This window comes from Halomonas sp. BN3-1 (assembly GCF_003056325.1).
GTDB lineage: Bacteria > Pseudomonadota > Gammaproteobacteria > Pseudomonadales > Halomonadaceae > Halomonas > Halomonas litopenaei.
Genome location: NZ_PYVV01000007.1, coordinates 1 through 56783, shown reverse-complemented (window position 1 = coordinate 56783; position 56783 = coordinate 1). Strand labels below are relative to the sequence as shown.

Annotated in this window: 52 protein-coding genes, 5 tRNA genes and 1 riboswitch; of the genes, 22 read left to right on the top strand and 35 right to left on the bottom strand. The window is 64.9% G+C overall.

Translation table 11 applies throughout. The annotated features are described in order from the left end of the window. Positions 1-90 precede the first annotated feature (90 nt). From C9F12_RS11150 to C9F12_RS11140, 3 genes are all read left to right on the top strand, one after another. Positions 91-672: a tripartite tricarboxylate transporter TctB family protein gene (locus tag C9F12_RS11150; RefSeq protein ID WP_108448909.1), complete on the top strand. Its 582-nt coding sequence runs from the start codon at positions 91-93 to the stop codon at positions 670-672. 46 nt (positions 673-718) lie between these two features. Beyond that, positions 719-2212 (top strand): tripartite tricarboxylate transporter permease, encoded by a 1494-nt coding sequence (locus C9F12_RS11145; protein ID WP_108448908.1) that lies wholly within the window; start codon positions 719-721, stop codon positions 2210-2212. Between the two features lie 195 nt (positions 2213-2407). Continuing rightward, the gene (locus tag C9F12_RS11140; RefSeq protein ID WP_108448907.1) at positions 2408-2650 is read left to right on the top strand and encodes a type II toxin-antitoxin system Phd/YefM family antitoxin; all 243 of its coding nucleotides are present in this window, start codon (positions 2408-2410) and stop codon (positions 2648-2650) included. Positions 2651-2860: 210 nt separating this feature from the next. Here C9F12_RS11140 and C9F12_RS11135 read toward each other — a convergent pair. The 5 genes from C9F12_RS11135 to C9F12_RS11115 form a co-directional block, all read right to left on the bottom strand. Next, a tRNA-Asn gene (locus C9F12_RS11135) sits at positions 2861-2936 on the bottom strand. Positions 2937-2994: 58 nt separating this feature from the next. After that, positions 2995-3070: transfer RNA gene (locus C9F12_RS11130), tRNA-Asn, on the bottom strand. A gap of 46 nt (positions 3071-3116) precedes the next feature. Then, positions 3117-3192: transfer RNA gene (locus tag C9F12_RS11125), tRNA-Asn, on the bottom strand. 352 nt (positions 3193-3544) lie between these two features. Beyond that, positions 3545-3621, bottom strand: a tRNA-Met gene (locus C9F12_RS11120). A gap of 159 nt (positions 3622-3780) precedes the next feature. Further along, on the bottom strand, positions 3781-4662 hold the full coding sequence (locus C9F12_RS11115) for a choline ABC transporter substrate-binding protein (RefSeq protein ID WP_240184242.1): 882 nt from the start codon (positions 4660-4662) through the stop codon (positions 3781-3783). Between the two features lie 322 nt (positions 4663-4984). Between C9F12_RS11115 and betI the strand changes: the two genes are divergently transcribed. The 4 genes from betI (at position 4985) to C9F12_RS11095 (ending at position 11788) form a co-directional block, all read left to right on the top strand. Next, positions 4985-5605, top strand: coding sequence for a transcriptional regulator BetI (gene betI / locus C9F12_RS11110; protein ID WP_204248998.1), 621 nt, complete (start codon positions 4985-4987; stop codon positions 5603-5605). A 161-nt stretch (positions 5606-5766) separates the two neighbouring features. Beyond that, positions 5767-7236 (top strand): betaine-aldehyde dehydrogenase, encoded by a 1470-nt coding sequence (gene betB, locus C9F12_RS11105; RefSeq protein ID WP_108448905.1) that lies wholly within the window; start codon positions 5767-5769, stop codon positions 7234-7236. 78 nt (positions 7237-7314) lie between these two features. Further along, positions 7315-9108, top strand: coding sequence for a choline dehydrogenase (betA, locus tag C9F12_RS11100; RefSeq protein WP_108448904.1), 1794 nt, complete (start codon positions 7315-7317; stop codon positions 9106-9108). Between the two features lie 229 nt (positions 9109-9337). Further along, on the top strand, positions 9338-11788 hold the full coding sequence (locus C9F12_RS11095) for an acyl-CoA dehydrogenase (RefSeq protein ID WP_108448903.1): 2451 nt from the start codon (positions 9338-9340) through the stop codon (positions 11786-11788). 60 nt (positions 11789-11848) lie between these two features. On the opposite strand, the gene C9F12_RS11090 is transcribed toward C9F12_RS11095, so the two are convergent. The 3 genes from C9F12_RS11090 to C9F12_RS11080 form a co-directional block, all read right to left on the bottom strand. Next, positions 11849-13933, bottom strand: coding sequence for an SLC13 family permease (locus C9F12_RS11090; protein WP_108448902.1), 2085 nt, complete (start codon positions 13931-13933; stop codon positions 11849-11851). Between the two features lie 181 nt (positions 13934-14114). Further along, the gene (locus C9F12_RS11085; RefSeq protein WP_045994599.1) at positions 14115-14675 is read right to left on the bottom strand and encodes a carboxymuconolactone decarboxylase family protein; all 561 of its coding nucleotides are present in this window, start codon (positions 14673-14675) and stop codon (positions 14115-14117) included. Between the two features lie 98 nt (positions 14676-14773). Next, on the bottom strand, positions 14774-16108 hold the full coding sequence (locus tag C9F12_RS11080; protein WP_108448901.1) for an aspartate aminotransferase family protein: 1335 nt from the start codon (positions 16106-16108) through the stop codon (positions 14774-14776). Positions 16109-16263: 155 nt separating this feature from the next. On the opposite strand from C9F12_RS11080, the gene C9F12_RS11075 reads away from it, so the two are divergent. After that, on the top strand, positions 16264-17229 hold the full coding sequence (locus C9F12_RS11075; protein ID WP_108448900.1) for a MurR/RpiR family transcriptional regulator: 966 nt from the start codon (positions 16264-16266) through the stop codon (positions 17227-17229). A 160-nt stretch (positions 17230-17389) separates the two neighbouring features. Here C9F12_RS11075 and C9F12_RS11070 read toward each other — a convergent pair whose 3' ends face one another. After that, the gene (locus tag C9F12_RS11070) at positions 17390-18367 is read right to left on the bottom strand and encodes an NADPH:quinone reductase (RefSeq protein ID WP_108448899.1); all 978 of its coding nucleotides are present in this window, start codon (positions 18365-18367) and stop codon (positions 17390-17392) included. 285 nt (positions 18368-18652) lie between these two features. Between C9F12_RS11070 and azu the strand changes: the two genes are divergently transcribed. Beyond that, positions 18653-19147, top strand: a complete 495-nt coding sequence (gene azu / locus C9F12_RS11060; protein ID WP_108448897.1) for an azurin — start codon at positions 18653-18655, stop codon at positions 19145-19147. Between the two features lie 241 nt (positions 19148-19388). Here azu and C9F12_RS11055 read toward each other — a convergent pair whose 3' ends face one another. Next, positions 19389-20042: a hypothetical protein gene (locus tag C9F12_RS11055; protein ID WP_108448896.1), complete on the bottom strand. Its 654-nt coding sequence runs from the start codon at positions 20040-20042 to the stop codon at positions 19389-19391. Positions 20043-20288: 246 nt separating this feature from the next. Between C9F12_RS11055 and C9F12_RS11050 the strand changes: the two genes are divergently transcribed. Continuing rightward, on the top strand, positions 20289-21044 hold the full coding sequence (locus tag C9F12_RS11050; RefSeq protein WP_108132973.1) for a glycerophosphodiester phosphodiesterase family protein: 756 nt from the start codon (positions 20289-20291) through the stop codon (positions 21042-21044). 160 nt (positions 21045-21204) lie between these two features. Then, positions 21205-22029 (top strand): alpha/beta hydrolase, encoded by an 825-nt coding sequence (locus tag C9F12_RS11045; RefSeq protein ID WP_108448895.1) that lies wholly within the window; start codon positions 21205-21207, stop codon positions 22027-22029. Positions 22030-22095: 66 nt separating this feature from the next. Here the strand turns inward: C9F12_RS11045 and C9F12_RS11040 are convergent, their stop codons facing one another. The 15 genes from C9F12_RS11040 to gltS form a co-directional block, all read right to left on the bottom strand. Further along, a complete protein-coding gene (locus C9F12_RS11040) occupies positions 22096-22335 on the bottom strand; it encodes a DUF2188 domain-containing protein (protein WP_108448894.1) in 240 nt (79 codons plus the stop codon). Between the two features lie 97 nt (positions 22336-22432). Next, entirely contained in the window at positions 22433-23896 is a 1464-nt protein-coding gene (locus C9F12_RS11035) for a cobyric acid synthase (RefSeq protein ID WP_108448893.1), read from the bottom strand. 42 nt (positions 23897-23938) lie between these two features. Beyond that, positions 23939-24574, bottom strand: a complete 636-nt coding sequence (gene cobO / locus C9F12_RS11030) for a cob(I)yrinic acid a,c-diamide adenosyltransferase (RefSeq protein ID WP_108448892.1) — start codon at positions 24572-24574, stop codon at positions 23939-23941. Beyond that, positions 24531-25421 carry an ABC transporter ATP-binding protein gene (locus tag C9F12_RS11025; RefSeq protein WP_108448891.1) on the bottom strand — a complete coding sequence of 297 codons (891 nt, stop codon included), beginning with the start codon at positions 25419-25421 and terminating at the stop codon, positions 24531-24533. Before C9F12_RS11025 ends, cobO begins: the two co-directional genes overlap by 44 nt. 8 nt (positions 25422-25429) lie before the next feature. Next, the gene (locus tag C9F12_RS11020) at positions 25430-26449 is read right to left on the bottom strand and encodes an iron ABC transporter permease (protein WP_108448890.1); all 1020 of its coding nucleotides are present in this window, start codon (positions 26447-26449) and stop codon (positions 25430-25432) included. Next, positions 26427-27344: a cobalamin-binding protein gene (locus tag C9F12_RS11015; protein ID WP_345840307.1), complete on the bottom strand. Its 918-nt coding sequence runs from the start codon at positions 27342-27344 to the stop codon at positions 26427-26429. The genes C9F12_RS11020 and C9F12_RS11015 overlap by 23 nt, the downstream gene beginning before the upstream one ends. Beyond that, positions 27341-29287: a TonB-dependent receptor gene (locus C9F12_RS11010; protein ID WP_108448889.1), complete on the bottom strand. Its 1947-nt coding sequence runs from the start codon at positions 29285-29287 to the stop codon at positions 27341-27343. Before C9F12_RS11010 ends, C9F12_RS11015 begins: the two co-directional genes overlap by 4 nt. Before the next feature lie 151 nt (positions 29288-29438). Further along, a riboswitch (cobalamin riboswitch) is annotated at positions 29439-29705 on the bottom strand. 126 nt (positions 29706-29831) lie between these two features. Then, on the bottom strand, positions 29832-30323 hold the full coding sequence (locus C9F12_RS11005) for a bifunctional adenosylcobinamide kinase/adenosylcobinamide-phosphate guanylyltransferase (protein ID WP_045994589.1): 492 nt from the start codon (positions 30321-30323) through the stop codon (positions 29832-29834). After that, positions 30275-30913, bottom strand: a complete 639-nt coding sequence (locus tag C9F12_RS11000; RefSeq protein ID WP_045994588.1) for a histidine phosphatase family protein — start codon at positions 30911-30913, stop codon at positions 30275-30277. Before C9F12_RS11000 ends, C9F12_RS11005 begins: the two co-directional genes overlap by 49 nt. Further along, positions 30865-31671 carry an adenosylcobinamide-GDP ribazoletransferase gene (gene cobS, locus C9F12_RS10995; protein WP_240184232.1) on the bottom strand — a complete coding sequence of 269 codons (807 nt, stop codon included), beginning with the start codon at positions 31669-31671 and terminating at the stop codon, positions 30865-30867. The genes C9F12_RS11000 and cobS overlap by 49 nt, the downstream gene beginning before the upstream one ends. Further along, a complete protein-coding gene (locus C9F12_RS10990; protein ID WP_108448888.1) occupies positions 31664-32284 on the bottom strand; it encodes a bifunctional adenosylcobinamide kinase/adenosylcobinamide-phosphate guanylyltransferase in 621 nt (206 codons plus the stop codon). Before C9F12_RS10990 ends, cobS begins: the two co-directional genes overlap by 8 nt. Beyond that, positions 32281-33468, bottom strand: coding sequence for a threonine-phosphate decarboxylase CobD (gene cobD / locus C9F12_RS10985; protein WP_108448887.1), 1188 nt, complete (start codon positions 33466-33468; stop codon positions 32281-32283). The genes C9F12_RS10990 and cobD overlap by 4 nt, the downstream gene beginning before the upstream one ends. Continuing rightward, on the bottom strand, positions 33465-34445 hold the full coding sequence (gene cbiB, locus C9F12_RS10980) for an adenosylcobinamide-phosphate synthase CbiB (RefSeq protein ID WP_108448886.1): 981 nt from the start codon (positions 34443-34445) through the stop codon (positions 33465-33467). The genes cobD and cbiB overlap by 4 nt, the downstream gene beginning before the upstream one ends. Positions 34446-34503: 58 nt before the next feature. Further along, on the bottom strand, positions 34504-35625 hold the full coding sequence (gene cobT, locus C9F12_RS10975; protein WP_275886755.1) for a nicotinate-nucleotide--dimethylbenzimidazole phosphoribosyltransferase: 1122 nt from the start codon (positions 35623-35625) through the stop codon (positions 34504-34506). A 356-nt stretch (positions 35626-35981) separates the two neighbouring features. Further along, a complete protein-coding gene (gene gltS / locus C9F12_RS10965) occupies positions 35982-37190 on the bottom strand; it encodes a sodium/glutamate symporter (protein WP_108448884.1) in 1209 nt (402 codons plus the stop codon). 623 nt (positions 37191-37813) lie between these two features. Here gltS and C9F12_RS10960 point away from each other — a divergent pair. The 4 genes from C9F12_RS10960 to C9F12_RS22815 all read left to right on the top strand — a co-directional run bounded on the left by C9F12_RS10960 (position 37814) and on the right by C9F12_RS22815 (position 42646). Continuing rightward, entirely contained in the window at positions 37814-39382 is a 1569-nt protein-coding gene (locus tag C9F12_RS10960) for an arylsulfatase (RefSeq protein WP_108448883.1), read from the top strand. 205 nt (positions 39383-39587) lie between these two features. Further along, positions 39588-40709, top strand: coding sequence for a PA0069 family radical SAM protein (locus C9F12_RS10955; RefSeq protein WP_108448882.1), 1122 nt, complete (start codon positions 39588-39590; stop codon positions 40707-40709). A 147-nt stretch (positions 40710-40856) separates the two neighbouring features. Further along, positions 40857-42173 (top strand): sulfite oxidase, encoded by a 1317-nt coding sequence (locus tag C9F12_RS10950; RefSeq protein ID WP_108448881.1) that lies wholly within the window; start codon positions 40857-40859, stop codon positions 42171-42173. Between the two features lie 14 nt (positions 42174-42187). Next, positions 42188-42646 carry a hypothetical protein gene (locus tag C9F12_RS22815; protein ID WP_205254670.1) on the top strand — a complete coding sequence of 153 codons (459 nt, stop codon included), beginning with the start codon at positions 42188-42190 and terminating at the stop codon, positions 42644-42646. Positions 42647-42766: 120 nt separating this feature from the next. On the opposite strand, the gene C9F12_RS10940 is transcribed toward C9F12_RS22815, so the two are convergent. From C9F12_RS10940 to C9F12_RS10905, 8 genes are all read right to left on the bottom strand, one after another. Beyond that, on the bottom strand, positions 42767-43447 hold the full coding sequence (locus C9F12_RS10940) for a glutathione S-transferase family protein (protein ID WP_108448880.1): 681 nt from the start codon (positions 43445-43447) through the stop codon (positions 42767-42769). A gap of 51 nt (positions 43448-43498) precedes the next feature. Then, the gene (locus C9F12_RS10935) at positions 43499-44290 is read right to left on the bottom strand and encodes a DUF2797 domain-containing protein (RefSeq protein ID WP_108448879.1); all 792 of its coding nucleotides are present in this window, start codon (positions 44288-44290) and stop codon (positions 43499-43501) included. A 28-nt stretch (positions 44291-44318) separates the two neighbouring features. Then, on the bottom strand, positions 44319-44615 hold the full coding sequence (locus tag C9F12_RS10930; RefSeq protein WP_045994422.1) for a DUF1315 family protein: 297 nt from the start codon (positions 44613-44615) through the stop codon (positions 44319-44321). A 9-nt stretch (positions 44616-44624) separates the two neighbouring features. After that, positions 44625-45470, bottom strand: a complete 846-nt coding sequence (locus C9F12_RS10925; RefSeq protein ID WP_108448878.1) for a rhomboid family intramembrane serine protease — start codon at positions 45468-45470, stop codon at positions 44625-44627. A gap of 271 nt (positions 45471-45741) precedes the next feature. Beyond that, positions 45742-46728 carry a metallophosphoesterase gene (locus C9F12_RS10920; protein ID WP_108133024.1) on the bottom strand — a complete coding sequence of 329 codons (987 nt, stop codon included), beginning with the start codon at positions 46726-46728 and terminating at the stop codon, positions 45742-45744. 13 nt (positions 46729-46741) lie between these two features. Continuing rightward, complete coding sequence (locus C9F12_RS10915; RefSeq protein WP_108132991.1) at positions 46742-47623, bottom strand: NAD(+) kinase; 882 nt, start codon at positions 47621-47623, stop codon at positions 46742-46744. A gap of 121 nt (positions 47624-47744) precedes the next feature. Then, positions 47745-48614 carry a DMT family transporter gene (locus tag C9F12_RS10910; RefSeq protein ID WP_108448877.1) on the bottom strand — a complete coding sequence of 290 codons (870 nt, stop codon included), beginning with the start codon at positions 48612-48614 and terminating at the stop codon, positions 47745-47747. A gap of 149 nt (positions 48615-48763) precedes the next feature. Beyond that, complete coding sequence (locus tag C9F12_RS10905) at positions 48764-49390, bottom strand: YqaE/Pmp3 family membrane protein (protein ID WP_108448876.1); 627 nt, start codon at positions 49388-49390, stop codon at positions 48764-48766. 194 nt (positions 49391-49584) lie between these two features. On the opposite strand from C9F12_RS10905, the gene C9F12_RS10900 reads away from it, so the two are divergent. Both C9F12_RS10900 and C9F12_RS10895 read left to right on the top strand, forming a co-directional pair. After that, positions 49585-51051, top strand: a complete 1467-nt coding sequence (locus C9F12_RS10900; RefSeq protein ID WP_045994412.1) for a dihydrolipoyl dehydrogenase — start codon at positions 49585-49587, stop codon at positions 51049-51051. A 50-nt stretch (positions 51052-51101) separates the two neighbouring features. After that, positions 51102-51524, top strand: coding sequence for a CBS domain-containing protein (locus C9F12_RS10895; RefSeq protein ID WP_045994411.1), 423 nt, complete (start codon positions 51102-51104; stop codon positions 51522-51524). A 546-nt stretch (positions 51525-52070) separates the two neighbouring features. Here the strand turns inward: C9F12_RS10895 and C9F12_RS10890 are convergent. Continuing rightward, on the bottom strand, positions 52071-52745 hold the full coding sequence (locus C9F12_RS10890) for a metallophosphoesterase (protein WP_108448875.1): 675 nt from the start codon (positions 52743-52745) through the stop codon (positions 52071-52073). 116 nt (positions 52746-52861) lie between these two features. Between C9F12_RS10890 and C9F12_RS10885 the strand changes: the two genes are divergently transcribed. The 5 genes from C9F12_RS10885 (at position 52862) to C9F12_RS10865 (ending at position 56357) form a co-directional block, all read left to right on the top strand. Then, a complete protein-coding gene (locus C9F12_RS10885) occupies positions 52862-53428 on the top strand; it encodes an XRE family transcriptional regulator (protein WP_108448874.1) in 567 nt (188 codons plus the stop codon). Beyond that, a complete protein-coding gene (locus C9F12_RS10880; RefSeq protein ID WP_108448873.1) occupies positions 53425-54150 on the top strand; it encodes an AzlC family ABC transporter permease in 726 nt (241 codons plus the stop codon). The genes C9F12_RS10885 and C9F12_RS10880 overlap by 4 nt, the downstream gene beginning before the upstream one ends. After that, a complete protein-coding gene (locus C9F12_RS10875) occupies positions 54147-54491 on the top strand; it encodes an AzlD domain-containing protein (RefSeq protein WP_108448872.1) in 345 nt (114 codons plus the stop codon). Before C9F12_RS10880 ends, C9F12_RS10875 begins: the two co-directional genes overlap by 4 nt. 373 nt (positions 54492-54864) lie before the next feature. Further along, positions 54865-56118 (top strand): PAS domain S-box protein, encoded by a 1254-nt coding sequence (locus C9F12_RS10870; protein ID WP_108132999.1) that lies wholly within the window; start codon positions 54865-54867, stop codon positions 56116-56118. Positions 56119-56283: 165 nt separating this feature from the next. After that, positions 56284-56357, top strand: a tRNA-Gly gene (locus C9F12_RS10865). A gap of 304 nt (positions 56358-56661) precedes the next feature. Here C9F12_RS10865 and C9F12_RS10860 read toward each other — a convergent pair. After that, positions 56662-56783: transposase (locus tag C9F12_RS10860; protein WP_162816454.1), on the bottom strand; the 122-nt coding region annotated here is incomplete at its 5' end.

Below are 56783 nucleotides of genomic sequence, written 5' to 3'. Positions count from 1 at the left end.
CCGTGGACTGGCGGGCCGGGTACTACCCGGCCCCTCACCTTGCGCTGACGGGACTCGCTCCCGCTGGCCCGCCGTGAACCGAGCCTCACCATGCATACCAAGTTCACCGTCTTTGCCGTCCTGTTGCTGGTACTGGCCGCCGTCACCCTGGTGCCGACGCTTGATTTCCCGAGCTCCGAGGACGTCTCGACCTTTATCGGCCCGCGCCTGTGGCCGCTGTCGCTGTTGCTCCTGCTGATCGTGCTGTCGGCGACCCTGCTGGTCTCCACCCGCATGAGCCAGGCCAAGGAGCGTGCCAGCGACGCCGAGGCCAAGGCCGCGATGGCGAAAGCCCCGGCGACCGAACCCGGCCAACAGGCTGACGCCGGCCAGGCCAGCGCCACCGACAGCGCCACCGACAACGTTACCGACAGCACCACCGAAGCCGCTGGCGTTGCTCTTGACCCTGGGTTTCTTGCCGCCAACCGCCACTGGTGGCTGATGGGCACCACCGTTGCCTACACCCTGCTGATGCCGGCCATCGGTTTTCTGCTGGCCACCGTGATCTTCACCCTGGCCTGCACCCTGCTGCTTGGCGCGCGCCACTGGGCGGCCCTGCTTGCCACCGTGGTCATCGCCGTTGCGCTGATCCAGGGCGTGTTCTCCACCCTGCTGGGCATCCCCTTGCCATGACACCCAGCCGGTACGATTTTCCACCAGTATTTCGCGGGAGCTGACGATGCTGGAGAGTTTTCTCAGTGGGCTAGGCGTGGTCTTCCAGCCCATGAACCTGTTGATCCTGACCTCGGCCGTATTCATCGGCTTTATCGGTGGCGCGCTGCCGGGCATCAGCGGCGTGATCCTGGTGGTCATCCTGCTGCCGGTCACCTACGGCATGGAGCCCACCCAGGCGTTCATGCTGCTGACCGCCATCTACGGCTCCACCGTCTTCTCGGGGCTGATCACCGCCATCCTCTATCGCGCCCCAGGCACCCCGGAGGCGGTGATGACGGCCTTCGACGGCTACCCCATGACCCAGCAGGGCGAGGCCGGCAAGGCGCTGGGCATCGGCGTGCTGAGCTCGGCGGTGGGCGGGCTGGTCGGCACCATCGCGTTGATCATCTTCACCCCGATGCTGGCCTCGGTGGCGCTGAAGTTCTCCTCCCCCGAGTACTTTGCACTCGCCATCCTCGGCCTGACCGTGGTGGCCTCCCTCGGTGGCCGGCTGATCCTCGGCTTGATCGGCGCCACCCTGGGCCTGTTGATCGCCACCATCGGCATCGACCCGCTCACCGGTACCAGCCGCTATACCTTTGACAACCTCAACCTGGCCGAGGGGGTCGGACTGATTCCGGTCATCGTCGGGCTGTTCGCGGTGTCCGAGGTGATGAAGCGCTCCCTGAGCCGTGACGCCGAACAACCGCTGACCAAGGTCAAGATCAAGATCTTCGATGCCCCCATCCTGAAGAAGATCGGTGTGACTCTGTCGCGCTCATCGATACTTGGCGTCATCATCGGCATCCTGCCGGGCATCGGCGCCAGCACCGCCGCCATGGTCAGCTACAGCGAGACCGTGCGCTGGTCCAAGCACCCAGAGAAGTTCGGCAAGGGCGCACCGGAAGGTATCGCTGCACCGGAGGCCGCCAACAACGCCGCCGCCATGGGCGCCCTGGTGCCGCTGTTCGCCCTAGGGATTCCGGGAAGCGGCACCACCGCGATCATCCTCGGCGCCTTTATCATGCATGGCCTGCAGCCGGGGCCGATGTTCATGCTGACCTCGAGCGACCTGATCTACGCGGTGTTCGCTGGGCTGTTCGTGGTGAACTTCATGATCCTGGCGTTCTCCAAGCCGTTCATCAAACTGTTCACCCGACTGCTCAACGTGCCCTACTCGGCGCTGGGCCCGATCATCCTGATGTGCTGCATCGTCGGTACCTACTCGGTGCGCAACTCGATGTTCGACGTCTGGCTGATGCTTGGCTTCGGGGTGCTCGGCTTCCTCTTGGAGAAGATCAAGTTCCCGCTGGTCTCGATCATCCTTGGCCTGGTGCTCGGCCCCATCGCCGAGAGCGAGCTGCGTCGCTCGCTGGCCATGTCCCAGGGTGACCTCGGGATCTTCTTCTCCCGCCCGATCAGCGCAAGCCTGATCGCCATCGCCGTGCTGCTTCTGGGCACCACCGTCGTCATTGCCCTGCGCAAGCGGGCCAGGACCCGAGCCGCTGCGATGGGCTGAGGTGATAAAGCCACACTCTGGCTGACCCCCAGCATCCTCCCCACGCAGAAACGACATCGCCCTCGTTGCCGATCAGGCAACGAGGGCGACTTTCTTTGCTGAACCACCCGTGGGCGCCAACAACGCTATCTGAGTCGGACGGCCTGACGGCCAGATGCCCATCTTGTCCTAAGCTTATCCAACAGGAGGTGGCCGATGACTACAGTAACCGTCGAGAATGCTCGCGCTGAGCTTGAAGCCTTGATCGACAAGGCATTGGAAAGCCACGAACCTATTTTCATCACCGGTAGAAGAGGTGACGCCGTCTTGCTGGCGGAAGATGACTGGCGTGCCGTCCTGGAAAGCCTCCACCTGGCTTCCCTACCTGCCATGGGCGAATCGATCAGGGAAGGGCTGGAAACCGATCTCGGCCAGTGCGAGCGAGAACTAAAATGGTGACTTGGTAGACAGACATCGCATGCTGGAGAGAACGATTCGCCCCGAGTGCAAACTTTCTGCGACACCGCTTTTTACGCTCAGGCATCGCAGACCTCAGCAAGAGTGCGGCAGAAAAACGCAAAGCATGAAGCGAATCCTGGGACGGAAATCCCGGATAGTTTCAATAAAGAGAAGAGACGGCAGGAAAGGAAAAACACCGAAAATCAGCACTGGCTCCCCGAACAGGACTCGAACCTGTGACCCAATGATTAACAGTCATTTGCTCTACCAACTGAGCTATCGGGGAACAACGATGTGCAGTACTTCAAGCTTGGCGACAATGTCAGCAATGCTGCAAGGCAAGATGGCTCCCCGAACAGGACTCGAACCTGTGACCCAATGATTAACAGTCATTTGCTCTACCAACTGAGCTATCGGGGAATTACCTTGAATTGTCGGTGCGTGACGCGGGATCAACCGTTGCGGTTGGCTCCCCGAGCAGGACTCGAACCTGCGACCCAATGATTAACAGTCATTTGCTCTACCAACTGAGCTATCGGGGAATCGCCTCAAGCACGGGGCGTAGTATACGGATCGCTCCGAGATCGTCAAGCCCGGTTGCGCTTTTGTTGACCCAAGGACTGGCTTAACCCGCTGATCCGCCTCGTAACCTGGGTTCGGGCGGCTCGGGCTGCCGTCACGATGCACTGCACGTTCTGAAGCCCTATCCTAAAGCCCTATCCTGAAGCCCTACCCTGAAGCCCTGCCCTGAACGTTGGCCCCTCGCCCACCGGGCAGGTGCGGGCGGGTCACAAACGCTGAAAGACAGTGCCAGACGATGGCTGACGGGAGGCAAAAAACCCGCCGCATACGAAAGCACCCGCTGACCGAGGTCAGCGGGTGCTTTCTAAATCCTGGTGGCTACGCCCTGACTCGAACAGGGGACCCCATCATTATGAGTGATGTGCTCTAACCAACTGAGCTACGTAGCCTTTTGGGTCGTCATGCGGCAAAAGCGCCGTGTCGACGGGGGAGAATTATGCACACCGTTCATGAACTTGGCAAGCCCGCCTGCGAAATTTTCGACGGCGGGCCTGCCCTGCTCTCTCCTGCCTGGGACGCTCTGGGTTGTTCAGCGCCCCAGTGCTGGCTTATTCAACACCCAGCTCCGCCTTGACCACCTCGAGGGCAGGCTCGCCATCGGCAGTCTCCACGCCTTCGAGCCAGGCGTCCAGCAGCGCCGGGTTGGCCTTGAGGTAGTCGCGGGCGGCCTCGTCCGGGGCGGTACCGTCATCCATGATGGTGCCCATCAGCTGGTTTTCCATCTCCAGGGTGAAACTCAGGTTGTTGAGCAGCGCACCGACGTTGGGGCAGGCGTCGGTGTAGCCGGCGCGGGTGTTGGTGTAGACGGTGGCGCCGCCCAGGTCGGGGCCGAAGTAGTCGTCGGCGCCCTCCAGGTAGGCCATGTCGAAGTTGGTGTTCATGGGATGCGGCTCCCAGCCGAGGAACACCATCCAGGTCTCGTCGGGGACTCGGGCACGCAGCTCCGCCAGCATGCCGGCCTCGCTCGAGTCGATCAGCGACCAGTCGCCGAGCCCAAAGGCGTCATCGTCGATCATCTGCTGGATCAGCTCGTTGCCGTCATTGCCGGCCTCGATGCCGTGGAGTTCGCTATTGAACTTGTCGGCGTGCTCGTCGAGATCCGCCACCGAGGTGACACCGGCGTCGTAGACATACTGCGGCACCGCCAGGGTGTACTTGGCCCCTTCCAGGTTGGCCCCCAGGCGGTCGACATCGCCCTGCTCGACGTAGGGGTCGCTGATGGACGCCATGGACGGCATCCAGTTGCCAAGAAAGACGTCGAAGTCGTCGTTCTTCATGCCCGAGTAGGCGATCGGCACCGAGACGGTGTCGATACGCGTCTCGTAGCCCATAGCCTTCAGCACTTCGGTGGTCAAGGCGGTGGTGGCGGTGATGTCGGTCCAGCCGACTTCGGCGAAACGCACCGGCTGGCAGCTGTCATCGGCGGCCATCGCCTGGGGGGCGGCAAGGCCGGCGATGGCAGCCGCCAGCACGGACAGAGCGGGAATCGTCGGGGTCGTCATGATGCACTCCTTGTTGAGGTTATCGGTTGCAGTATGGTGGCCTGTTCACGACTGTGCCGTTGAATCGACCAGATTTTGATTGAACGTCCAATCAATAAAAGGCATACTCTCTACATCCTAACCTCGGGGGTGCCTCGAGGAGCAAGTCACTAGATTCAACTCTTGAGCTCGATACCGCTCGGGACGCGCATCAACAGATTCACCTCTCGGGCACCTCAATGTTCGAGGGCGAACGGCACGGAGGTCTGTCATGCCCAAGGTAGGAATGGAGCCGATCCGCCGCCAGCAGCTGATCCAGGCGACCATGGCGGCGATCCACGAGGTGGGGCTTGCCGATGCCACCATCATGCGCATCGCCCGCCACGCCGGGGTCTCCGCCGGCATCATCAGCCACTACTTCGGTGGCAAGGATGGCCTCCTGGAGGCGACCATGCGCCAGATCCAGCATGACCTGGGCCAGGCCGTGGCGGCGCGGCGCAAGGCGCTGAGCGACTCAAGCCCCCGTGCCCATCTGGAAGCGATCATCGACGGCAACTTCGACGCCTCCCAGACCAACGCCCGCGCTGCCGGCACCTGGCTCGCCTTCTGGGCCAACTCGATGCACAAGGCCGACCTGCAGCGGCTGCAGAAGATCAACGACCGGCGGCTGTACGCCAATCTGTGCTACCAGTTTCGCCGGCTGATGCCCCGACACGAGGCCCAGCGCGCCGCCAATGGCCTGGCCGCGATGATCGACGGTCTGTGGCTGCGCGGCACCCTGTCGCCGGAAGGCCTGGACGCGGTCCAGGCCCGCCAGCTGGCGCGGGAGTACCTGAATCGACTGCTCGACAGCCACGCGCCCGCTGCGGCTCGCAAACCCGAACCGGCCTGAGTCTCTTCCGGCCAAGGCCCCGAGCCTCGAGCCGGATCTCAGGCAGACCGAGTGGGCAGGCTCAACACCTGCGCCACTCACGCGCACATTCTTGCTCTTCACTTATCGCCCCGACATCGCTGTCAGCTTGCTGACACATGCCCTTTCGACAGGAGGATGCCATGGCAACTCTCGAACTCCAGAAGCTCTACATCGACGGCCGTCTGACCGACGCCACCTCCAACGAGACCTTCAGCGTCACCAACCCCTACGATGGCAGCCACCTGGCCGACGTGCAGGTGGCAAGCCAGGCTGACGTGGACGCCGCTGTCGCCGCGGCCCAGCGCGGCCAGAAGGTGTGGGGCGCGATGTCCGGCATGGAGCGCGGACGCATCCTCAACCGCGCCGTGGCGCTGCTGCGCGAGCGTAACGACGAGATCGCCGAGCTCGAGACCCGCAACACCGGCAAGCCGTTCAGCGAGACGTCCACCGTCGATATCGTCACCGGCGCCGACGTGCTCGAATACTACGCCGGCCTCGCCGCCGCCATCGAAGGCAGCCAGATTCCGCTACGTGAAGACAGCTTCGTCTACACCCGCCGCGAGCCGCTGGGGGTGATCGGTTCCATCGGCGCCTGGAACTACCCGATCCAGATCGCCTGCTGGAAGTCCGCCCCGGCGCTGGCCGCCGGCAACGCCGTGGTGTTCAAGCCCAGCGAGGTCACCCCGCTGACCACCATGATCCTGGCCGAGGTGTTCACCGAAGCCGGTCTGCCCGATGGCGTGTTCAACGTCGTCCATGGCGAGGCCGAGGTGGGCCAGGCGATCACCGGCCACCCGGACATCGCCAAGGTCTCGTTCACCGGCGAGGTGGGCACCGGCAAGAAGGTGATGTCGGCCTCCGCCGCCTCCAGCCTCAAGGACGTCACCATGGAGCTTGGCGGCAAGTCGCCGCTGATCGTCTGCCGTGACGCCGACCTGGTCCGTGCCGCCGACGCGGCGATGATGGCCAACTTCTACTCCAGCGGCCAGATCTGCACCAACGGCACCCGGGTGTTCGTCGACAACGCCGTCAAGGCCGACTTCGAGGCACTGCTCGAGGAGCGCGTGGCGCGCATCAAGGCCGGCGACCCGATGGATCCCTCGGTCAACTTCGGCCCGCTGGTCAGCTTCGAACACCAGGAGAAGGTGCTGTCCTACATCGAGCTGGGCAAGCAGCAAGGCGCCCGGGTACTGGCCGGCGGCGACGCCTGGGACCAGGGCGACTGGGCCAAGGGCGCCTGGGCGGCCCCCACGGTGTTCACCGACTGCACCGATGACATGCGCATCGTGCGTGAAGAGATCTTCGGCCCGGTGATGTCGGTGCTCGGCTTCGACTCCGACGAGGAAGTGATCGAGCGCGCCAACGCCACTACCTATGGCCTGGCCGCCGGCGTCTTCACCGAGAGTCTCAACCGTGCGCATCGCCTGATCCATCGCCTGGAAGCCGGCATCTGCTGGATCAACACCTGGGGCGAGTCCCCGGCCGAAATGCCGGTGGGTGGCTACAAGCAGTCCGGCGTCGGCCGCGAGAACGGCATCGAGACCCTGGCCCACTACACCCAGACCAAGTCGGTCCAGGTCGAAATGGGCCCCTTCGAGTCGGTCTTCTAAGGCCGGCCCGTCGCGACAGCACTCGAACACCGCGTCACGCCTGACCCGGTCACCCCATTGCCTTCAGGGAGGCGTCACATGTCACAGCTCCGTGAATTCGACTACGTCATCATCGGCGCCGGCTCCGCCGGCAACGTCCTCGCCACTCGTCTGACCGAGGACCCGGACGTCCAGGTCCTGCTGCTGGAAGCCGGCGGCAAGGACCACCGCTTCGACTTCCGCACCCAGATGCCGGCAGCGCTGGCCTACCCGTTGCAGGGCAAGCGCTACAACTGGGCCTTCGAGACGGACCCCGAGCCGCACATGGACAATCGCCGCATGGAGTGCGGTCGCGGCAAGGGCCTTGGCGGCTCTTCGCTGATCAACGGCATGTGCTACATCCGTGGCAACGCCCTGGACTATGACGGCTGGGCCAAGCGCGACGGGCTCGAGGATTGGCACTACGCCAACTGCCTGCCCTACTTCCGGAAGGCCGAGACCCGCGATATCGGCCCCAATGACTACCATGGCGGCGATGGCCCGGTGTGCGTGGCCACCCCGAAGCCCGGCAACAACCCGCTCTACCACGCCTTTATCGAGGCGGGACAGCAGGCGGGCTACCCGGCCACCGAGGACGTCAACGGCTACCAGCAGGAAGGCTTCGGCCCCATGGACCGCTTCGTCACGCCCCAGGGACGCCGCGCCTCCACCGCGCGTGGCTATCTGGACGAGGCCAAGAAGCGCTCCAACCTGACCATCGAGACCCGAGCCACTACCGACGTCATCCTGTTCGAGGGCAAACGTGCGGTGGGCGTGCGCTATCAGCGCAAGGGCCAGACCCAGGAGGTGCGCACCCGTCGCGAGGTGCTGCTGTGCGCCGGCGCCATCGCCTCGCCGCAGATCCTGCAGCGCTCGGGCATAGGCCCGGCGGACCTGCTGGCGGAGCTCGGCATCGAGGCGGTCCACGTCAACGACAACGTCGGAGCCCATCTGCAGGACCACCTGGAGATGTACATCCAGTACGAGTGCAAGAAGCCGATCTCGCTGTACCCGGCGCTGAAGTGGTACAACCAGCCGGCGATCGGCGCCGAGTGGCTGTTCAAGGGCAGCGGCGTGGGCGCCAGCAACCAGTTCGAGGCCGCCGGTTTCATCCGCACCAGCGAAGAGGAAGCCTGGCCGAACCTGCAGTACCACTTCCTGCCGATCGCCATCAGCTACAACGGCAAGAGCGCGGTGCAGGCCCATGGCTTCCAGGCCCACGTCGGCTCGATGCGCTCCCAGAGCGAAGGCCGCGTACGGCTGACCTCGGTCGATCCCAAGGCCGCGCCCTCGATCCTGTTCAACTACATGTCCACCGAAAAGGACTGGGAAGAGTTCCGCGACGCCATCCGCCTGACCCGCGAGATCATCGCCCAGCCGGCCATGGACGAGTTCCGCGGCCGCGAGATCTCGCCGGGGCCGGACGTGCAGAGCGACGATGAGCTCGACGCCTTCGTGCGCCGCCACGCCGAGACCGCCTATCACCCCTGTGGCACCTGCCGCATGGGCGACGGTGACGACTGCGTGGTCGACGGCGGCGGACGCGTGCACGGGGTAGAAAGCCTGCGGGTGGTCGACGCCTCGCTGTTCCCGGTGATTCCCACCGGCAACCTCAACGCGCCGACGATCATGCTGGCCGAGCGTATGGCCGACAAGATCCGTGGCCGCGAGCCGCTGCCGCCGAGCCAGGCGCCCTACTACGTGGCCAACGGCGCCCCGGCCCAGAAGCCGCCGCAGCGCCGGCTCGAGGAGGCCCATCCGACCCAGAGCGAGCGGCGCCTCTCCGCGCGCGCCGATGCTGGTGCTGGTGCTGGTGCTGGTGCAAGTTCTGATAGCACAGCGCAGCCTGGCTGACGCCGGAAAAGCTGCCGCTGGCGGCGACACGATTTAGACGACATCGACCTGGCCCCGTGACTTTCACGGGGCCTTTTTTGTGCAGCTAAGAGACCTCTAGTTCGACCATGGTGCAAGAGGCAAGGTTTTCGATGGCCGGTTGTCAGGCGATGGGCTAATCTGCAAGAATTCAAACAGGCGTTTTATTACAACCACACTTCCTCTCATCGCTCTCCAAGGAGAACCGCCCATGCTCAGCCTGCTCCTGCTCATCTTTGCGGTCGTTGGCCTGATCGCCATCGCCCGCCGCGAGGCCGGGGCCGCGCCTGCCGCCGCCCTGCCCGCCATTCTCGGGGTCGCGGGCCTGGTCCTCGACGCCGAATTCGTCGGCGTACTGCTGCTGATCACCGCCGCCGTCATCGCCGTCTGCGGCCTGCCGGCGCTGCGCCAAGGTTGGCTGTCGCCGCGTCTGTTCGCCATGTTCAAGAAGGTCGCCCCCCGCGTATCGGATACCGAGCGTACTGCGCTTGAGGCCGGCAGCGTGGCCTGGGACGGTGAGCTGTTCTCCGGCCGTCCTGACTGGCAGCGCCTGCTCGACTTCAAGGATGACGGCCTCAGCGACGAGGAACGCGCCTTCATCGACCATCAGTGCACCGTGGCTGCCGGCATGTGCAACGCCTGGGACATCGCCCGCGAGCGCGCCGACCTGCCGCCGGAGCTGTGGGACTACCTGAAGAAGGAACGCTTCTTCGGCATGATCATTCCCAAGGAGTACGGTGGTCTCGGCTTCTCGGCCAAGGCCCAGTCGGCGGTGCTGCAGAAGCTCGCGGTCAACGAGACCCTGATGTCCACCGTGGGTGTCCCCAACTCGCTGGGTCCGGGTGAGCTGCTGCTCAAGTACGGCACCCAGGAGCAGAAGGACCACTATCTGCCGCGCCTGGCCGACGGCCGCGAGATCCCCTGCTTCGGCCTGACCGGCCCCCGCGCCGGCTCCGACGCCACTTCGCTGCCGGACGTCGGCATCGTGTGCAAGCAGGAAATCGACGGCAAGGAAGTGCTGGGCCTGCGCCTGACCTTCAACAAGCGCTGGATCACCCTGGCGCCCATCGCCACCGTGGTCGGCCTGGCCTTCCGCATGTTCGACCCGGACCACCTGCTGGGCGACATTGAGGACCTCGGCATCACCTGCGCGCTGGTGCCGCGTGATACCGACGGCATGGAGATCGGCCGCCGCCACCACCCCATCGGCAGCCCCTTCATGAACGGTCCGATTCGTGGCAAGGACGTATTCGTGCCGCTGGACACCATCATCGGCGGCCCCGAGATGGCCGGCGAAGGCTGGCGCATGCTGATCGAGTGTCTGTCGGTCGGCCGTTGCATCACCCTGCCCTCCGGCGCTACCGGCACTGGCCGCTACGCCATCGGCTGGGCCGGCGGCTTCGCCCGCATCCGTCGCCAGTTCAATGTGCCGGTGGCCGAGATGGAGGGCATTCAGGAGCCGCTGGCACGTCTTACCGCCAAGGCCTACATCGCCCAGGCGGCGGTCTACCAGACCGCCAACACCATCGACCACGGCCAGGCGCCGGCGGTGCCATCGACTATCCTCAAGAGCCAGTTGACCGAGTTCCAGCGTGACATCCTGGCCGATGCCATGGACATCCACGGCGGCAAGGCGGTGACCCTGGGCCCGCGCAACTACCTGGGCATCGGCTACAGTGCCAACCCGGTGGCGATCACCGTGGAAGGCGCCAACATCATGACCCGCAACCTGATGGTGTTCGGTCAAGGCGCGATCCGCTGCCATCCCTACGTGCTGGAGGAACTGGCGGCCAAGGATGCCGATAACGCCAAGGCCTTCGACCGGGCGTTCTTCCGCCATGCCGGGCTGATCTTCGGCAACGCCGCCCGCGCCCTCACCATGGGCCTGGGCATCGGCAAGCCGTCCTGCCCCTTCGACGAGGTCGCCCGCCCTTACGCCCAGGACGTGGCCCGCCTGTCTGCCGGCTTCAGCCTGTGCGCCGACGCCGCCATGGCGAGCCTGGGCGCCGAGCTCAAGCAGCGCGAGATGCTCTCGGCGCGCCTGGGTGACGTGCTCTCCAACCTCTATCTGGTGAGCATGGTGATCAAGCAGTGGCACGAGGGTGACAAGGTCGAGGGCGAGGCGGAACTGATGCACTACGCCTGCCGCTTCCTGCTCAATCGCGCCGAGACCGCCTTCGTCGAGGTCTTCGACAACCTGCCCAACCGGGCGATGGGCAAGACCCTGAAGGTGCTGGTGATGCCGCTGGGCCGCCGCTGGGCACGCCCCCACGACGACCTGGCCCGGTCCATCGCCCGTGCGGTGTCCACCGACAGCGCCCTGCGCAAGAAGCTCTTGGTCGGCGCCTGGGACAGCAACGACCAGGTCCAGGACAACCCGGTGGCGCGCTACAACGCCCTGCTGGAAACCCAGGACCGCGCCGAGGTGCTCTATCGCCAGATCAACAAGGCGTACTCCAAGGGCAAGCTGCCGGTGCAGGCGCTGCACCCGGAAGAACGCCTGGAAGCCGCGCTCGAGGAGGGTCTGATCAGCGAGGAGGATGCCGACTTCATGCGCAAGCGCGAGGCCGAGGTGCTCGACATGCTGAGCGTGGACGACTTCGCCTTCGACGCCTTCGTCACCGACAAGGAAAAGATGAACCACCACAACGTCACCGCATAACGCCGACGTTTCGCGCACCACCACGACGCCCGGGCCCAGCCCGAGCGTTTTCATTGGCCGTTATTGCAGCGGCCAGACCAGCATGATCAGCGGGATGGCGACCACCATCACCACCAGGGTCAGCGGCAGGCCAAGGCGCCAGTAGTCGCTGAAGTGATAGCCAGCGGGGCCCATCACCAGGGTGTTGGACTGGTGGCCGATGGGCGTCAGAAAGGCGCAGGAAGCGCTGATCGCCACCACCATCAGGAAGGGGTCCAGCGACAGCTCGAAACCGCTGGCGAGACTCGCCGCGATGGGTGCCATCAACAGCGCCGCCGCCGCATTGTTGATGACGTTGGACAGCAAGGTGCTGACCATGAAGAGCCCCGCCAGCACCAGGATGGGCGGCCACTGGCTGCCAAGCCCGAGCATGGCATCGGCGATCAGGCCTGCCCCGCCGCTGGACTCCAGCGACTGCCCCACTGGAATCATCGCCCCCAGCAACACCACCACCGGGCCGTCGATGGCACGGTAGCCTTCGCGCAGCGGCAGCCCCCCCACCAGCAGGGTGACCAGCGCGGCCAGCGACAAGGCCACCGCCGCCGGCAGCAGATCGAACAGCATGGCCGTGATAGCGACGGCAAAGATGCCCACCGACAGCGCAAGCTGGCGCGGCTGGCCGAGGGTCAGGCGCCGGTCTGCCAGCGGCAGGCAGCCAAGCACCGTCAGGCTCTCGCCCAGCCCTTCGGGATCGCCCTGCAGCAGCAGCACGTCGCCGGGCCGAAAACGAATATCGCGCAGACGCTGCTTGAGGCGCCCACCGTCACGGGCCACCGCCACCAGGTGCAGGCCGTACTGATGGTGCAGGCGCAGCTCGGCGGCGGTGCGGCCGCTGATGGCGGCGTCGTTGCGCACCACCGCCTCGATCAGGTGCAGGTCCTCGGGGGCCTTGTCGTCCTGGCGCTCGTCACCGTCCTCGGTGCCCCGCGCCGCCTCACGGGTCTCGTCCAGGGTGATGCGGCGCTCTCGCGCCTGCTCGTCCTCGTCGACCAGTTGGCGGGTACGCTGGGCCAGCGAAGCGGACCCGGCGTTGCCGTCTGCGTTCAACGGCTGGGCCGATGTCGATGCGGCTGCTGCGTTGCCCGAGGATCGCACCGGGTCATCGCTGTCCGCCTGCTCGGTGTTGGTTGGCTCGGTGTTGGTTGGCTCGGTGTCGGTTGGCTCGGTGTTGGTTGGCTCAGTGTCGCTCTGCTCGGCATCAGGATCCGGCGCCTCCTCGGGTGTCAGACCGACCCGCAGTCCGGCACGATCCTCCAGCGCCTTGAGCTCCTCGGGGCCGGCCTCCAGCAGCAGGATGTCGCCCTCCTTGAGCACCCCATAGAAAGAGTGACCGGCGTAGCGATGACCGCCCCGCACCAGCGCCAGCACGGGCACGTTGTCGTCGAGCTTGCGCCTGAGCTTGTGCAGCGACCAGCCCAGGGCCTGGGCATCGGCGTCGACCCGCACCTCCACCAGATAGTGGGCGGTATCGAACATGGCGTCGCGGCTGGCCTGGCCGGTGCGCCTTGGCACCAGGCGCCAGCCCAGCAGCACGATAAAGGCAACCCCGGCGACTGCCACGGCGCCGCCTACCGGGAAGAAGTCGAACATGCTGAAGCGCTCGCCGGCGACGCTGGCGCGGTAGCTCGAGATGATGATGTTGGGCGGGGTGCCGATCAGGGTGGTGAGGCCACCCAGCAGCGAGCCGAAGGCCAGCGGCATCAGCAGGATCGACGGCGAGGTATCGTGTTCGCGCGACATCCGCAGGGCCACCGGCAGCAGCAACGCCAGCGCCCCCACGTTGTTCATGAAGCCCGACAGCACGGTGACAAGGCCGGTCAGCGCCAATAGCTGGTACAGGAGCCTGTCGCCGACCTTGAGCACCTGGGCGGCGATCACGTCCACCACCCCGGCCCGCTCGAAGCCACGGGACAGCACCAGCACCGCCACCACGGTGATCACCGCCGGATGGCCAAAACCGGAAAAGGCCTGGTCGGCGGGCACCAGCCCCAGCACCACCGAGGCCAGCAAGGAGGCCAGCGCCACCAGATCGAAACGAAACCGCCCCCAGACGAACGCCGCCAGCGTCAGCCCGAGCACGATAAATACCAGAAGACTGTCGTCCATGCCGGCCCCTCCCTGGGCGGCGCCCTGACGGGCGATTGCAGAGTGCTGGAGGTCGCGAAAGCGTCACCGAGAAAGCGCCAGGGTACCGCTGATTCAGCGTAGCCTAAAACACCTTGTCAGCGCGCCTAGGAGGGTTCGACGAAGGGCAGGCTTCGTCAACGAGCTGGGGTTCGGCAAAGGGTTAGGGTTCGTCAAAGGGCAGCGGTTCATCGCCTCGGCGAACCTCGAACACGTTCAGCGTCATCGCCACAAGGGCGTAGTAGCCAAGCACCCCGACCAGTTCCACCACGGCCTCCTCGCCGAAGGCCTCCACAGCCCTGTCGTAGGTGGCCTGATCGACGCGCCGGTGCTGATACAGCACGCTGGCCAGGCGATGGACGATGACTTCGTCGCTGCGCTCGAAGGTCGGTTGACGGCCTTCTCGCAAGGCCTCGACCACCGACTCGGACAGGCCGGCCTTGAGGGCGATGGGGGCGTGGATCTGCCACTCCGCCTGGGACTTCCACCAGGCCGCGGTGGTCAGGATGGCAAGCTCGGTGAGGCGCAGCGGAAGCGAGGTATGGTAGCGACAGAAGGCGCCCAGGCGCTGGGCATGGTCGGCAAGCTGTGGGCTGTGCACCCAGGCCAGGAAGGGACCATCGAGGTTGCCGCGGGGGCCGCTGAGGATATCGTCGAGCACCCGACGCTGCTCCGCGCTCATGGTGGCGTCGTCAAGCTCGGGCAAGCGGGAACGAAGGGTCATGCTGTCATCCTGTACGTGGGAAAAAAGGTAGCAAGCCCGCCCCTTGGCGGGCCTGGTGTGTCAGTGGTGTTGCGCGGGCCGAAGCGCCAGGCATGGACTCAATGGCCCACCTGGCCAAGCGCCTGCTGCAAGGCGGCGTCGAGCTTGTCGACGATCTCGTCGAGATGATCTTCCTCGACGATATAGGGCGGCGCCAGCAGCACATGGTCTCCACGGCGTCCGTCCAGGGTACCGCCGGCGGGATAACACATCAGCCCCTGGTCCATGGCGGCGGCCTTGACCGCGGCGTTGAGGCGCTGGTCGGGATCGAAGGGCTCCTTGCTGGCCCGGTCCGCCACCAGCTCGAGTCCCAGAAATAGCCCGCGTCCGCGAATATCACCGACGTGCGGGTGGTCGCCGAAGCGCTGGTGAAGCCGAGCACGCAGCGCCTCGCCCCTGGCCCGCACCTGCTCAAGCAGGCCGCGTTCCTCTACCGCGCGCTGCACCGCCAGCGCCGCGGCACAGGCGGTGGCGTGGCCGATATAGGTGTGGCCATGCTGGAAGAAGCCGGTGCCCTCGGCGATGGTGTCGCGGATACGCGCACTGGCCAGGGTGGCGCCGATGGGCTGGTAGCCCCCGCCCAGGCCCTTGGCCACGGTCAGAAGGTCGGGGCTGACGCCTTCCTGCTCGCAGGCAAACAGGCTACCGGTGCGCCCCATGCCGCACATCACCTCATCGAGAATCAGCAGGATGCCGTGACGATCGCAGATCTCGCGCACCCGCCGAAAGTATCCGGGCACCGCCGCCACCGCGCCAAGGGTCGCCCCCACCACCGGCTCGGCGACGAAGGCCATCACCCGGCGTGGCCCCAGCCGCTCGATGGTGTCCTCGAGTTCCACCGCGAGTCGCTCGCCGTAGGCTTCGGCGCTTTCGTCCGCGCGCTGGCCGCGGTAGGCGTAACAGGGGCTGACGTGGGTGGTGTCGGCCAACAGCGGTTCGAAGGGCCGCCGACGCCAGGCGTTTCCGCCGGTGGCCAGCGCCCCCAGGGTATTGCCGTGGTAGCTCTGGCGCCGGGCGATGACCTGGGTGCGCTCTGGCTGGCCGATCTCGAGAAAGTACTGGCGCGCCATCTTCAGCGCCGCTTCCACCGCTTCGGAACCACCGGAGACGAAGTACACGCTGCCCATGCCCTGGGGCGCGCGATCGACCAGGAAGTCGGCCAGCGCCTCCATCGGCTCCGAGGTAAAGAAGCTTGAATGGGCGTAGGCCATACGCTTGACCTGTTCGCTGATCGCGGCCTGCACCTCGGGATCGCTATGCCCCAGGCAGGACACCGCCGCGCCGCCACACGCATCGAGGTAGCGCTTGCCTGCGGCATCGATCAGATAGGGCCCATCGCCTGCCACCGCGGTGGGATAGGACGCCTTGAGGTGGCGGTGAAAGACGCGGCTCATGGAACCTCCAGCAGGTAGATACGACATCGCGTAAATGCAAATATTAAATGCATTCTATTTTTACACAATGCATATTTGCAAATTGAGTCTACGCCTCACCGGACAGACGCCCGCCAAGCTGGCACACTGGCCCGCTCGTCATTAAAGGAGACGCCATGCCCTCTCGCGACTCGAAGCCCGCCACCAAGCCATCGACCGAGCGGAGCGCTCAGGACCGCCCAGTTCGCCTCGGCGAATCGAGCACCCTCGGCGACCTGAAGGAACTGGCAGCGCAGATCCAGGCCGGTGACGGCGAGGTTCGTTTGGGCAAACGATCGTTGCGGGTGCTGATGGCGCTGCTGGAGTCGCCGCAGGCGAGTGCGGTGGCCTCGATCAGCGAGCTGGCCGGGCGGCTCGAGGTGAACCCCTCGACCTTGACCCGGCTGGCCCAGCGCCTGGGCTTCGACGGCTTCGGCGAGCTGCAGGCGGTGTTTCGGCGGGATCTGGCCGATGGCGGCGAGCACTTCTACAGCGACCTGGCCTCGAGGCTTTCGACCGATCGCGACCAGGGCCAGGGTGTCGCCCGGCTGGCCCGGCTCGGACGCCAGGAGAGCGCCAACTTCGCCGGCCTGCTCGAGCGACTCGACGCCGATGACTACGACCGGGTGGTCGAGCTGCTGGCCCTCGCCCGTCGGGTCAGGGTCCACGGGCAACGCCAGTTTGCGTCGCTGGCGCAGTTCATGGCCTACGGGCTTGGCATGCTGCGTGCCGATACCGGGGAGCTGGATGCGGGACACCAGGGGGTGGCCGATGCCCTGGCGCAACTGGATGAAGGGGACCTGCTGGTGGTGATCAGCTGCTTTCCCTACACCACCAGCGTGCTGGAAACCGCTCGGGTGGCGGCGCGGGCGGGGATTCGGGTGGTCGCCCTGACCGACAGCGAGTCGTCTCCGCTTGCCCGGGTCGCCGAATACCGTTTCCTGGTGCCTACCGACAGCCTGTTCTTCTCCAACGCCATGGGCGCCTTCTTCCTGCTGGCCCAGGGGCTTCTGACCGAGGTGGCCGATCGCCTGGGCGACGAGGGACTGGCCGCCCTCAAGCGGCGCGAGAAGATGATTCGCGAGCTGGGGGCGTCGCTGTAGCGCCAAGCAGAACCGACGGCGAGCAGGGCAGCCGGTACGCAAGCCACTCCGCCGTCAGGCCGACGCCTCCCTGAAATGCAAGCGGGCCCGCCAACTTGGCGGGCCCGCTCTGTCCGGAGGACAGGTTCGATCAGGAAGACAGGGATCGGCGATCGATCGCTCAGGGCAGCAGCACGGTAGACCCGGTGGTCTTGCGTGACGCCAGGGCGTCCTGGGCCTTGCCGGCCTCCGCCAGGGCGAAGCGCTGGGCCACGTCGATCTTCACCTTGCCGCTCTCGATCATGTCGAACAGCTCGTCGGCCATGTCCTGCAGCCGCTCCGGGCTGTCGGCGTAGCCGTTGAGGCTCGGCCGAGTGACGTAGAGCGCGCCCTTCTGGTTGAGGATGCCGATGTTGACCCCCTCGACCGGTCCGGAGGCGTTGCCGAAGCTGACCATCAGGCCGCGCGGCTTCAGGCAGTCCAGCGAGGTCTCCCAGGTGTCCTTGCCGACGCTGTCGTAGACCACGTCGACCATCTCGCCGCCGGTCAGCTCGCGCACCCTTTGGACCACGTCTTCCTTGGTGTAGTCGATGGTCGCCCAGGCGCCATTGCGCTTGGCAAGCTCTGCCTTCTCGACGGAGCTGACCGTGCCGATCAGCTTGACGCCCAGGGCCTTGGCCCACTGACAGGCAATCGATCCCACCCCACCGGCGGCGGCGTGGAACAGGATGGTCTCGCCACCCTGCAACGGGTAGGTCTGACGCAGCAGGTACTGCACCGTCAGCCCCTTGAGCATGGCCCCCGCTGCGGTCTCGCAACTGATCCCCTCGGGCAGCGCCACCACCTTGTCCGCCGGCAGGGTGTGCAGTTCGGCGTAGGCACCCAGGGGCCCCTGGGCGTAGGCCACGCGGTCGCCTACCTGCAGATGATCGACCCCCTCGCCCACGGCGTCGACCACGCCAGCTCCTTCGGTTCCCAGGCCCGACGGCAGGGACGGCGCCGGATACAGACCGGTGCGGAAGTAGATATCGATGAAGTTGAGGCCCACCGCCTCATTGGCGACGCGTACCTCGCCGGGGCCCGGCTCGGCCGCCGGTGTATCGACGAGTTCCAGCACCTCGGAATCGCCGGTGCGTGCGAATTGAATCCGCTTGGCCATGAAAGGCTTCCTTACGCTGCTAACGGGTATGTACGCCCAGTCAAGCGCTCTGCTCGACCTCGGTCAAGTCCAAACTGGATTTGCCGTCGGCACAGCCGTGGCCACGGGATCACTGTCGGCGCTTGACAGCTCCATTGATGTCTACGAGACTCATCAATTGTATACAGTTCAAATATAAACATGGATACATCTTGTGTGGTGCACCGCGCTTCCCTTTGCTGAACGCCGTGAACGGTCGTGGCAAACCCTGCACCCACCCTATCCAGCAACGAAGAGGACGCTGTCATGAAACATGCCCTGCTTTCCTCCGCCTCCATCCTCGCGATCACCGCCGTGCCGCTGTTCTCTGCCGTGGCGGTAGCGGATGACGGCGCCGCGGACAACGTCGCCGAGGAGTGCCGGCTGACCATCGACTCCACTGACCAGATGCAGTACGACAAGAGCGAGCTGAACGTACCCGCCAGCTGCGAGACCGTCAGTCTGACGTTGACCCACTCGGGTTCCATGGCGAAGAACGTGATGGGACACAACTGGGTGCTGGCCCCTACCGACGCCTATCAGGAGATCGCCTCCGCCGGCATGCAGGCGGGACTCGACAACAACTACCTGCCCGAGGATGACCGCATCCTGGCCGCCACCGACATCATCGGCGGCGGCGAATCCACCAGCATCACCTTCGACACCGAAGGACTCGCCGACCAGGATCTGACCTTCTTCTGCTCCTTCCCCGGCCACTCCTCGATGATGAAGGGGTCGTTCAGCCTCACCAGCGAAGGCTAGACAACTGCACGGATCGACGGGCATCGATCCCTGACGGCGTGACCCGGGCCACCTCCGTTCTTGCTGCCCGCGAGCGGATCAACAACCACCTCGGCCCGGCAAGCGCCGACCCTTTGCCCAACGACGAAGCCCCGGCCCTCGCCTCCAAAAGAGGCAGGGGTCGGGGCTTCGTTGTTGCTACTACTTCTACTAGTTCATAGCGTCCGCGGGAAGGACCCAACAGGTGCCCTTCCGTCGCTGATCACAACGTCCGCGGGAAGGACTCCAGGCCTCTGACGAAGCGGTTCTTGTAATCTTCGAACAACGCCTTGTCCTGCTTGAAGTTGGCCACCACGGAGGCTTCGTCCACGGTCAGGGTACGCGGCAGATTGTCGAGGCTGGTGGCCGTATGCTTTGGCCCCAGACCGATCTGCAGCTCGCCCGGGCCCTTGATCCAGCGCTGGATACCGGCGGCGCTAAACTCGGCCTTCTGGGCATCGCTGACCACGTCCACCCGCAGCGGCGCCCGCAGCGCCAGTTCGGCCACCAGGCGAAGGGCGGGATTCAGCTTGCCCTTGCCGGCCGGCTTTTGCGCCTCGCCCTGGCTATCGCTTTCCGCGCCGTTCTTGTTGCCGCCGTCGACCGCACTTTCGGCGTCAGGATCCAGCGACGTCAACTGGGCCACATTCATGCTGGTACCGGCTTCGTCGCTGACCAGCAGGGCCAGGGCGATGGGACGGGACTGATCGTCCACAAGAGCGAGAAGCCGGGCGGCTTCCTGCTTGAACAGCACCCCGATGACGCCGGCGAAGGTGACCAGGGGGGCGATACCCGCCTGATGACCGTAGGCTTCCGCACACAGGCGTGCCAGGCAGGCTTCCCGCTGCTGGGGCTCGTTGATTTTGACGACCTTCATCACTGACCTCTAATTGCTGGCGCCGACCGGCGCTGACCCACTTGTCGAAACCGGCGAGACTAGCATATTCCAGGCAGCGACACCGCCCTCGGCGTACCGCTGCGACAGATGGGGTGTTCATGTCGTCGCCGTTCGGTCATCTTTGTGGCCCAACATGGAGGCGTGCAGCCTCTGGCTAGCAGGACGGTCATGTCCGATGATGACGAAAGCCGGTGCCATGTTGTGACGCCAAGCCAAGGAGAGCCCATGACGACATCTCGCACGCCCCTTATCGACCTGCCCCGCCTGATGGCGCATCGCGGCCTGTCGGCCCATGCACCGGAAAATACCCTGAGCGCCGTCCAGCTTGCCTGGGAAGCCGGTATCACCTGGGTCGAGCTCGATGTGCAATTGCTGGGTGATGGCACCCCGGTGATCTGGCACGACCCCGGCATGCGGCGCTGCTCCAACGGGCGCGGCAAGTTAAGCAAGCTGCGTCTGGAACAGGCCAGGGAATACGACGTCGGCGCCTGGTACGCCGAGCGCTTTCGCGGTGAGCGCATGGCGACACTCGACGACATGCTCAATCTGATCGATCGACGCGGTATGGCGGTCAACCTGGAACTCAAGGTGACCCGGGGGCGCGACCCGGAAGCGTTGGCCGAATCGGTGATCCCGCGTCTGCTGGAAGCGCTGCCGTTCGAACGTCGACTGGTGTCTTCCTTCAGCCCGGCGGCCCTCGATCACGCGCGCAGCATCGCCACGCCCGACCAGCTCGCCCTTGGGGTGCTGGTCGACAAGATCGGCAAGAACTGGCGGCACGACATGGAAGCGGTGCAGGCCTACAGTCTGCACTGCGACTGGAAGAAGCTGAAGGAAGAGCGGGCTCGGGAGGTTACCCAGAGCGGCACACCGCTGCTGTGCTATACCGCCAATGATCCGGTGGCCTTCGCCAAGTACTGGAAATGGGGCGTGACCACCGTCATTTCCGATGACCCCGAACGCTTTGCCGACAAGACGTAACTTGCCAAGGCGTATCCTTGAAGCGGCTCTGACACTGGCATGGCCCTGTATTACAAGCGACCTGTCCTGAAAGCGACCTGTCAAAACCTAGCGCTTGCTTGGCAGGCCGGCGGCCACTCGCTAGAGTGGGCTTGATACGTTGCTGCCAGCGAGCCACTTCATGCCCCAGGTATCTGACCTTCAGGTGTCACTGCACGACACAGACCGGCAATCGCTGTTTGTTCGTCGATGGCGTCCCGAGCCTGATACCCAGGGCGCGCCCATCGTGTTGCTGCATGACTCGCTGGGCTGCGTTGAGCTGTGGCGCGACTTCCCCGAAGCCCTGTGCATGACCACCGGCCGCGAAGTGATCGCTTACGATCGACTGGGCTTCGGCCAATCCATGCGCCACCCAGGCCTACTGACCTACACCTTTATCGCCGACGAAGCGCACCAGGGCTTTGCCGCGCTTCATCGTGCGTTAAAGCTCGAGGGTTTCGTTGTTCTGGGCCATAGCGTGGGCGGCTGCATGGCTGCCGGTATCGCTGCCCACTTCGACGATTGCCAGGCGCTGATTACTCTGGCGGCCCAGGCCTTTGTGGAAGAACGCACGCTTTCGGGCATACGCCAGGCCCGCGATACGTTCGCCCTGCCCGGCCAGATCGAGCGCCTGAAGAAGTACCATGGCGACAAGGCCCGCTGGGTGCTCGACACCTGGGTAGAGACCTGGCTGGACCCCGACTTTCGGAGCTGGGCCCTGGATGACACCCTCAGACGGGTCCGGTGTCCTGTACTGGCGCTGCACGGTGACCAGGACGAATACGGCTCACCACAGCAGCCCAAACGCTACGCGCAACTGCCTCAAGGGTCGTCACGGATGGTATTGCTGGAGGGGTGTGGCCACGTGCCCCATCGCGAGCAGCCTGACAGAGTCCTTGACTACATCACGAGCCTGCTGGGTGAGCAAATCAACGTAGATGATGGTGAAGAGCAAGGGACGCAATAGCGGATAATAGTACGCCTCATCGAACGGGCAATTGACAAAGACATTGCGCTCAAATGGCATATGCCGTCACTTCTTCGAGCGCAGAGACTTGGTTGCCTCGGATGCGCGCCGATAGCTCTTGCGCTCCTGGATAGTGCCATCGAGCCCATGCACGTATAGCTCACCGTGCTCCTTCCTGGCCGCGCGGCGCGCATATTCCACGGCTTCAGCCTTGCTCTCGAAAACCTTGCCGGCACGAGACGTGCCGCTGGTCTTTACTGCCCATCCCTTGTCTCTGCTAACCACATGTTTCGATGTCACCTTCATGACCAAGCCCTCGACGCAGTTGCCATGGTGCCATCTGTACAGGGAAAGCAGTGGCAGCCCCTCAGTTTACGCCGGGCGCCACTTCGGACCATCTTCCTCAGCCGATCAGGCGCAGAACCATCTCCATATCCAGATGCTGCTCGATGGCGTCGGCCAGACGGTCGAGTTGACGTTCGCGATGGGCGTCGAGGTCCACCCGGCGGGTGTCCTCGGCCGGCAGCCCGAGGCGGGCGAGCAATGCTTCGCAGGCGTCGGGGCCGTCGAACAGCCCGTGCAGGTAGGTTCCCATGATCTGGCCATCCTGGCTGACGGCACCTTCGTCTCGTCCTTCGAGACGCATCAATGGCCGTGAAAGCGCCTCGCCCCGGCTGACGCCCTGATGAATCTCGTAGCCGTGGATGCTGCAGCAGCCGTCGGCGGTGTCGATGCGCCCGCTGACGCGTTTCAGGCGCTTGTCGGGGCGCATGGTGGTGGACATGGCAAGCCAACCGAGCCCTTCGACGCCGCCGGGCTCGCCCTCGATGCCGTCAGGATCGTCGATCCATTCCCCCAGCATCTGAAAACCGCCGCAGACACCCAGCACCCGCCCGCCGTAACGCAGATGGCGACGGATACGCTCATCCCACCCTTGGCTGCGCAGCCAGGCCAGGTCCGCCCGGGTATTCTTGCTGCCCGGCAACAGGATGACGTCGGCATCGGGCATCGGCTGGTCGGGGCCGACCAGGCTCAGGCTGACGCGAGGATGCAGGCGTAGCGGATCGAGGTCGGTGTGGTTGCTGATGCGCGGCAGGGCCGGCACCACCACCTTGAGCATGTCGCCCCCTGCGTGATCAAGCCGCTGCTCCAGCGACAGGCTGTCCTCGGCGTCGAGCCACAGCCCCTGCAGGTAGGGAAGCACGCCGAGCACCGGCCTCGCCTCGCGCTCGGCCAGCCACTCAAGCCCCGGTTCCAGCAGCCCGATATCGCCGCGAAAGCGGTTGATCACAAAGCCCTTGATCCGCGCGTTTTCGGACGCGCTGACCAGCGCCAAGGTGCCGCATAGCTGAGCAAAGACGCCGCCTCGGTCGATATCACCGACCAGCAGTACCGGGCAGTCCACCGCCTCGGCGAAGCCCATGTTGGCGATGTCGCCTTCGCGCAGGTTGACCTCGGCGGGGCTGCCCGCCCCTTCGGCGATGATCACGCCGAAGCGCTCGGACAGCCGGCGATGGCAGTCCATCACCGTCTGTCGGGCGGTGGTCTTGTAAGCGTGGTAGTCCAACGCGGCCATGCTGCCGTGGACGCGACCGGCCAGGATGACCTGGGCGCCCTTGTCGCTTTCGGGCTTCAACAGCACAGGATTCATGTCGCTGTGGGGCGCTACGCGGGCAGCCTGGGCCTGCAGCGCGGTGGAGCGACCGATCTCGCCGCCATCCACGGTGACGGCACTGTTCAGCGCCATGTTCTGGGGCTTGAACGGGGCCACGCTGAACCCGCGCCGTGCCAGCACCCGGCACAGACCGGCGACCACCGTGGACTTGCCGGCATCCGAGGTGGTGCCCTGGATCATCAGCGTTGCCATGCTAGCGCTCCCTTACAGCTCGATGCTCTTCTGGGGGTTCGATCAAAGCTCGATACCCTTCTGGGCCTTTATTCCTTGATCCTTGAAGGCGTGCTTGACCACCTTCATCTCGGTGACCGTATCGGCCAGTTCGATCAGCGCCTGGGGCGCGTTGCGGCCGGTCACCACCACATGCTGCATTGCCGGTCTGGCCTGCAGGTCGTCCAGCACCCGGTCGAGATCCAGATAACCGTAGCGCAGGGCGATGTTCAGCTCATCGAGCAGTACCAGCGCGATATCGGGATCCTGAAGCAACTCGCGGGCCTTGTCCCAGGCGGCTTCGGCGGCGGCGACATCGCGCTCCCGGTCCTGGGTGTCCCAGGTGTAGCCCTCGCCCATGACGTGGAACGCTACCCCCGGCTGGCGGCGATAGAAGGCCTCCTCTCCGGTGGAAAAGGCGCCCTTGATGAACTGCACCACGCCCACCTTCATGTCGTGGCCCAGCGCCCGGGCCAGCATGCCGAAGCCGGATGAACTCTTGCCCTTGCCGGGGCCTGTCAGCACCAGCAGCACGCCCTGCTCCTTGTCGGCACTGGCGATGCGCTCGGCCATGATCCGCTGCTTGGCGGCCATGCGCCGGGCGTGGCGCTCGGGATCAACGTTCTTCGGAGTCTGTGTCGTGGGGGACGTGTGGGTCATGGGAAACTTCCTTGGTGGGGCGCGGCGGAGTAAGCGACGAGGCCACCCGCGGCATGAAGACGGCGGCGCCATCGACCTCGGCGACGCTCAACGGCTGGTCGTAGAGCCGCTCGAGGGCCGAAGTGACCAGCATATCGTCGCGTGGCCCCCAGCAGGCCGCGCCGTCGGGATACAAAAGCAGCAGATGGTCGCACCAGCGCGCCGCCAGATTGAGATCATGCAGACACATCACCACGGCGGCCCCTTGGCTTGCCTGTTCGTCGAGCAGCGCCATGGCCGCCACCTGATGATGCAGATCGAGGTGGTTGGTGGGCTCATCCACCAGCCAGATCTGCGGCGCCTGGGTCAGCACCGTGGCCAGGCTGACCCGCTGGCGTTCGCCGCCGGACAGGGTCGCCAGCGGCCTGTGGGCCAGGTGAGCGATATCGAGGCGTTCAAGCGCGCCCAGAGCGCGCTGGACGTCGTCCTCGCTTTCGTTCTGCCAAGCCCTGAGGAAGGGATGGCGGCCGATCAGCGCGGTCTCCAGCACGCTGGCCGGAAACTCGTCATGGCGCTCCTGGAACACCACGCCCAGACGCTGGGCAACGGCACGCCGGCGCCAGTCGGTCAGCGGCTGGCCGTCCAGCCTCAAGCGCCCATGGCGCGGCGCCCTTAACCCGGCCAGGGTATGCAATAACGTGCTCTTGCCGGCGCCGTTGGGCCCGAGGATGCCCCAGCGACTGCCGGGCTCGATGGAAAAGGACAGCGGCTGACCGTCCGCCCTGCCGGGCACGTCGATCACCAGCGCTTCGCAGGACAGCGAACAGGATGGCAGCGCCTGGTCGGTGGATGCGGGTGTGACAGCCATGAGCGCCCCTATCCCTTGCCGTGGCTGCGATGCAGCAGGTAGAGAAAACTCGGCACTCCGATCAGCGCGGTGATCACCCCTACCGGCAACTGCTGGGGGGCGATCAGGGTCCGCGCCAGGGTATCGGCCAGGGTCAGCAGGCAGCCACCGGCCAGCAGCGAGGCCGGCAGGATCAGGCGCTGGTCGGCACCCAGGCGAAGGCGCAGCATATGCGGCACCATCAGGCCGACGAACCCTACCGATCCGGCGGTGGTCACCGCGGTGGCGGTGGCCAGGCTGGCCGCCAGATACAGCCCCCATTCCAGCGGGCGCACCGCCACGCCCAGCGCCAGCGCCTGCTGGCCGCCGCGGGCAAGCACGTTGAGGGTCCGCCCCAGCGGCACCAGCACCAGCGCCGACAGCGCGGCGATCACCAGTACCGGCCAGGGACTGCGGGCGTAGGCCATATCGCCCATCAGCCAGTAGAGCATCCCCGGCAGCTCCTCCACCGGGCTTACCGCCAGCAGGAAGGTGATGATCGCGCCCCAGCCGGAGGCCATGACGACCCCGGTCAGCAGCAGGCGGGCCGGTGACCAGCTGCCGCTGCCATGGGCCAGGCCAAATACCACCAGGATCGACACCAGCGCGCCGGCAAAGGCCGAGGCCGAGACCAGCGCCGCGCCAAGGCCAGCCAGCATGGCACACAGCGCCGCCACCGAGGCCCCGCCGGAGAGCCCGAGCACATAGGGGTCGGCCAATGGATTGCGCAGCAGTACCTGCATCAAGGCGCCGGCCAGGGCCAGCAAGGCACCGGTACCGAAGGCGGCCAGCGCACGGGGCAGGCGCAGCTCCCACACCAGGGTCTGGTGGAGGGGGCTGCCCTGCCCGGTCAGCGTCAGCCACAGCTCCATCGGGGACAGCGCGACGCTGCCCACCGACACGGCCAGCACCACCGACACCACACCGAGCAGCGCCAGCAGGCCCAGCGGACGACGTCGCCGGCTGGGCCGATAGGTAGCGCTGGAGTCAGCGGCGTTCACGGGCAGCATCCAGATGTTGGCACAGGGCTCGGGTGCCCTCGACCAGGCGCGGCGTCGCCCGCTGCACCAGATCGGGGTTGATGAAATAGAGGTTGTCGCGGGCCACGGCGGTCATCTGCGGCCACTGGCGCCAGGCATCGAGCCAGGTGGAGTCCGCCTTGCCCATGCCACCGGTGATGATGACTTCCGGGTCCGCGGCCAGCACCGCCTCCCGCGACAGTCGAGGCACCAGCGGCGCCTCGTCGGCGAATAGATTGACGCCGCCACAAAGTGACAGCGCTCGACTGATCCAGTGCTCACCGTTGACGGTCATCAGCGGCTGCTCCCATACCTGATAGAAGACCTCGACCGGTGCTGCGTCAACGTAGCGTTCGCCGAGGGCCGCTACCGATTCTCGCAGCTCTCGGGCCGCGGTGTCGCCGGTATCCGCCGAACCGGCCAGGCGACCGAACCGCTCAAGCGTCGTGGCGATCTGCTCGAAGTTGGCGGCGTCCGAGCGGAACACCGGCAGCCCGAGTTCATCCAGGCGTTCGACCTGCTGTCCGGGATTACCCCCGGCCCAGGCCACCACCAGGTCGGGGTCAAGCGCCAGTAACGACTCGAGGTCGAGTCGATCGTAGCTGCCCACCTGGGGCAGCGAGCGCGCGGCCTCGGGATAGTCGCTGAAGCTGACTACCCCCACCACCCGCTCGCCGGCCCCCGCCGCGAACAGCATCTCGGTGACGCTGGGCGACAGCGCCACGATGCGCTCTGCCGGCGCCGCCAGGCATAGCTCCCGCTCGGTGTCATCGACCACGCAGATGTCCTCGTCCCCGTCGGGCGAAGAGGACGCCATGGCGGCACCGGTCAGCGCCGACAGCACCAGGCCGATGCTGGCCGAGACAAGCGAGCGGCGGATGATCACAGGTTGAAGCCGACGCTCAGGTAGGCAGCACGTCCCGGGTTTTCGTAGTCCCAGCCACCTTGAAAGGCAGACGCACGCGAGGTGGCGTACTCGCGATCGAAGACGTTCTCGAGCGTCAGGTTGGCCTTCCAGTCCGGCGCAAAGGCCCAGCCGGCGCGCAGGTCCAGGGTGCCGTAGCCGGCCAGACGCTCGTCGTTGTCGACGTCATTGTAGCGGTGGTCCTGGGCGATGAAGGAGGCCCCCAGATTCCAGTCACCCAGCTGGCGATCGGCGTCCAGGCGCAGGGTCTGGCTGGCGCGGCGAATCAGCTGCTTGCCGGTGTCACGGTCTTCCGGGTCGGTATAGGCGACGCTGGCCGCCAGGGTCCACTGGTCGAGCTCGAGCCCGGTGGCAAGTTCGATCCCACGAATACGCGCCTCGTCGACATTGAAGGGGGCAAAGCGGCCATCCCTCGACTCATTGGCGATCAGGTCGTCGACGTTGGTCTGGTAGAGCGCCAGATCCCAGTAAAGCCGCTGGTACTGACCACGCAGACCAAGCTCCCAGGTCTCGGACTCCTCGGGCTCAAGATCGCTGTTGCCAAAGCCGGGGAAGTACAGCTCATTGAAGGTCGGGGCGCGGAAGGCGGTACCGTAGCTGGCACGCAGGGTGTGCTGATCATCGAGGGCGTAGCCCAGCGCCAGGTGGCCGGTGACCTCTTCATCGTAGGCCTCGTTGTCGTCGTGGCGCAGACCCGCCTGCAACGAGAACGGATGGAAGTCCATCAGTGCCTGGGCAAACACCGCCACGTTGTCGCGGCTGGTCTCTTCGTAATCGGTGGTGCTGTCGACCTTGTCCTCCAGATACTCGGCGCCGGCGATCAGCTCGTGGGCACCGAGCTGCAGGGTATTGTCCCAGCGAACGGTATGGGTCTCGGTGTCGAACTCGGTGGTGCTTCCAGGCCCAAAGTCGTTGGGCTCGGAGTGGTCCTCCAGCTCATCGCGGGCCTCGCTCAGGGTAAGACGCGACGACCAGATATCGGTCACCGGCACCTCGGCGTAGACACCGGCCACCTGCTGCACATAGTCGGAGTCGCCACCTTCGTATTCGTTGTTGCCGCGGGCACGCAGTCCCAGCAGCCCGAGGTTGGCGCCGTTGTCGAAGGTGTGGGACAGACTCACCAGACCCGAGGTGTTGTCGTAGGCCTTGTCCTCGCCACCGTCGCGAATCTCGGTGCCGTCGCTGTCCAGGCGGGTGGCGCTGAACTGGTAGGAGGTACCGCCCTCGCGGCCCGACAGACTGGCTGAGGCCCGCTGGGTATTGAAGGAGCCGGTACCGAGCTGCACGCTGGGCGTCGGCCCTTGTTCATCGGGCTTGTCGGTGAACAGCTGAACCACCCCGCCCACCGCGTCGGCGCCGTAGAGCGCACCGCGGGGACCGCGTACCACCTCGATACGCTCGAACATGCGCGGCTCCAGGTACTGCCAGGCAGGCCCGCCATTGGTGGCCGAGCGCAGGCGGATACCGTCGATCATCATCACCGAGGCGGTGCTGCCGGTACCACGGATATAGACGCTCGCCTGCTTGCCGAAGCCACCATTGGTGGAAATATCCACACCGGGCTGGCCACGCAGGGCGTCGGTAATGCTGACCGGATCGCGGCGCCTTAGCGCCTCTTCATCGATGACGCTGACGGAGGACAGCGACTGACTGGCGGTACGCGGCGAAAGCGTCGCCGACACCACCAGCGGGTCGAGTTCGGTGGCGGGCTCGGTGGTGGGCTCGATAGAGACCTGTTCGACGGAGGACGGCTCGGCGGTCGTCACGTCGGAGGAAGCGGACTGCTGGGCACTGGCCTGGCTCACCAGTAGCCAGGGGGCGGCGGCAAGGCCGACGCACAGACGCAGGCCACGGGAGCGGCAGGCAACAGAAAGACGAGCAGGGGCGAAGAAAGCAGACGACATGGTGTATCCCTTGGCACCGTGCGCACCCGCACGGCGTAGACCCTCGAAGGCCGAGGAGCGAACAGGGGACACAGAACGCTGGACAGGACACCCGGGAGCGTCAAGAACACCAAACTGACAGGCAAGCGCTGCGCGTCGGGACCCCACCGCCCCTTGGCATGGCTCTTCAGGCCGGTCTCCGGGCTGACGAGATGAACCATCGAAGCGTTTCGACGGTTCGGCGCGTTCGCCTTCCCGTGACTGGCTGAGCGGGACACAGGGTCCGGTCGCATCAGGGGTCAAGGACCCTGTCACAGTGGCGTGGTGAGCGCGCTTGACTCGATCACCGTTGCGGGGGCAGCGTCGGATTGGCACCGACTTCCCGTTTCACCCCTCGTGTCTACTTCTGGCCACGGCGTCTTGCGTCAGAAAGGACTGACGCCGTGGTCATGCTGGCACGTTTCGGGGCACCTGAGAGTGCGCGTAAGCTAGCAATCGGCACAGCGGGCGTCAACGAAAAGCGCCGTTCGGCTTGTTCGACTGGTTCGATGCCGGGTCTGTTCGCTCAGTCCGCTCGGCCCGCTGCGGTAGCCTCCTTCCCATCGAGCCGCATGGTCAGGCCATGGCGTACGTAGTGTACCTGGCTTGCCAGGCGCACCGCGTCCTGGGACAGCCAGCCCATCAGATCACGCAGGCGGCGCTGGGCCGGGTCCACCGGGACGATGCCGCGCCCCACCTCGTCAAGCACCAGCACGCGCCGTCCCGGCGAACTGGCCCAGCCAGTCAAGGCCTCGCGCCAGCGCCGGCCCAGCCGGTCATCGTCGGCGCTTGCTGACTCGTTTTCACGTTGGTTCTCAAGTTCGTTCTCTAGTTCGGCCTCGAGCCAGGCAAGCCAGCCGCTGATGACGAGGGTGTCGCCATCGTCGATGGCGGGACCAGCGCCCGCACCGGGCACCCGTCTCATCATCTCGTCGGCGTCGCGCCAGCGTGCCTCGGGGTAGCGCTCGGCTACCCGCTGACGCTTGCCTGACGCGGTACCGCCGATGAAGACGTGCATGTGATGCCCTCTGCCTGTCGAATGAGTGTCCAGCGCCGACCGGCGGCCTGACCGACGACGCCCTCCCAGAACGGCACGCCCTCGAACTCTCGGCGCAGCTCGCGGATCACCCCGCCGTGGGTGACCACCAGCACGCGCCGATGGCCGGCCTCGACGGCGGCATCGAAGATGGCGCCGAGGGCCAACGCCAGCCGGTCACGCAGGTCCTGGGCGGATTCACCACCGGGAGGCGCCAGCTCACCGGCGCTGTCGATCCACTCCCGGTAGACCGGATCGTCCTTGAGCTCTTCCCAGTTGCGCCCCTCGAACTCGCCGAAGTCGTTCTCGCGCAGGCGTTGGTCCAGGCGAGGCTCCGGCCAGCCACGGCCCTCGGCGATATGGGCCAGGGTCTGGCGGCAGCGGGTCAGGTCGCTCGACACCACAGCGTCGAAGCGCTCGCCTTCCAGTTCCAGGCGCAACCGATCCATATCGGCCAGGGCGTCGGGCATCAACAGCTCGATATCGCGCTGGCCCTGGTAGCGCTTGTCCAGGTTCCACTGGGTCAGCCCGTGGCGAACCACCACCAGCTCGAGACACACATCAGAAGCCATAGTTCTCCTCCCTCGATGGCACTGCCCAGCATATCGCCGTTGATGCCGTGAAAGGCTCGGATCATCCCCCGGGCGAAGACCCAGGTAAAGCCCCCGCTGGCGAGCAGAACCCCCACCAGCCCGGCTACGTTCGTCCCGCCCGGCTCCAGCAGCAGTCCCGCGGAAACCACCACCAGAAGAGGAACCAGGGCAAGCACCAGGTCGCGCCAGCCAAGGCCCTGCTGCCAGCTATGGGCGAGTCCCTCGGGCCGAGCAGCGGGTACGCCGATCAGCAGCGCCACCGCGCTGGCTCTGGCCAGGGCGGGTACCACGACCAGCCACAGCAGAGCCCCGTCGGTCGTGAGCCACCACCACAACAGGACCGCCTTCCAGGCCAGCAGGAACACCAGCGCCAGCACGCCAAAACTGCCGACCTGCGGGTCCTTCATGATCTTCCAGCGGCGCTCGAGCGGCGCATTGCTGCCCAGCGCATCGGCCAGGTCCATCACACCGTCCAGGTGCAGCCCACCGGACAGCGCCACCCACAGCGTCAGCAGCACCAGTGCCTGGATCGGCGTGGGCAGCGCTGAGGTCAGCGCGGCGGCCACGGCCAGCAGCACGCCGATCAAGAGCCCCACCAGCGGGTAGCAACGCGCCGCCCAGCGGCGGTTGGCGCCGTTCCAGTCGATCATCACCGGCAATGGAATCCGGGTCAGAAACTGGATCGCCAGCCCCAGCCCGGCCAGTGCCGGCAGCACTCGCGGCCTTAGATCACTCACTCGACTCTCCTCTACCCAGCCTGTTGCCCGCTCCTGCCCTCACGTCAGCGGGACGTTCCCCCGCCGGCTTCCACTCGATGGCCTGCCCCGCGACCACCTCCACCACCCGATCGGCACACCGCGCCAACAGCAGGTGCAGACGCTGGAGCTCGCTCAGGTACCAGCGCACCAAGGCGTCCTTCGGCGGCAATTCCTCGTTGAGGTCGTTGGATACGACCACCAGCGCGATATCACGTCGGCGAGCGTCCGCGAGCAGCGCTGCTAGTTGGTTAAAGGCGTCTCTCGCCGCAGCGCGCCGGTCGTCACGCTCGAGGCCGTCGGCAAACAGGCGCTGACTCGACCACAGCGTCAGGCAATCCAGCAGCACGGTGTCGCCTGTGCTCACCTGACGCCAGGCGACCAACAGGTCCTGCGGTGCCTCCAGCGTATGCCAGCGGCTGTCACGCCGGGCCTGGTGGCGCGCCACCCGCGTGGCCATCTCGCCCTCCTCGGCCCTGGCGGTTGCCAGGTACCAGAGCTGCCCCCGGGGCTTGTCGGCGTGGAGCGCCAGTGCCGCCTGTTCGGCAACGTGACTCTTGCCCGAACGCACGCCACCGCTGACAAAGGCGATCATCGGTTCTCTCCACGAGACTGGGCGTCGCCGAGCCAGTCGCCGAGCCAGTCGCCAAGCCATCTGAGCAGGCGATCATTGTCGGCTCGGCGCTGCAGCGCCACGCGAATCCAGGCGCCGTCCAACCCGTTGAAGGTGTGGGTGTGGCGAGCCAGACAACCATGACGTGCCAGATACGACAACAAGGCTTCGCCATTGGCCTGCGACGGCTGGCCCGGCGGCCTGAACAGCACGAAATTGGCCTGGGAGTCCACCACCGTCAGGCCCAGATCGCGCAGGCCTGCCGTCAGATAGGCACGCTCGGAGTGAAGCCAGTCGCGCGTGCGACGCGCAAAGTCGCCATCGGCCAGCAGCTCGGGAACTACTGCGGCAGCCAGGCCGTTGACGCTCCAGGCCACCTGATGGTGTTGCAGCGCACGACAGCGCTGCGGGGACGCCACCAGATAGCCAAGCCGCAGCCCCGCCAGGGCGTAAAACTTGGTCAACGAGCGCAACAGCACCAGCGGCTCGCCCTGTTCCACCAGATCGGTGAGCGGGGCTTCATCGTCGGCAAAGTCGACGAAGGCTTCGTCGATGACCACCAGGGTGTCGCTGCGCCTGGCCGCCGCCACCAGCGCTTCCACGTCACTTCTGGGAAGGCGCGTGCCGGTGGGATTGTTGGGGCGACACACAAACACCAGATCGACAGGGGCAAGGCGCGCCGAGAGCGCCTCGACGTCCAGCCGGAAGTCATCTCCGCTGAGCTGCAAACGCTCGATCTCGATATCGTTGAGCCGGCATGCCCGGGCGTACTCACCAAAGGTCGGCTCGATGATCAAGGCGCGGGTGCGACGATAGGCCCGGGCCACCAGGTGGATCGCCTCGGCGCCGCCGTTGGTCAACACCACCGACGGTGGCGCTATCCCCAGAGACGCCGCCAGGGCCGCCACGGCGTCCCGGTGCTCGGGGTCAGGATAGTGGCGCACCTCGTTCATGGCGCGGGCGAGCCAATCAGCAAGCCAGGCCGGCGGGCCCAGCGGGTTGAGGCTCGCGCTCACATCCATGGTCGGTGTCACCGACGACAGGCCAAGTCTGTCGAGCAGCGCCGCGCCCTGGCCGCCGTGATCAGGCCAGCAAGAGCCCTGGCCCTGCGTTGGCGTCTGGCTCGCGCTTGTGTCGCTCAGGTGCCGAGTGTGGGTCGATGTCATCGCACGGCCTCCAGCACCAGGATGATCAAGGCCAGCAGTGTCAGCACGCCCGCCGTACCGGCGTAGAGACAGCGAATCGCGGCGTCGATGTGACGCGCCTTTAACGTCTCGGTGGGCGTACCCAGCCGCGCCCGGTCGCTGATCTGATCGCCGTAGCGGTTTACCCCGCCCAGCTCGACGCTGAGCAGATTGGCCACCATGGCCTCCGGCCAGCCGGCGTTGGGACTGGGGTGGGCCGGTGCCTGCCGGCACGTCGCCGACCAGGCGCCGCGCCTGCGCAGCCCCGGAACCACCGCAGCAAGACACCACATGGCCAGCGCCGTCAGCCGAGCCGGCAGCAGGTTGACCAGATCGTCGAAGCGAGCCGAGGCCCAGCCGAACTCGCGGTAGCGATCGCTGCGATGGCCGACCATGGAATCCAGAGTATTGGCTGCCTTGTAGGCCAAGGCCAGGGGCGCACCGCCAAGCAGAGCCCAGAACAGCGGTGCGGTGATGCCATCGACGGTATTTTCGGCCACGCTCTCGACGCACGCTCGGCTCACCCCGGCCTCGTCGAGCTCCCGGGTATCGCGCCCGACGATGGCCGAGACCGCGCGCCGCGCCTGATACAGATCGCCCCTTGCCAGCGGTGTGGCCACCGCGCGGGCCGCCTGCACCAGGCCCCGGCAGGCAAGGCAGGTCCACAAAAGCAAGCCCTCCACCACCAGCGCCAGCCAGGGCGAGACGACACCGGCAAGGCCAATCGCCAGAGTGGCCAGCGTCCATGCAAGCCCCACCACCACCAGCGTGAGCACCACGCCCTTGGCTCGACGCGCCTGCGGCCTGCCACGGTTAAGCCGCGCTTCCAGGGCGCCGATCAGTCGGCCCATGCCGACCACCGGATGCGGCAACCAGCGTGGATCTCCCAGCCAAAGGTCCAGCACCAGGGCGGCGAGCACCAACGCCAGCAACTCGGGGCTCAGTGGCGGCAGCGTCATGGGAACCACCACCCCCTGGCCGCGCTGTCGTCATCTACTCTCACGACGTCTGCTCGCCTCATGCCGACGGGCCACCCTCGACTCCGGCGTCGGCGAATGTCGCCATCTCGCTGAGCATGGCGCAGGCACTGGCGAGCAGCGGATACGCCAGGGCCGCGCCGCTGCCTTCGCCCAGGCGCAGGCCAAGTGACAACAGCGGCTCACCGCCGAGTGCGGCCAGCGCCTCACCGTGACCGGCCTCATCGCTGCGATGGCCAAACACCAGGTAGTCGCGCACGCCAGGCGCCAGCCGAGTCGCCGCAAGGGCCGCTACCGTGGCGATAAAACCGTCCACCAGCACCGGCGTGCGACCCGTCGCTGCGCCCAGGCAGGCCCCTGCCATGGCGGCGATCTCGAGCCCGCCCAGACGCGCCAGTGTATCGAGGGCGGTATCGCCAGTGCCCCGTGCCAGCGCCCTGGCGATGACCTTGCGCTTGTGGTCCAGACGCGCATCGTCGATACCGGTGCCACGCCCCACCACCTCCTCGGCGGAAAGGCCGGTAAAGGCGGCCAGCAGAGCACTGCTTGCGGTGGTGTTGGCGATGCCCATCTCTCCCAGGATGACACAGCGGGCACCCGCAGCGCGGGCGCGCTCGACGGCACGAATGCCGACCTCAAGCGCCGCCTTTACCTCGTCGGGACTCATGGCGTCCTCGCAGGCGATATTGCCGCTGCCCGCCCGCACCCGATCGAGCACCACACCCGGCACCTGGTCGCTGGGCGTGGCCACCCCAACGTCGACGACCTCGAGCCGGGCATTGATCTGGCGGGCGAAAACGTTGATGGCGGCGCCCCCGCGGGCGAAGTTGGCGACCATCTGGGCGGTGACCGAGGCCGGAAAGGCCGACACGCCTTCCGCCGCCACCCCGTGGTCTGCGGCGAACACGATGATGGCCGCAGGGTCGACCCGGGGTAACGGCTCTCCGGTCATCGCCGCCAGATCCGCAGCGAGCTTCTCGAGTCGACCCAGGCTGCCGGGGGGCTTGGTCAGGCTATCGAGACGTGCACTGGCCAGGCGGCGGGCCTCAAGGTCCAGCGAAGGAATGCGGCCAATATTGGAGGAAAGAGTTGAAGCAAGGGGTGACTCAAGGGTCGAGTCAAGCGTCGAGGCGGGAGTAGAGGACGAGGACTGGTCACGCACGGCGATATCCTGATGGCACAAACGCCGCCCGGGCGGCGAATAAGAAAAAGACCGCCCGAGCCTTCAGACACGCAAACAGGCGGGCAACAAGCCGCCGAGCTTAGCAGATCACCGAAAGGCGATCTTCCCTCGGAAACGGATCCGCGATCGAGCGTCTATGCTGCAGGTCGTGCTGCAGGTCGTGCTGCGGGTCGTGCTGCGGGTCGCCTTGCCTCATTCAAACCCCGTTCGAGCCCCGTTCGAGGCCCCCGCATTCATCATGATTCGACAGGACGACCGACGCCGCGCCCGGGTGGGCACGGCGTCGGTATCTATTCATGAAACGGTTCTACTGGTGATACCGCTCGAGCGTGACCTCAGGCAAAGACGTTGAGACACCAGGTGATGGCGGGCACGGAGACCATGTCGATCAAGACGGCGCCACACAGCGGAACGATGATGTAGGCCTTGCTCGATACCACCTTATAGTGGTCGCAGACGGCGCCCATGTTGGCGAAGGCGTTGGGCGTAGCGCCCAGGCCAAAACCGATAAAGCCGGCGGAGAGTACGGCGGCGTCGTAGTTGCTGCCGAGCGAACGAAAGACCACCAGCGCCGCGATGGCCATGATCACCAGCGTCTGAATCATCAGGATCAGCGCCAGGCCAAGCCCCATGCCCTGCAGTTGCCAGATCTTCAGGTTCATCATGGCCATGGTCAGGAAGATCGCCAGGCTGACTTCTCCGATCAGATTGATGGCGCGCTCGGACACCTCGACCAGGCGAAGGTGATCGTTCAGGTTGCGCAGCACGATGGCCACGAACATGGCCCCGACGTAACTTGGCAGCACGATGCCGAGTTTCTCTTTCATGAATTCGCGGCAGGCCAGGCCGATGACCATCACCGGCACCACCACCGCCATGGCCTTCAGTACCCGATGCGGGGTCAGCGTCTGATCGTCTTCGCTCAGGTGTTCCTCGTGCAGATCGGCAAGCCCACCGACCTCCTCAGCCTCGATGCGAAGCTTGAACCGCTCGATCAACCAGCGGGCGAGAGGCGCGCCCAGCAGACTACCGGTGATGACACCGTAGGTGGCCGCCGTCATGGCGGCGGTCAGGGCGCCGTCGGCACCGAGCGCTTCCGCCTCTGGCCCGAAGGCCGCCGCACCGCCAAAGCCGCCTTCCAGCGAAGGCCCGCCCGCCATCAGGCCGATCAGGGGGTCGAGCCCGATCATCGAGGCGACGCCGATACCGATACCATTTTGCACCAGTACCAGGGCCCAGCAGGTCAACAGGAAGATCACCAGCGAACGCCCGCCCCTGGCCAGCACCGAGAGACTGCCACCGAGCCCTACCGTGGCGAAGAAGGCGATCATCATCGGATCCTGAACGCTGGTGTCCAGATCCAGCGTCAGCACGTCCATCGATCGCAGCAGCCATACCAGCACGGCGAAGCCGATGCCCCCGACCACCGGCGTCGGTACGCACATGCGCTCGAGCCACTCCACCCGGCGCCGAAGCTGAATGCCCACCATCAGCAGGACCAGCGCCAGTGCCATTGTTTCCACAGCGTTCAAGCCTATATTCATCTGCCTTCGCTCTCCTTCGCCCTCGAAGGACACCCTCCTGGTGACTCTCGGTGCGGCTACGCCAGGTGCCCGCCCTTAGACTACTGGACAAACATTCAGGCATGAGAGGGGCCTATTTGTCGTGGAGCAAGCTTTTGCTCCCTCTTGTGTCCTCAGCGGTCCGCCCCACCCGAGGGAGGGTCCAGGCAGAAACAGCGGTTCACACTCAGCCAAGGGAGAAGGTGCCAAGGGCCACGACCAATGACACAGAGGGCGATGACCAACGACACAGAGGGCGAGGGCACCCTGACGGTCGAGTCGACGATGGCAAAGCAAAGGAGACCGCCCTTTGGGCAGGCTCGGGGAAGTTGGTCATGCACAAGCAATGATCGTTTACTATGCTGTCTTGCATGCCCATCAAGGCACACTTTTAGCTGAGCCAGCAGACTCAGCCTTCCCTCCCCCTGGTTCCAGCCCAGCGGGCGGGGATCGGAGGAAATACAACGATGCCGCCGGCCTTTACGCGCCGGCTGTCAGGACCTGACCAGCAAGTAGTAAGTCGACCAGCAAGGAGAGCAGGCCAACACATCACTCCGCTGTATCAATGCCATGTCATTGACATCATTTAATTTAAGGGAACGATCATGAAAGTGTATTCGTCGGCAATACCTTCGCCCTGGAAGGGCATCGTGGCGGCATCGATTGCTGCGGTCGGCCTGGCAGCCAGCATTCAGCCAGCGTCCGCGACCGAAGAAGAAACCTCTTCCGAGGCGTCATCAGACAAGCCCAACATTCTGGTCATCATGGGCGATGACATCGGCTGGTTTAACACCAGCGCCTACAACAGCGGCATGATGGGTTACACCACGCCCAACATCGACAGCATCGCCGAAGAAGGTATCCGCTTCACCGACGCCTATGGCCAGCAGAGTTGTACCGCCGGTCGCTCTGCCTTCATCACCGGTCAGTCACCCAAGCGTACCGGTCTTCTCAAGATCGGCATGCCCGGCGACCCGCTCGGCCTGCAGCCGGAAGATCCGACCATCGCCGAGATCCTCAAGCCGATGGGCTACGCCACCGGTCAGTTCGGCAAGAACCACCTCGGCGATCGCGACGAGTACCTGCCGACCAATCACGGTTTCGACGAATTCTTCGGCAACCTCTACCACCTGAACGCCGAAGAAGAGCCGGAAAATCCCGACTATCCCACCGATCCAGGCTTCCGTGAACAGTTCGGCCCCCGCGGTGTCATTCGCTCGTCCGCCGATGGCCAGATCGAGGACACCGGCCCGCTGACTCAACAGCGCATGGAGACCATCGACGAGGAATTCCTGGCCGCCACCGAGGACTTCATCGAGCGCCAGGAAGCCTCCGATACACCCTGGTTCGTGTGGTACAACACCACCCGCATGCACATCTTCACCCACCTCAAGGAAGAGAGTGAAGGCCGCACCGGACTTGGCGTCTACGCCGATGGCATGACCGAGCACGACGCCCTGGTCGGCCAACTGCTCGACAAGCTGGAAGAGCTGGGTGCCGATGAGAACACCATCGTCATCTACACCACCGACAACGGCGCCGAGAAGTTTACCTGGCCGGATGGCGGTACCTCGCCCTTCCGTGGCGAGAAGGCCACCACCTGGGAAGGCGGCATTCGGGTGCCGTTCATGATGAAGTGGCCAGGGCATATCGAGCCGGGCCAGGTGTCCAACGACATCCTTTCGCTCGAAGACGTGTTCCCGACCCTGGTCGCCGCCGCTGGCGTACCGGACATCAAGGAGCAGCTGCTTGACGGTTACACCGCCGGTGACAAGGACTTCAACGTACACCTGGATGGCTACAACATGCTGCCCCACCTGACCGGTGAGGAAGATGCCGGCGAGTGGCCGCGCGACACCTTCTTCGCCTTCGTCGATGATGGTTCCCTGGGTGCGGTGCGCTTCGGCCAGTACAAGGCACACTTCAGCATCCAGGAGCACGAGGGCATGGATGCGTGGCGCCGCCAGCAGACGCCGCTCAAGGCACCGCTTCTGATCGACCTGCGTGCCGATCCGTTCGAGATGGCGCCGGAAGACTCTTCCTACTACGACGACTGGCAACTGCGTCGCATGTACGCCTTCGGTCCGGTGGGCAAGATCGTGGCAGACTTCATGGCCACCTTCGAAGAGTACCCACAGCGTCAGGAAGCCGGCTCCTTCACGCCGAAGCAGTAACGCTTCCACCGGCAAGTCGACAGGAGGCCGCCCTTGGGCGGCCTCTTGCCGTTGTGCTCCCCGTTCAGCTCCTTGCTCAACCCTCGTTCAGCCCCCGTTCCGCTCCTTATTCAGCCCCTAGCTCTGCTCCTCGTTCGGCTCGCCGTGTTCGTTCGACTCATCACATTACTGGATATATAAACAGTATTCGGCTAGCCTTGCCGGCATGGATCACTATCACGACGACGGCCAGCAAAGAAGCGCTACGAGCCCCTTGAAGGGCCGCGGCGCGACCTATGATCCCGCCAATCGTTTTTCTCCCACCCGTAGCGAACAGGTGGACGACGGCTGGTGGCAAGAGGCAACGCCTGATCGCATCGCCACCGTCACTGCCACCGAGAGCGCCAAGAGCGCGCTGTCGTGGAACCGCTCGCCAGACCTGCCCTTCGATCGCTCGATCAACCCCTACCGTGGCTGCGAACATGGCTGCATCTACTGCTACGCGCGGCCCAGTCATGCCTACTGGGACCTGTCACCCGGTCTCGACTTCGAGACCCGCCTGATCGCCCGCACCGGCCTGGTGGAACGCCTCACCGAGGAATTGTGCAAGCCCGGCTACGTCTGCCGCCCGATCAACCTGTCCGGCAACACCGACGCCTACCAGCCCATCGAGGCCGAACACCGAACCACCAGGGCACTGCTCGAACGGCTGCTGGAGTGGCGTCATCCGGTCACCCTGGTGACCAAGAGCGCGCTGATCCTGCGCGACAAGGACCTGTTGAGTGAACTGGCAAGCCGCCGCCTGGTGCGGGTGATGGTCAGCCTCACCAGCCTGGACACCGAACTCAAGCGTCAGCTGGAGCCGCGCACCGCCTCACCCCGGGCCCGACTCAGGGTCATCGGCGAGCTTGCCGATGCCGGTGTACCGGTGGGCACCCTGGTCTCGCCGGTGATTCCCGGGCTTACCGACCATGAACTCGAGCGCCTGCTTCAGGCCGCCAGGGACGCCGGCGCCAGCACCGCCGGCTGGATGCTGCTGCGCCTGCCACGAGAGGTCGCGCCGCTGTTCGAGGCCTGGCTCGAGGCCCACTATCCTGAGCGCGCCGGCAAGGTCATGAGCCTGATTCGCCAGTGTCGCAACGGCCAGGACTACGACAGTCGCTTCGGCCACCGCATGCGCGGCCAGGGCGTCTTCGCCGAACTGCTCGACCAACGCTTCCGCAAGGCCTGCCGTCGCCTGGGCCTGTCACGACGTGGTGATAGTGGCCTTGATAGCGGTCTTGATACTGATAGTGAGCTGGATACCGAGAGCTTCAGGGCGCCCCATCGTCAGGGATCACTATTTTAGCGAGTCGCCACCGCCTCCAGGCCGCTATGCGCCAGCGCTGGTCCCATTGCCGCCTTCCAACTGTCCCTGGCCGCCGCCGGTGCCACCACCTACGCTACAAGGATCCTCTGGAATAACGACCTACAATTAAAATATAAGGAGTTCTGCATGCGCCGCCAGACCAAGGGCCTGCACGCCCTCTACGCCAAGGATCCCGTGGACGCCGATCGCAAGCTGTGGGGGCGGCAGGTGGATCCCGTCAGCCGTCGTGGATTTCTCACCGGCTCCAGCCTGCTGGCCATGAGCGCGGTACTCGGCGCCAGCATTCCCTTCGCACGCTTCATGCCGGGAGGCCTGATTCCCGCAGCCCTGGCCCAGAGCGACGAAGCCTTCGAGATCGAGGGCAAGGAGGGGCTGAGGGTCCTCAACGACCGTCCGATCAACGCCGAGACACCGGCCCATCTGCTCGACGATGACATTACCCCGGCGCGCTACATGTTCGTGCGCAACAACGGCCTGCCCCCGGAGCGAGCCGAGATCGATCCCGCCACCTGGACGCTGGAAATCACCGGCGAGTCGTGTCAGAACCCCACCACCTTCACCATCGCCGAGCTGAAGGAGCGCTTCTCCGAGCACACCTACCAGCTTCAGGTAGAGTGCGGCGGCAATGGTCGCAGCGAGTACGTCCCCGCCGCCAGCGGCAACCAGTGGACCACCGGTGCGGTGGCCTGCCCGACCTTTACCGGGGTACGACTTCGCGATGTGCTGGAGGCCTGTGGCATCGCCGACGACGCCGTCTATATCGGTTACTACGGCGCCGATCGCCATGCCAGCGGCGCCGCCGACAAGGAAGCGATCTCTCGCGGTGTGCCGATGGAAAAGGCCCGGGAGGACGAGTCGCTGATCGCCTGGGCGATGAACGGCGAGGACATTCCCTACCAGAACGGCTACCCGCTGCGCCTGGTGTGCGGCGGCTGGCCGGGCTCGGTCTCGGGCAAGTGGCTCAAGCAGATCGTCGTACGCAACCAGAAGCACGATGGGGCCAAGATGGCGCCTCCCTCCTACAGCGTGCCGGCGAACCCGGTGGCACCGGGCACTGAGGTGGCCAAGGAAGACTTCGTCACCATCCAGTCGATGCCGGTGAAGTCCCTGATCACCTACCCGCGATCAGGGATCGAGCACGCCCAAGGCCAGCCGATGGAGGTGCGCGGTCACGCCTGGGCGGGGGATCTGTCGGTATCCGAGGTACACACCTCCATCGACTTCGGTGCCACCTGGCAGAAGGCCAGCCTCAACGACGCACCCAATCGCCTCGCCTGGCAGCGCTTTACCACCCAGGTCGAGTTCCCCGAGCCAGGCTATTACGAGGTGTGGGCCCGGGCGGTGGACGAAAACGGCCAGTCCCAGCCCATGGTGGTGCCCGGCTGGAACCCCAAGGGCTACCTCAACAACGCCTGTCACCGCATCGCGGTTCAGGTCGGCTGAGGGAGGAGACTGGCATGGGAATTCGTACCACCAGAAGGCATAGGGCGTGGTCGTCGGCCCGCCCGATCTTGATGACCGGCCTGCTGCTCGGCGCAGTGCTGTTCAGCCCCTTTGGCCTGGCTCAATCGACAGGCGAGGCCTCTGGGCAAGCCACAGATGCCCCCCTCGAGACCGACCCGGACAGCGGGTTCGTGATGGCCGAGGGCTGGCAGACGGTCAAGGGCAACTGCACCGTCTGCCACTCCGCCGCCCTGGTCACCCAGAACAGGGGGTCACGCGAGCACTGGGCCTACCTGATCGACTGGATGCAGGAGACCCAGGGCCTGTGGCAGTTCAATCCCGAAATGGAAGCCACCATCCTCGACTACCTGTCGACCCACTACGGCCCGAGGACCGATGCCAGGCGGCAGAACCTGCCCAAGCATCTGATGCCGCCGACACCACAGGCCAGCGAGACCAGCGCAGAAGGTTGAAACAACGGACGCGGTCGAAAGGCGGCTGATCGGCCCGGTTCTGCGACAGCGGAATCGGGCATCGTATGCTCTGACAGGTAGGGTCAGATGCCCTAACACAGATCCTTCAGCGCAGATCCTTCAGCGCAAGTCCTTGAGCACAGTGCCGCTGGCGAGGATCTGCGCCTCGAGAGGTAACTCACGGAACGGCTCGCAAACCGCCTCGCTTTGCCATTGGCGCATGGCGGGCAACGCGAGGAGTCGCTCGAGGTAGTCGCGAGACGGGCCACCCATGGGCAGGTCGTAGGTTCGCATCCTGAAGGCGATGGGGGCGAAAAAGGCGTCTGCGGCGGTAAACCGCTCGCCGCACAGGTAAGGTCCACCAAAGCGCGTCAAGCCGTCTTCAAACAGTTCGTTCAGCCGATGCAGGTCATCCAGCAGCTCGGGCGTCTTTTCGTTCAAGCGTACGCGCAGCGCGCAGTGCATCGGACACTGCTGCCTGAGCGCGCTGAAACCGGAATGCATTTCGGCACAGGCACTTCTGGCCCAGCACCTGGCGTCCACATGCTCAGGCCAGATATCGGAATGACGCTCGGCCAGGTATTCGATGATGGCCAGCGAGTCCCACACCACCCGTTCGTCATGATGCAGACAGGGCACTCGTCCCGAGGGCGAAAACCGACGAAAGTCGGCGTGACTGTTGCCCTGCTCATCGAAGGGGTGAAAGGCCAGCTCGAAGGGAATCTCGAGCTGGCGAAAGGTCAGCCAGGCCCTCAGCGACCACGACGACGTCTGTCGATTGGCGATATGCAGCACGTACATGACTGTGCTCCCTGGGTCGCTGACAGCGCCTGTCGCTGCCGGTGACGTTGATCAAGCCGCCAGCGACATCTCGTAGCCGGTGTACTTGCGAAGATTGATCACTCCGGTATCGAAGATCAGGTACTGGCCCTTGATACCCATCAGCGTGCCCTCGACTCGCGGATTCTTGTCGAGGTTGTGAGACGTGACCTTGGTGGGATACTCCAGTACCGGGTAGTCGAAGTGACGTGGGCTGCCGTCCAGGGGACGGATAGCATCGGCGCCGAAGCGATCGCGTAGATCGCCCAGCCCCGCCGACAGCCTTTCCAGCAGACGGTCGCGCTCTGCGGCCAGATCCAGTTCCTCGACCTGGCCCTTGAGCATCGCCCGCCAGTTGGTGCGATCCGACACCTCATTCTTGAACAGCACCTCGACGAAGCCAGACTGCTGGCGGCTGTCTACCTCTAGGATCGGCAACGCCTGGATCGCGCCCTGGTCGAGCCAGCGCGTCGGCATCTGGGTATTGCGGGTGATCCCGACCTTGAGCCCGGAAGCGTTGGACAGGTAGACGACGTGGGGCTGGAAGCAGAACCGCTCGCCCCACTCGGGCTCGCGACAGGTCCCCTCGAAAAAGTGGCACAGCTCGGGCTTCATGATGCAGCTGTCGCACTGGGCCAGGCGCTTGAAGCAGGGATAGCAGTGGCCTTGCCCGAAGCTCTTCCTGGTCGCACGCCCACAGTGGGTACAGGCGATCGCCCCGCTCCACTCGAGACGCAGGGTGCGGCCCAGGTAGTCGTTGAGCGGCAGACGGTTCTCGCCGGCCTTGAGGGTGTAGCGCGCGGGGGAGTCGGGTTCGACCCCCATCTTGGACAGACATCCGTGGGCAAGTACTTCAGTCACGACTGGCATCCCGAGCGAGCCCCGCCATGTCTTCGGAAACCCCGGCACTGCTCGATGGCCCACCGGGCCCAGCGCCGCAGGTGCGTTGCTCCAGGTAGCCGATGCGGCTCTCCTCGGGCACATTGTTGTCGTGCTCGTAGCGCATTACCGCTTCCATGCACAGCTCGATCTGCTCGGCCGTCAGCATTCGCCCGTCCGGCCACTTGCGCAGCGACACCGCCTGCTTGAGGCTCTGGTAGATCGACGGCGTCATCTGGGAAATCATTCGCTCGAAGGTCATGTCGCTCATGGCATCGCTCTAGTGAAGACGTGATTTGCGGGAATGATACCAGCCCAGCACCAGCCCCACGAGCAGACCGCCCAGGTGCGCCTCGTTGGCCACATTGCCAAAGCCCACCAGCCCGGCGACGTCGGTCATGGTGAAGACCATCCAGCCGAGCATGAACAGCACCAGCATCTGTGGCACGAAGAAGCCGCTGGCCGGCGCGCGACGGGACATCAACCAGACGTAGCCAAGCAACGCAAAGTCGACGCCCGACATGCCACCGAACAGCACCGTGCCGGTGGCGTACTGGGCCAGGTTGCCGGCAAGCCCCGCCACCACCACCAGCGTCAGCATGCGCAGCGGGCCGTGCAGGGTCTCCACCTGGCGGCCGAAATACCACAGCCACATCATGTTGAAGATCAGGTGCATCCAGCCGAAGTGCAGAAAGATCGGCGACAGCGGGCGCCATACCTGCCCCGCCGCCAGCGCATCGGGGATGCTGCCGACGGCCAGCGCCCCGCCACGGATGCCCACAGGCACGATCGCCAACCACGCCAGCACCATGTCTCCCCACACGGCGATGGCACCAAACACCAGAAGACACAGCCCGAGCACCGACAGCGTGACCGGATGCTGGCGCAGCAGCGGCCACCAGTGACGTGCCGGTCTCGGCTTCGAGGCCCTCGGCGCGGGTATCGCCTCCCCCCGCTGCCAGCGCGTGATCACCTCGGCCAGAGCATCCTGCTGTTTCGGGTCCATCAGCCACAGTACCTGGCCGTCGTCCTCGTCGGTGATACGGTGTCCGATGCGGTGCGACCAGAGCGCCTGTCGCAGCTCGCGAGTATCGATATCGTGGGGGATCAGCATGACCCGGAACATGGCGTCTCCAGCGCGAAAAAGGGTGGCGGCCCAGAGATGATGGCCTGAAATGACGTTGGCCGGTAGGGGCAGCGGTCACACGCGGCACAGATGGGCGAAAGGCCCGACGGCAAGCCGGGCATGGCAGGATGTCTTTTTCATCCACACAGAAAAAGTCCGGCGGAGGGGGCCGCCGGACAAGAGCAAGGGATCATTCAAGGGAACACCTACTCAGACGCCGCTTTTGACAAAGGGTTCAGTCGGCTGCCCGACTTTAATGTAACGTTTTGTATCAGTCGAAGACGATCTCTCGGGGCAAGGGCCTCGCACGCACGTCCCTGGGCACCGGCACCCATACAAAGTGGTTGGCGTCGAGGCGGGATTCAAAGCTGTAGCGATAGGCCACCAGTCGACCGAACTTCACCGCGCTGTAGTCGAGACAGGCAATATTCGGTGCCGGCAAGGCCGGGACGCCTTCGCACCAGTAGTGGCCGATGAACAGCGGGGGCTGGTCGGGGCCATAGTAGCTGAGGCTGGCCCGTTCGCTGTCGCTCAACGGCCGGTCCTCGAGGTCTCCCGGTAGATTGTCCGGCTGGAACACCACGTCACCCCAGGTGCGAGGGTCTCGTGCCCAGAAGTGGGTCCGAAAGCTTCGTCGAGTGAAACCGTCTCCGGAATGGATGACCGTGTCCCCGGGCAGGTCGATGGAACCACCGCGGGTCAGGCGCTCGAGGATCCTCGACTCTTCGGTACCCGGGCTCGAGGCCTGGAGCAGGAAGTCGTGGTCCAGACAGCCGTCGGGCCGGAGCTGCCTGAAGGATTCGATCAGGCGGTCGTCCCAGCAGGCGTGGACCACCCGGATGCCGTCGATCTCGAGACACAGGGGGATCTGACGAAACCATGCCAGGGCATCATCCCACTCCTGGGGGTGGTCATGGTACTGCTCGAGGGTTTCACGAATGATGCGGTTGTGACGCGGTGTATGCGGGCGTAGCCATTCCCTGCCGTGCTCAGGCGGGGCTTTCTGGGTGTACGTCAGGGCATTGATCTCGTGATTGCCCAGCACGATATAGGCCTCGCCCTCTTCCACCATGCGTCTGGCGATGGAGACCGCCAGGCGGATACGCGGGCCACGGTCGATCAGGTCCCCGAGGAAGATCGCCTTGCGCTGGGGGTGACGATAGACACCGCCGCGCAGGTGATACCCCAGCCGTTCCAGCAGCGCCGCCAGGGTGGCGCCGCAGCCATGAACGTCACCGATCAGGTCGTAGCCGTCCAGTCGCCTGCTCACGTCAATCTCCCAGCCTGTTGCTCCAGCCCAGCTTGCTGCGCAGGACGTCATAGAAGTTGTGACCCAGAGGGTGCACCAGTTGAACGTTCTGGGGCTTGCGCCGGATCACCAGAACATCATCGGGCTTGGCCACGGCACGGGTCTGGCCGTCACAGCTGATGTGGGGATAGGTCTGGTTGGTCTCACCGATATGACAGCGTATCTCGCAGCCGGCGTCGATCACGATGGGCCGGCTCGACAGGGTGTGCGGGAACATCGGTACCAGCGTCACCACGTCGAGCTTCGGATGCATGATAGGGCCACCGCCGGACATGGCGTAGGCGGTGGAACCGGTCGGCGTGGCGATGATCAGGCCATCGCTGCGCTGGCTGTAGACGAACTGGCCATCGATGAACAGTTCGAACTCGATCATCCGAACCGCCTTGCCCGGGTGCAGTACCACTTCATTGAGGGCATCGCCGCTGCCCACCAGGGAATCCCCGCGGTAGAGCTCGGCGTCGAGCAGAAAGCGCTGTTCGACCTCGTACTGTCCCGCCAGCACCTCACCGACACGGGCCTCGAGCTCATCCGGCGAGATATCGGTCAAGAAGCCCAGCCGTCCGCGATTGACCCCCAGCACCAGGGTTCCGCTGCGACACAGGGTACGGGCCGCGCCCAGCAGGCTGCCGTCGCCCCCGACCACGATCACCAGATCACATAGTTCGCCGAGCATGCGGCGACTGGCCTCGGCGTGGCCACGTTCCAGCAACGCCGAGGCGGTACGGTCTTCCACGATCACGTGGTAGCCGGCGTCATCCAGAAAACGAATCAGCCGCTTGAGGGTCTCGACCACCTTGGCGCTGCCCAGGCGCCCGATCAGTCCGATGTTCTTGAACGATTGCATCCACGCATCCTTCCCTTGGCGACCGCTCATTATGGCGAGGGGGGCCTGGCGGAGCAAACCGCGCCCGGCGCCTCAGGCCAACGCATGGCCCAGATCGATGATCACCCAGACTGACGATGAATTAGACCGGCGCCGTCCTATGATGCCGCTGCCACCAGGCGTTGAGCCACAGCGAACCGGCGATGATGGCGCCTCCCATGGCCAGACGCACCAGATCAGCCTCGCGGTTCCAGATCACCAGGTTCACCGCAAGGCCAGCAGGAATCAGCATGTTGTTCATGATCGCCAGGGCGCCTGCATCCACCAGCACGGCGCCCAGGTTCCACAGGAAGTAGCCGAGCCCCGAGGCGACCAGTCCCAGCCACAGCAGCACCCCCCACTGCAGGGGTGTCGTCGGCAGCCCCGAGGTGCTTCCCAACAGCGCGAAGGCTGGCAGCGCGATGCAGGCCGCACCCAGGTAGAACCAGGCGAACACATGGTGGCGAGGCAACGAGGGGGGCAGTGCCGCCGACAGGCGCCGATAGCCGACCTGCCCCATGGCAAAGCAGAGATTGGCCCCCTGCACCACCAGGAATCCCAGCCAGAAGTCGTCGTTGACGCCCTTGTAGCGAATGACCGCCGCGCCGATCACCGCAAGCCCTGCAGTGACCAGATGGAAGGGCGTGAAACGACCAAACGCCAGGTCATCCAGAATGGCGATGTACAGCGGCGTGAAGATGGTGAACAGCAGCACCTCCGGCACCGACAGGAGCACGAAGGACTGGTAGAAGAAGATGTACATGATGCCAAGCTGGACGGCACCAAGTGCCATCAGCGCGAGCTTGTGGCGCAGATCGAGCAGGCCGGGCTTCAACAACGGCAGGAACACCAGCGCCGCCAGCCCCACCCGCATCATCACCGCGAAATAGCTGTCCACCTGACCGGCCAGATAGACGCCAATCAGCGAAAACGAGAACGCCCACAGGGCGGTGACCACCACCAGATAGCCCACCGTAAACTCCCACTAGTCAAAAAGGTTTACGGCAGTATACGCGAACACCCTCCTCGGCCCAACGCTTGCCCCCCTCTGAGCCTCGCTGATCTCATCCAAAGCTGCGTCAGGCGCGCGTGCAAGAGACAGAGTAGGCAGTCCTGCTCGTCTCAATGATTGACCTGCTTCAACCACCAGGCCCCGTACGCCACCCCAGGCAGCCAGCCCAGCAGGGTCAGCAGGAACGCAATCGCGATCCGGCGCGAACCACCTTCGGCCACCGCCACCGCCAGCGGGGGCATCAGCAGCACCAGCACCATCAAGGCGAGCCGGGCCGCTGGCGAAGCCATCAACGCCGACGCCACCTGGGGCGAGGATGTCACGGTCTCGTCACTGGTCCTGGACGCATGCGCATCGGTGCCTTCCTTCTGCTCGGGCGCAGGCGGTGGGGTGAAGTGCTCCACCGCCGGGCTATCTGCCGGGCTATTTGAAGGGCTATTTGAAGGGCTATCCATCGCCCCAGCCTGCGCACGCTGCGTCTGCGCGTCACGCGCTGCCTGCTCCTGGGCCTGGCGATGGGCCTCGGCGTCAATCTTCTGCTCCAGGCTTTCCGCGCCTTCGGCCAGGACATCGTGGTAACGCTCCCAGTCTTCCCAGTCATGGGGTGTCCCGGCCCTGGGACGATGGTCGTGGGACTCCCGCGCTCGGTCCCAGGCCTTTTCCTCGAGGGTGTTGGGCCTTTCCTTGTCTCGCTCACCGTCGAGCCCCTTGCGGGCCAGATACTCTCGCGCGTCCATCAGAGAACTTACCTCCAGGGTCGAATGACGCCACCGGTATCTCCGATGGCCCATTTCAGTGTGCCAATACAGGCTTTGATGTAACAGCAACGCCTGATTGATAGAGAAACCCGCCTCAACTGTCCTACTGTTTTGATAGAGGTCACCCCCACGGGTTCCCCACAGCGCCATCTTCAGCTCCCAGGAGAGACATCATGCAGGAAAGACAGGTCGAGATCGCCATTATCGGAGCAGGAAGCGCCGGCCTTGGTGCCTGGCACGCGGCGCGACAACATACCGACAAGCTGGTGCTGATCGAATCCGGCGCCTACGGCACAACCTGCGCACGGGTCGGCTGCATGCCGTCCAAGCTGCTGATTTCCGCCGCCGACGTGGCCCAGCAGGCACGTGACTCCGAGGGCTTCGGGGTCAAGGTCAGCGGCGTCAGCGTCGACGGCCCCGCAGTCATGCAACGCCTCCAGCGGGAGCGGGATCGTTTCGTCGGCAGCGTACTGAGTTCGATGTCCCGCATCGAGGAAGACGACCGCATCGTCGGTGCCGCTCGCTTCGAAGACGCCAACACCCTGGTGGTGGGCGACCATACGCGTATCAAGGCCAAGCGCATCGTCATCGCCACCGGCTCCCGCCCCTCCTGGCCCGACTTTCTCAATGCCGCCGGGGATCGCCTGATCATCAACGACGACCTGTTCGAATGGGATGACCTGCCCGAGTCGGTGGTGGTATTCGGGCCCGGCGTCATCGGCCTTGAACTCGGTCAGGCGCTGCACCATCTGGGCGTGCGAGTGCGCATGTTCGGCGTCGGCGGCGCCATCGGTCCTCTCGGCGATCCCGATCTCAAGGCGCTCGCCGACAAGGAGTTCAACACAGGGTTTCCGCTGGACCCCGACGCCACCGTCAAGAAGGTCGACCGGGACGGCGATCAGGTGGTGGTGACCTTCCACTGTCGCGACAGCAACACCGAGAAGACCGAGCGTTTCGACTACCTGCTGGCGGCCACCGGACGCCGGCCCAACGTGGACAAGCTGGACCTGCCGAAGACCGGGCTGGAACTCAACGACCGCGGTGTGCCGGTGTTCGACCGGCTGACCATGCAGTGTCGCTTCGATGACGGTTCGCCCGCACCAATCTTTATCGCCGGTGATGCCAACCAGGATCTTCCCCTGCTGCACGAGGCGTCCGACGAGGGACGCATCGCAGGCGAAAACGCCGGACGCTACCCGGATATTCGCGCCGGTCGCAGGCGTACTCCGTTGGCGGTGGTGTTTACCGATCCGCAGATGGCAAGCGCTGGAGTAGGCTACGCTGAACTCAAGCGTCGGGATGAACAACTGACCAACGTGGCCATCGGCGAGGTCTCGTTCGAGGATCAGGGACGGTCCACGGTGATGCGGCAGAACCGAGGCATGCTGAGGCTTTACGCAGAGCACGGCTCGGGAATTCTTCTCGGCGCGGAAATGTTCGGCCCAAGGGCGGAACACCTGGGCCACCTGTTGGCCTGGTCCATCGACCAACGATTGACCGTGGATCGCCTGCTGGAAATGCCCTTCTACCACCCGGTGGTCGAAGAAGGCCTGAGAACAGCACTGAGGGACCTCAACGTGCATCTGCGCAGGGGTCCGGCGATCACCGAACGCTGCCTGGAGTGCGGTCCAGGCGCTTGACGGTCAAGGGCCCGACGCATGGCGCCGGGCCGCTTCAAAGGAGAGCGGTTATGCCACACAAGGCACCTCCATCGATCGTCCGGGACATCATGTCCAAGGACTGCTACCGCGTCAGCGGCAAGACCTCCATTTCCACCCTGGCGGAAGGTCTCGCTCTGCACCGATTGCCAGGGGCCCCGGTGGTGGACAACGGCGATCACCTGATCGGCTTCATCTCCGAGCAGGACGTGCTGGGCAAGGTGATCGAGAGCCTCTATCTGGATCACGAGGCACCGCTGGTCCATGAAATGATGCGTAACGAAGTCCTGTCGGTATCTCCCACCAAGAGCATCGTCGACCTGGCCCAGGAAATGCTGGGAGCAAAACCCAAGGTGTATCCCGTCACCGAACAGGGCCGACTGGTGGGTATCGTCACCCGCCGCGACGTGCTTACCGCCGTGCTCACCATGCGACGCCATCAACGAAGCGCCTGACCCCTCCTGTTGCGTAACACCTTCTATAGACGCCCACCGCCGGCATCACGATGCCGGCGGTGGGCGTGCTGTCGGTAGCGCCAACGCTGACACCATTGCCTGGCACCATCGCCTGGCACCACCGCCTTGCATCGGCCTCCTCGATCCTCCAGATGCCCCTGGCACTTGTGCAAACCGTAAGGGCGTTCATGGAGCATGCCTGATATGCCCCGGGCTCACAGGTAAGGGAGAGAGGGAGAGCACCTTCGCCAAAGCAAAAAAAACGCCCCATGGAAGCCATGAGGCGCAACGATCGATTTAGCAAACCAGATCAACACTGCTAACGACTGCCATCGCGCATGCTGTCTGTACCACATATGACAGTCGTCACCAGAAAAGTTCTCCTTTCATCGAAAATTTTTTTTCCTCCCCTAGGCCGGACGGTGCACAGCGGTGAGAGAAGCGCCCTACTGACCACAGCGTTCTGCGTCGGTTCCAAGGTCTGTGGCAAGAGATCGACGCTGCCACTACGCGACGACCATCAATGGGCACCGCCGGCCAGGTCAATCAGGGAATGGCATCAAGGATGTCGTCAACAGCGGCCAGCGTGAGGCGCCCGCCGGCACAGGCACCGGTATCCAGATGCAGAACATTGCCAAGCCACAGCGGTGCCTCGACGATGGTGTGCCCCACCACCACCGCATCGACGCCCTCGACGCGGGTCGAGTCCAGGCTGCCGCCGCTGTCACGTCGGAATCTACGCCGCGACCATAGCAGGTGCTCGGCCGGGGTCTGCTCGATCTGGCCCCAGTCGTCGGGTGGATCGGCGTGCACTACGCCCAGGCGACGTTGTCCCGCGACGACTTCCCGAGCCAGCGGAAGATGCGGGCGGGCGGCATTCATGGTGCTACGGGCCTCCTCGACGCCATCGAGAAAGACCCAGTTACCGCCATTGCGCTGCCACAGATCCCAGGCCATTCCTCCGCCTTCGGCCAGGGCGGTGATCGCCATCTGTTCGTGATTGCCCATCACCGCAAAGCACCAAGGCTCGAGCGCCAGCGTCAGACAGGCGAGCGATGCCTCTCCCCTGTCGACCAGATCACCGACGCAGAACAGCCGGTCCCGGGCGACATCGAAGTCGACTCTCTCCAGCGCTTCCATCAACTGGGCGTACTGGCCGTGCACGTCACCGACGACGTAATCACGCCCCTTGCGGTTTGGTCCATGACGGATACAGCGCATGAGTCTTCTCCCGCCCCAGTGCGAGCTCAGGCTTGACGCCATCGCAACATTCGTCCTATGTTTCTTTTACAGAACGTTCGATAAATGGAACAACAGCTCAACCGAACAGTGACCTCATGATCGAGCCCTTCTCCCAAGCTAGCTTCTCAAGCGACGACACGCTGCATGCCGAAGCACTCGGCCGGCATCTTCAGCATCTGCGCCAATTGCGTGGCTGGTCGCTATCCCGCCTGGCCAGCGACGCCGGCGTCGCCAAGTCGAACCTGTCTCGGCTGGAGCAGGGCAACGGCAACCCTACCCTGGACACCCTGTGGCGCCTGGCGAGCTGTCTCGAGGTGCCTTTCGGCACCCTGATAAAGCCCGTGACCACGGCGCTGGATGATCAGGGCGTGCAGGTCCAGTTGATCGATCAGGGCGATAGCCAACCGGCCGTCGACGTCTACTGGATGCGCCTGGACCCTGACGTCTATCGGCTCAGCGAAGCCCACCCCGCTGGCGTGCACGAGACCGTCACGGTGATCTCCGGCCGGTTGACCACCGGCCCCGAGCACGAGAGCCAAACTCTGGGCCCGGGCCAGAGCGTCACCTTCGCGGCGGATCGTCCACACCTCTACGCGTCCGACAACCAAGCCACTTCCGCCACCCTGACCATCGTCTACCATCCACCGGAAACCTCTCGATGACCACCACGACGACTCCTTTGCGTGCCAGCCCCTGGGTGACCGGCGTCCGCGAGGCGATCCCGCTGCTCGGCGGCTATATCCCCATCGCCATCTCCTTTGGCCTGGTAGCCGTCCAGGCGGGCTTCAGTGCCTGGGAAGCCGTCGCCATCTCTACCCTGATCTATGCCGGCGCCTCCCAGTTCGTGTTCGTCGGCATGGTGGCAGGTGGCGCTCCTCTATGGCTGGTGGTCGCCATGACCCTGTTGATCAATGTTCGCCACGTGGTCTACGCCCCGAACCTTGCCGCCTCGATGACCACGAGCCGCTGGTGGCCTGCACTGATGCACGGTCTGACCGACCAGGTCTTCGCCCTGGCGCTGACGCGTCTGCCGCAACTGCCGGAGGCGGCTCGGCTTGGCTGGTACACCGGCGCCGCCCTGCTGGCCTGGCTGGCCTGGATCGCAGGTACCGCCGTGGGTGCACTGGGGGGCGAATGGGTGGTGGAACGCTGGCCGCTGCTGGGCGAGGTGATGCCCTTTGCCCTGCCTGCCCTGTTTCTCGTGCTGGTGGTGCCTCGCCTGTCCAGCTTCCGCTGGGGCCTGGCGACCCTGGTGACCATCGCCGCAGGCGCCCTGCTGGCGGTGCTGGGGGTGGCCAATGCCGGCATCCCCCTGGCGGCTCTGTGCGGCGCACTTTGCTTCTTTATCGTCAAACGTTCACCGGTCACAAGGAGTCGATCATGACCACTATGCTGTGGATGGCGGTGGTAGCGACCACCCTGGGCACCCTGCTAATGCGAATGGCGCCCCTGATATGGATGCGCCGTCGTCTCGCCGAGCGCCAGACGGAAGACAGCGTCGAACCGATGCCGCAGTGGCTGTCGGTGCTGGGGCCTTTGATGATCGCCGCCGTGCTGGGCGTCTCGTTGGTACCAACACAGCCGAACATCGCCAGCTGGAGCGCCACTGGCGTGGGAGTACTGGCGACGCTTGCGGTATGGTATCGAACGCGATCGCTGGGCTGGCCGGTCGCTGCCGGCGTGGCCGCCTACGGACTGACGCTGGTATTGGCCGGTTCGCTCTGACACTCAAGTCGACGCTGACACTCAAATCGACGCTGACACTAAAAGGCCTACCGGGTATTGCTGTCCGCAACCCAAGCGGTCTTGCCTTTTCCTTTCCCTGTGCCTATTTCCGTCTGGCCCGCACCGAATGGTGGCGGGCCGCTGCCTTCCTGCCCCCAACTCGCCGTGTTCCATCGTTTGACCCGCAGGCTTTTCCTGCGCGGCCAGGCGCTCTCCCTTATTTATGCGCGCAAGATACTAAAGCTTGGCCGATATCGGCCGATACTCGTTTGGCTCCAGTGCCGGCTCCAGGATGGAAAAGGCATTTTAAAAAGAAAAAACAAGAACCTGCTTCGACCTTGCTCCCAGCACCTTCCACTCCCGAGGTAACTTGATGGTATCGGCCAGAAGAATAAGCGCCCTGTATCGCGCACTGAATAGCCACACCGCCTGTATTGTCTTTCGTCCCGACGGCACCATCCGCGAAGCCAGTGATGCCTTTCTTGCCACCGTCGGCTATCGGCTCGATCAGATACGCGGCCAGCACCACCGCATGTTCTGCCCGCCAGAGGTGCATCAGGACCCCGCCTACGAGGCATTCTGGCGGGGGCTGGCGGACGGCCAGTCGAAAACCGGCACCTTTCGCCGCATCGACGCCAATGGCAATCCGTTATGGCTGGAGGCGACCTACCTTCCTGTGCGCTCCGCTCGAGGCAAGATTCACTACATTCTCAAGATTGCCAATGACGTCACCGACGATCGCCTTGCGGCGTCCGGTCAGGATGCTGTGCTCAGCGCCCTCGACGCGTCCATGGCGGTGATCGAATTCACACCGGAAGGCGAAATACTGCGTGCCAACGGCAACTTCCTGACCACGATGGGCTATCGTCTCGACGACATCCTTGGACGGCATCACAGGATGTTCTGCGACGACACCTTCTACCGAGATCACCCCGACTTCTGGCAGGAACTGGCCGCCAACACCTTCAAGCAGGGACGCTTCAGACGCATAACCGCCAGTGGGCGCACCGTCTGGCTCGAGGCCACCTACAACCCGGTGATCGACGAAACCGGCCGGGTGACACGCGTCGTCAAGTTTGCCACCGACATCACCCGCTCTGTCGAGGCCGAAGATGCCGCTCGCAGTGCCGTGGAGTCCGCCCGAGTCACCGCGGAGCAGACCGAGACCATCGCCGACAATGGTCTGGTCCAGCTCGAAGAGGCTGTCGAGTCGTCGCGCCAGGCCGCCGACGAGATCAAGGCGACCCAAGCCATCGTGGCCGCCCTGGAGGAGCAGACGCGAGCGATCAACAACATCACCGACTCCATCTCACGGATCGCCCAGCAGACCAACCTGCTGGCGCTGAATGCCGCGGTCGAAGCGGCGCGCGCTGGCGAGCATGGCCGCGGATTTGCGGTGGTGGCCCAGGAGGTTCGCGAACTGTCCCAGGGCTCCACCCGCGCCGCCGAGCAGATCACCCAGGTGCTCAACGACAACAACCAACGCATTCGACTGGCCAACCAGAAGATCACCGAGGTGGCCACCCGCAGTGACCTCAGCCAGCAACGGGTCGGCGAGGCGCAACTGGTGATACGCGAGATCCTGGACGGCGCCCACAACGTCTCGGCGGCGATTCGCAAGCTCTGATCGTGGCGTGTGATGGGCACCACTACCGCACCGCAGTCATTGCCGCCACTAGCAAGCCACATGACTGCGGCGTGGCTCCGGGCTCGTCCGGTTGACGAAAATCACGCCGCGCGAGCCTTTTGCTTGCAAGGCGTAACCAACGGAGATTACTATCAAAAACGCCTTGCGGGTGTAGCTCAATGGTAGAGCAGAAGCTTCCCAAGCTTAAGACGAGGGTTCGATTCCCTTCACCCGCTCCAGGGCCTCCCCTTTCTCGGTCACAGTGCTCTTGCATCCTTGCTTAGCAAGCTGACCCGCTACGCCCCTTATTTCGCTGCGCCCTTTAGTTCGCTTCGCTCTGCCTTTCACAGCGCTCCCTTCCCGCTGCGCGCTCCCCTGACCTATCCCTCATCCTGCGATCAGGCGTCGTTTTCGAGCACTGTCTCGTGCTTTGGCCTTGCCTATTCAGCGCCCCGGGTACTGCGGGCCCCGGCATGTCGCCATTCATGCCGCTACCGCTGAATCGGCCTCATACTTAAAGACTACGCCCCCCCTTCGATGGGTTCATCGCACTTTGCCGGGAAATGCGGCACGGATCTTCAGGAAGAAGTACGCAGTGTCGCGGTATCCATAGGCCATCCGCTTGATAACTTTGATTCGGTTGTTCATGCCCTCCAGCACACTGG

Bases quoted from the DNA above. Each gene is read 5' to 3' on its own strand.
- C9F12_RS11150 (WP_108448909.1), top strand. From the start codon at position 91: ATGCATACCAAGTTCACCGTCTTTGCCGTCCTGTTGCTGGTACTGGCC.
- C9F12_RS11145 (WP_108448908.1), top strand. From the start codon at position 719: ATGCTGGAGAGTTTTCTCAGTGGGCTAGGCGTGGTCTTCCAGCCCATG.
- C9F12_RS11140 (WP_108448907.1), top strand. From the start codon at position 2,408: ATGACTACAGTAACCGTCGAGAATGCTCGCGCTGAGCTTGAAGCCTTG.
- C9F12_RS11115 (WP_240184242.1), bottom strand. From the start codon at position 4,662: ATGGCCGCCGATGACAGCTGCCAGCCGGTGCGTTTCGCCGAAGTCGGC.
- betI (WP_204248998.1), top strand. From the start codon at position 4,985: ATGCCCAAGGTAGGAATGGAGCCGATCCGCCGCCAGCAGCTGATCCAG.
- betB (WP_108448905.1), top strand. From the start codon at position 5,767: ATGGCAACTCTCGAACTCCAGAAGCTCTACATCGACGGCCGTCTGACC.
- betA (WP_108448904.1), top strand. From the start codon at position 7,315: ATGTCACAGCTCCGTGAATTCGACTACGTCATCATCGGCGCCGGCTCC.
- C9F12_RS11095 (WP_108448903.1), top strand. From the start codon at position 9,338: ATGCTCAGCCTGCTCCTGCTCATCTTTGCGGTCGTTGGCCTGATCGCC.
- C9F12_RS11090 (WP_108448902.1), bottom strand. From the start codon at position 13,933: ATGGACGACAGTCTTCTGGTATTTATCGTGCTCGGGCTGACGCTGGCG.
- C9F12_RS11085 (WP_045994599.1), bottom strand. From the start codon at position 14,675: ATGACCCTTCGTTCCCGCTTGCCCGAGCTTGACGACGCCACCATGAGC.
- C9F12_RS11080 (WP_108448901.1), bottom strand. From the start codon at position 16,108: ATGAGCCGCGTCTTTCACCGCCACCTCAAGGCGTCCTATCCCACCGCG.
- C9F12_RS11075 (WP_108448900.1), top strand. From the start codon at position 16,264: ATGCCCTCTCGCGACTCGAAGCCCGCCACCAAGCCATCGACCGAGCGG.
- C9F12_RS11070 (WP_108448899.1), bottom strand. From the start codon at position 18,367: ATGGCCAAGCGGATTCAATTCGCACGCACCGGCGATTCCGAGGTGCTG.
- azu (WP_108448897.1), top strand. From the start codon at position 18,653: ATGAAACATGCCCTGCTTTCCTCCGCCTCCATCCTCGCGATCACCGCC.
- C9F12_RS11055 (WP_108448896.1), bottom strand. From the start codon at position 20,042: ATGAAGGTCGTCAAAATCAACGAGCCCCAGCAGCGGGAAGCCTGCCTG.
- C9F12_RS11050 (WP_108132973.1), top strand. From the start codon at position 20,289: ATGACGACATCTCGCACGCCCCTTATCGACCTGCCCCGCCTGATGGCG.
- C9F12_RS11045 (WP_108448895.1), top strand. From the start codon at position 21,205: ATGCCCCAGGTATCTGACCTTCAGGTGTCACTGCACGACACAGACCGG.
- C9F12_RS11040 (WP_108448894.1), bottom strand. From the start codon at position 22,335: ATGAAGGTGACATCGAAACATGTGGTTAGCAGAGACAAGGGATGGGCA.
- C9F12_RS11035 (WP_108448893.1), bottom strand. From the start codon at position 23,896: ATGGCAACGCTGATGATCCAGGGCACCACCTCGGATGCCGGCAAGTCC.
- cobO (WP_108448892.1), bottom strand. From the start codon at position 24,574: ATGACCCACACGTCCCCCACGACACAGACTCCGAAGAACGTTGATCCC.
- C9F12_RS11025 (WP_108448891.1), bottom strand. From the start codon at position 25,421: ATGGCTGTCACACCCGCATCCACCGACCAGGCGCTGCCATCCTGTTCG.
- C9F12_RS11020 (WP_108448890.1), bottom strand. From the start codon at position 26,449: ATGCTGCCCGTGAACGCCGCTGACTCCAGCGCTACCTATCGGCCCAGC.
- C9F12_RS11010 (WP_108448889.1), bottom strand. From the start codon at position 29,287: ATGTCGTCTGCTTTCTTCGCCCCTGCTCGTCTTTCTGTTGCCTGCCGC.
- C9F12_RS11005 (WP_045994589.1), bottom strand. From the start codon at position 30,323: ATGCACGTCTTCATCGGCGGTACCGCGTCAGGCAAGCGTCAGCGGGTA.
- C9F12_RS11000 (WP_045994588.1), bottom strand. From the start codon at position 30,913: ATGGCTTCTGATGTGTGTCTCGAGCTGGTGGTGGTTCGCCACGGGCTG.
- C9F12_RS10990 (WP_108448888.1), bottom strand. From the start codon at position 32,284: ATGATCGCCTTTGTCAGCGGTGGCGTGCGTTCGGGCAAGAGTCACGTT.
- cobD (WP_108448887.1), bottom strand. From the start codon at position 33,468: ATGACATCGACCCACACTCGGCACCTGAGCGACACAAGCGCGAGCCAG.
- cbiB (WP_108448886.1), bottom strand. From the start codon at position 34,445: ATGACGCTGCCGCCACTGAGCCCCGAGTTGCTGGCGTTGGTGCTCGCC.
- gltS (WP_108448884.1), bottom strand. From the start codon at position 37,190: ATGAATATAGGCTTGAACGCTGTGGAAACAATGGCACTGGCGCTGGTC.
- C9F12_RS10960 (WP_108448883.1), top strand. From the start codon at position 37,814: ATGAAAGTGTATTCGTCGGCAATACCTTCGCCCTGGAAGGGCATCGTG.
- C9F12_RS10955 (WP_108448882.1), top strand. From the start codon at position 39,588: ATGGATCACTATCACGACGACGGCCAGCAAAGAAGCGCTACGAGCCCC.
- C9F12_RS10950 (WP_108448881.1), top strand. From the start codon at position 40,857: ATGCGCCGCCAGACCAAGGGCCTGCACGCCCTCTACGCCAAGGATCCC.
- C9F12_RS22815 (WP_205254670.1), top strand. From the start codon at position 42,188: ATGGGAATTCGTACCACCAGAAGGCATAGGGCGTGGTCGTCGGCCCGC.
- C9F12_RS10940 (WP_108448880.1), bottom strand. From the start codon at position 43,447: ATGTACGTGCTGCATATCGCCAATCGACAGACGTCGTCGTGGTCGCTG.
- C9F12_RS10935 (WP_108448879.1), bottom strand. From the start codon at position 44,290: ATGGGGGTCGAACCCGACTCCCCCGCGCGCTACACCCTCAAGGCCGGC.
- C9F12_RS10930 (WP_045994422.1), bottom strand. From the start codon at position 44,615: ATGAGCGACATGACCTTCGAGCGAATGATTTCCCAGATGACGCCGTCG.
- C9F12_RS10925 (WP_108448878.1), bottom strand. From the start codon at position 45,470: ATGTTCCGGGTCATGCTGATCCCCCACGATATCGATACTCGCGAGCTG.
- C9F12_RS10915 (WP_108132991.1), bottom strand. From the start codon at position 47,623: ATGCAATCGTTCAAGAACATCGGACTGATCGGGCGCCTGGGCAGCGCC.
- C9F12_RS10905 (WP_108448876.1), bottom strand. From the start codon at position 49,390: ATGGACGCGCGAGAGTATCTGGCCCGCAAGGGGCTCGACGGTGAGCGA.
- C9F12_RS10900 (WP_045994412.1), top strand. From the start codon at position 49,585: ATGCAGGAAAGACAGGTCGAGATCGCCATTATCGGAGCAGGAAGCGCC.
- C9F12_RS10895 (WP_045994411.1), top strand. From the start codon at position 51,102: ATGCCACACAAGGCACCTCCATCGATCGTCCGGGACATCATGTCCAAG.
- C9F12_RS10890 (WP_108448875.1), bottom strand. From the start codon at position 52,745: ATGCGCTGTATCCGTCATGGACCAAACCGCAAGGGGCGTGATTACGTC.
- C9F12_RS10885 (WP_108448874.1), top strand. From the start codon at position 52,862: ATGATCGAGCCCTTCTCCCAAGCTAGCTTCTCAAGCGACGACACGCTG.
- C9F12_RS10880 (WP_108448873.1), top strand. From the start codon at position 53,425: ATGACCACCACGACGACTCCTTTGCGTGCCAGCCCCTGGGTGACCGGC.
- C9F12_RS10875 (WP_108448872.1), top strand. From the start codon at position 54,147: ATGACCACTATGCTGTGGATGGCGGTGGTAGCGACCACCCTGGGCACC.
- C9F12_RS10870 (WP_108132999.1), top strand. From the start codon at position 54,865: ATGGTATCGGCCAGAAGAATAAGCGCCCTGTATCGCGCACTGAATAGC.